The sequence below is a fragment of the Enterobacter sp. MALB-1 genome (assembly GCF_041021625.1).
In the GTDB taxonomy this organism is placed as follows: domain Bacteria; phylum Pseudomonadota; class Gammaproteobacteria; order Enterobacterales; family Enterobacteriaceae; genus Enterobacter; species Enterobacter oligotrophicus.
Genome location: NZ_JBDPJL010000002.1, coordinates 1 through 57,671 on the forward strand (window position 1 = coordinate 1; position 57,671 = coordinate 57,671).

Genomic DNA, 57,671 nt, shown 5'->3' on the forward strand with positions numbered 1-57,671 from the left:
TAAACCTTTCAAGAAAAACTCTTCACGCAAAAACATCATGTAACTTTACATGTTTCTTGTGATAAGCTATCTCATGACTCATATGAGGTTACATGAGTTCACTTTTTGATACCAGCTAGCCAGATCCTTTTGCGCCCTCGTATCAATAAAGCAACTCAGACAAAAAGTTTGGCGTTAAGTATCGATAAATTTCTTAACGCCCGGTTTCATAATCAAATCATTTCTGGACTGATTTATGACTGTATCGTTCAAACGTCGCATGTTGTGCTTAACCGGTACACTGGCTGTCATCGGGCTGTTCCTTTCAAAACAGAGCGTCATACCCGGCGCGTATGCACTTGAGACATCAAACCTTAAAACGGTGCGAACTACGTCCGCAGTTGTTCATACGGTAAACGACTGGGTCGAATTCTCGGGAAAACTGGAAGCCACCGATGAGGTCACTGTACGTTCAAAAGTTACAGGCTCGATTGTGGATGTTAATTTCAGGGATGGTCAGTTGGTCAGGAAAGGCGATATTTTATTTATTATCGATCCAGCCCCGTATAAGACTGAACTGGCCCGGGCTCGTGCAGCATACGCGCAGGCAAAAGCGAAGCAGGACCTGGCATTGCTGGATCTGTCCCGGGGTAAAAAACTTATCGGGACCCATGCTATCTCACAGCGCGATTATGACGTTCTGAACAATGCCGCCCGGGAATCGAAAGCAGCCCGGGAGATTGCTGAAGCTGAGGTTGAAAGTGCCAGGCTCAGCGAAAGCTATACCAGGATTACCGCACCGGTAACTGGCCGTATTTCCAGAGCAGAACTGACAGTCGGTAATCTGGTCGCAGCCGGTATTGACAGTCCGGTTCTTGCATCCATTGTTGCTCTTGAGCCCTTGTATGTTGCTTTTAATGCGGATGAACGAACCTATCTTAATTATATCGACAAGCTTTCAAATAAAGACAAACCTGAAGTGCTGGTAGGACTGGCCGATGAAAAAGATTATCCACATAAAGCCATTCTTTATTCTGTGGATAATCAACTCAGTACTGAAACCGGCACTATCAGGATGCGCGCACTTCTTGATAATCCAACATCAAGGTTGCTTCCCGGTTTACAGGCCCGGGTCAGACTTCAGGCAAGCAAATCCTATACAGCAGTAATGATTGACCAGACACTGATCCGCACCGACCAGGACAGACGCTATGTGCTGGTAGTCGGAAACAATGACAAAGTTGAATATCGCCCCCTCGAACTGGGAAACAGACAGGGGGAACTGATTGTTGTGAAAAAAGGCCTCAATAAGGGTGACAGAGTTATTTCCGGTGGGGCGCAGTTGGTCAGTCCCGGTGAAACAGTCATTGTCAGCAAAGACGAATCACCTTCTTCAAAATCCCGGGAAGGAAATAAGTCATCATGAAAGTATCAAAATTCTTTATCGACAGGCCGGTTTTTGCTGGAGTACTGTCTGCGTTGTTCATTCTGGCAGGGATTATCGCCATATTTCGTCTGCCGGTATCGGAATACCCACCGGTTGTCCCCCCATCCGTTATCGTTCATGCCCAGTATCCTGGAGCCAATGCCACCACGATTGCACAGACGGTTGCAGCTCCCATAGAGGAAACTGTGAACGGCGTAGAGAATATGCTGTATATGCAGTCACTTTCAAATGAGGATGGCAATCTCTATCTGACAGTGACCTTCAAACTGGGCACAGATCCCGATCAGGCTCAGCAATGGGTGCAGAACCGGGTGTCGCAGGCTCTGCCCCGGTTACCTGAAGATGTCCAGCGACTGGGTGTCACAACGAATAAAAGCTCGCCGAATATCACACTTGCCGTTCATATGATATCGCCTGATGGCAGATATAACGATAATTACATCAGTAATTACGCCATACGTAACATCAAAGACCAGCTCTCGCGTATTGAGGGAGTTGGCCAGGTATCAGTATGGGGCCCCGGTGGTTACGCGATGCGAATCTGGCTTAATCCTGATGCTATGGCTGCTCGCGGACTGACGACATCAGATGTCGCCTCTGCTATCCGTGAACAAAACGCCCAGTCACCAGTGGGAAGCGTTGGCGCAGCCCCTATGGCAGAAGAAACACCGTTACAGTTGTCAGTTAATGCCAGCGGTCGGCTTAAAACGGCTGAAGAATTTGGCAACATTGTGCTCCATGCCCGACAGGATACCAGAACGACATTATTGAAGGATGTCGCCCGTATTGAACTGGCCGCTGAAAATTATGCCATGCGTACTTACCTGGATAAAAAGCCTGCGGTAGCGCTGGCCATACAGGAGTCTCCGGGCGCAAATGCTCTGGAAATTGCCTCACAGGTAAGTCGCACAATGGAGGAGCTAAAAAAACAGTTCCCTGAAGGACTGGATTACCAGATAGTTTACAATCCAACCAAATCAGTCAGGGCGGGTATAGAGGCTGTGCTTCATACTCTTTTTGAGGCCATACTCCTCGTGGTACTGGTTGTTTTTCTTTTCCTCCAGACCTGGCGAGCCTCAGTCATTCCTCTGCTGGCTGTTCCCGTTTCGATAACCGGCACAATGGCATTTCTGTACCTCTTTGGGTTTTCAATCAATGCCCTGAGCCTTTTTGGCCTCGTCCTGGCTATTGGCATTGTCGTTGATGATGCCATTGTTGTTGTTGAAAATGTAGAAAGAAACATAGAAAGAGGCATGACGCCATATCATGCCGCCTGCAAGGCTATGCAGGAAGTCAGTAGTCCCATTATTGCGATCGCGCTGACGCTGAGTGCCGTCTTTGTTCCGCTGGCTTTTATGAGTGGCCTGACCGGGAGGTTTTATCAGCAGTTTGCAGTGACAATAGCAGTTTCAACGATTATCTCCGCTATTAACTCCCTTACGCTCTCACCGGCTCTCTCTGCCATGCTGCTGAAGTCACGTGATTCAGACAGCGACTGGCTTACGCGCATTATGCATCGTAGTTGTGGACGGTTCTTTACTGTTTTCAACCGCCTGTTCAACAGTAGTGCCAGGCGATATGAAAAAGGTGTTGGCGCGCTTGGCCAGCGCAAGATTCTGATTATGGTGATTTATGGCATTCTGCTGGCAATTACGCTGTTACTGGGCAGGTCTGTACCTGGGGGGTTTATCCCTGCTCAGGATAAAGAATACCTTATCAGTTTTGTGCAGCTTCCTGTTGGCGCATCATTGTCCAGAACAGACCGGGTACTCGAAAAAATGAATGAAATAGCACGAAGTGAGCCAGGAGTATCTTCCACATCTTCTTATGCTGGATTGTCTGTAAACGGCACCACCACAAGCCCTGGTTCCGGTCTGACATTTGTCCTCCTCAAGCCTTTTGAGCAACGGCCTGGCATCAGCGCAGATGATGTTGCCGCCTCTCTGAATGCCAGATATCAGTCACTTCCTGGCGCAGATTTTGCGGCCGTTTTCCCGGCACCACCCGTTATGGGTCTGGGTTCCCTGGGGGGATTCAAATTGCAGCTTGAAGACAGAGGAAATATCGGTTATGACGGAATGGCCGAAGTACTTCGACGCTTTCAGGCAGAAGCAGCTAAATCACCTGTGCTGACGCCACTTTTTTCAACATACCAGAATAATTTTCCACAAATTAATGTCGATATTGACCGTAATCGCGCCAAACAACTTGGGGTGAACATCAGTGATATCACTGAGACATTACAATCCTATCTTGGCTCATATTATGTAAATGATTTCAATATAATAGGTCGTGTATATCAGGTAAGAATGCAGGCTGACGCAGAGTTCAGGGCGACCCCGGAGGATATACTGAAACTACAGACCCGAAATGCCGATGGCAATATGGTTCCGCTGTCTGCCATAGCCCGTATTGAGCCGACACACGGTCCTGAGCTGGTTACCCGTTATAACGGTTTTACAGCGGTCGATCTTAGTGGCGCTCCTGCTCCGGGCTATTCTTCAAGTCAGGCGATGGAAGAGATTGAACGTATAGCGATGAAAACACTTCCACCCGGCGTAGAATATGAATGGACAGACCTGACCTACCAGCAAATTCTTGCAGGCAACAGTGCCGTCTGGATTTTTCCACTCTGTGTATTCCTGGTATTCCTGGTACTGGCTGCCCAGTATGAAAGCCTTACGCTCCCTTTGGCTGTCATTATGATTGTCCCAATGAGTATCCTTTCTGCACTTACCGGGGTGTGGCTGACTCATGGGGACAATAATATCTTTACGCAAATTGGATTTATCGTCCTGGTCGGGCTGGCATCTAAAAATGCCATTCTTATCGTTGAATTTGCCCGTGAACTTGAGCTTTCAGGTAAGTCTGCCTGTAACGCAGTGAAGGAAGCATGCCGTCTCAGGCTGCGTCCTATTCTGATGACCTCACTGGCTTTCATCATGGGTGTAATCCCCCTGATGGTATCGCATGGAGCAGGCGCTGAGATGCGTCAGGCTATCGGGATATCGGTATTCTCTGGAATGCTTGGCGTCACCCTTTTTGGCTTGTTTATGACCCCCGTGTTCTACCTGTTAGCCCGACAAATATCAGGGAAACCACTGCACTCGGCCACTTTACCGGACGCGCCTGAGGAACGGCCGGTAACAGAACAGGCTTCAGACTAAAATTTATGATGACCTTTCAACAACCGGACATTATATGATGCCCGGCTGTTGAATTTATTTATGTTTAAGGACTTCCGGCACAAGCTTATCAAGGGTAAGTTCAGCAAAGCGGTTTGTAATCAGACGTCTCGCCTCTTCAAGCGTATCACTTATTTCATTGTTAACTGCATCCTCTATCTGGCATTTGTCATGCTCAGTCGCCCAGCCTATTGAAAAAAGTTCAGTGCTGCCAATAGCGTGGAAAACCTGAAGGAGAGTGATGTCTCCGAGAGGTTTCTGGAGTGTCCAGCCACCTCCATGCCCTTTTTCAGAATGAATGATACCCGCCTGTTTGAGCCCCTGGAAAAGGCGTCTGACCACGACCGGATTCGTATTGATCATCAATGCTATATCTTCCGAGGTAACGGGATCGCGGATTTTATCCATATGTATCAGCACGTGTAATGCACGGGACAGCCGGTGGTCTTTTCTCATTTTTTATCCTGTTTGCTGCGAAGTTTCTTATGAAACTTTCGTTGTTGCATAAGTGGCGCGATTTCATGTATCTTATACTATTACATGAAATCCATACAGAGAGTATTTTTTATGTCATTCGATAATGTGTCAGAACAGTTATGGGTCTGCCTCGTCATTGCACTGATGTCCAGTTGCATTTCAATCACCGTCACGCAGCAGGAAATGTTTCGCCCGTTGCGTGAATGGATGGTCAAAAAAAATGCCATGGCAGGCTACCTGTTCAGTTGTTTTTATTGTTTCAGTCACTGGGTGGTTTTTGCCGGTGTTGCAATTTACAGGCCCGTTCTTGTTCATTCAGGATTCTGGTTAATTGACCTTGCGGTTACGGCATTCTTTACCATCGGTTTAACGGCCATGTTCAGCGGGATCATTCTGAAAGTGATGAGAAACGCTATTGCCAAGGCGATTGAAGAAAAAGAAATGAAAGACAAGCTGGGTTTGTAACTCGAACGGGCCTGAAAACCTGGTGATGAAAGCAGGACGGTTAGCCCGGCAATCTGCGCATATAGCATATAAATGGCACGACTGCTTTACGCTTTCGCACCAGGTTTTGCGCTGTTTTTACGTTCGTCTTCCACGCAGTTCACAGAGGTACAGGTACATACTGGTTCTGGCTGCCGGTGTTGCTGACATTTTTGTTACGAACGAAAATCCCACAGGTTCTTCAGATAACCTTCATATCAGCATGAACTGTTAGCGTCCTGGCGTCTCAGTCCGGTTTGCAGTGAACGTTTGCGCATGAATATCGACAGTTGCAGATTAGTGTGTCGACGTCGCTGCTTCGAGTTGCGCAGGTTCCATCAGTGCGAATGCTGTGCGCATTTTGCGCGTCTCCTCTCCGGGGCTACGACCAAACAGTCTTTTGAACTCCCGATTGAACTGCGACGCACTTTCGTAGCCGACCCGCGCTGCTGCCCCTGCTGCAGTAACGTTGTCCCGTATCATCATCAGTCGCGCCTGATGAAGACGCACTGACTTGATGTACTGGATGGGAGAAGTCGCCGCAACGGCTTTGAAATGCGCATGAAAAGCCGGTACGCTCAGGCCAGCTTCGTGCGCAAGTGAAGCCACATCCAGTGGCCGGGCGTAATCGAGGTGGATACGCCGTAACGTACGCGCAATACGTCCAAAGTTGCCATGACAGGCCAGCGCAGCACGAATGGCTCCGCCCTGTTCACCCAGCAGAACACGAAAAATCAGCTCTCGCACAATCCCCGGCCCCAGAACCCGCGCTTCAAGTGGTGAAAATAATACCTTCAGAAGACGAACTGTCGTATCTGCCAGCGTGTCGTCAAGTGGTGTGGAGACAATGCCAACGGGTGAACCTGATGCAGTGGCATGGTGATCGACAGCCATAACCAGGTCTGCCACCGCTGTCATATCCAGACGAATGGACACAGCAAGCAAAGGCTCTGCCGGACTGGCATCTGTCTCGCTTGAAAATGGCAGAGGTACTGACAGCACCAGGTAGTGCAACGGGTCGTAGTGGTAAACCCTGTCAGCCAGGTAACCTCTTTTGTGCCCCTGACAGACAATAACAATGCCTGGTTCGTACAACACGGGGGTACGCCCCAGTGCGCCGTCAGCACGCATCAGACGCACGCCATCCAGCAACGTACGGGTGTGACCTTCATGTGGGGCGAGCTGGCAAATCATAGCCGCCATTTCGGACTGTTGAGATATGGAGGGCAATCTTTCTGGCATACAGCAGACCTTCTGATTGAATTTAATGATTATATTTTCACTCTCTGCATGCTTAAAAATCAATAAAGAAAATAGGATTAGGCAATGATGCAAGAGTGTCAGGCCTGTCGTCGTATGTGCCCTCTATTTATGATATCTGCCTGTTTGATATTCCCGTGATATTCCCTGTCCCGTCCGGTGACAGGCAAGGAGGAGTGATGAAAGCAGTGGTATCAGAAACGTCTAAAGTGGTCATTCTTACCGGGGCCAGTAGTGGTATAGGTGAGGCCACAGCCCGTCATCTTTCCAGGAAGGGGCATCATTTGTTTATCGGTGCCAGGCGTATGGAAAAGCTGACCGCACTGGCGACAGAGTTGCGGGCAAAGGGGGGTAATGTTGATGCCATGGCAATTGACGTCACGCGACCAGAAGATTTGCAACGCATCGCTGCCAGGGCGCTGGAGAAGCACGGACGCATTGATGTTCTCATAAATAACGCTGGCGTTATGCCACTCTCACCGCTGGCAGCGTTGAAGGTCGAAGAATGGAACCGCATGCTGGATGTCAATGTACGGGGCGTTCTGCACGGAATAGCCGCCGTCCTGCCGATCATGCAGGAGCAGGGTGATGGTCACATCATTAATATTGCCTCCACAGGCGCGTATACGGTCTCGCCCACAGCCGCTGTCTATTGCGCCAGCAAGTTTGCCGTGCGCGCTATTTCTGACGGACTGCGACAGGAGACCGACGCGATCCGGGTGACGCTGGTCAGCCCGGGGGTGGTCGAGTCAGAACTTGCCGATCATATTACGGACGAAACAGCCCGGGCTGCCATGCGCGAATTCCGGCGCATCGCCTTACCTCCGGAGCCCGTGGCGCAGGCAATCGCCTATGCCATTGAACAACCCGCTGGCGTTGATATCAGCGAACTCATCGTCCGCCCTGTGGCCAGTCCTCATTAACCGTAAACATGTTTTCATTTATTCAGGAGTGTTCATGTCAGAGTCAGGCTCTTTTTCCAGGGCTATGCCCTTTGCAGGCCGTGTTGCGATCGTCACCGGTGCCGCCAGCGGTATCGGCCTGGCGACCGTCGAACTGTTGCACCGCCAGGGCGCACGTATCGTCGCAGTTGGCCGGGGGGATAATGTCAATGCGCTTGTACGTGAAGGTATTGTGCCCGTTGTCGCCGACGTGACTCAGGAAGCCAGTGCGGAACTGGCTGTGCGGACTGCAACAGAACAGTTCGGTCGCCTCGACGTCTTAATCAACAACGCTGGCATCATCATCAACCAGCCGGTGGCAGAAATGACCCTCAGTGAATGGAACCAGGTCATGGCTGTTAATGCCACGGGGGCATTTCTTTTCTCAAGGGAAGCCATGCGCCCAATGATGGCGGCAAAATCGGGTGCAATCGTTAATATTGGTTCTTACGCCTGTTATCAGTCTTTTCCCGGTATCGCCGCCTATGCAGCCTCCAAGGGGGCGCTTGCACAGTTAACCCGTACACTCGCGCTGGAAGCTATCACTCACGGTATTCGTGTTAATGCAGTCGGCTCCGGAGATGCGGTGACAAACATCACGAATACAATCCAGCCCGACGGGCAGGCATATCTGGCAGAGCATGGTCGTAAAGCGCCGGTTGGCCGTGCAGCCCACCCCGATGAAATCGCAGAAGTCGCCGCCTTTCTGGCGTCAGACCGGGCCAGTTACATTGTCGGCGCAGTGGTTATGGCCGACGGTGGCATGAGTGTCGCCATTCAGTGATGCAATTCATTTTTCAACAACAGGAGTCTCCATCAATGCAACAACAAACCTCCCCTGCAAAAGTCTGGTTTATCACCGGCGCTGCTCGTGGTATTGGCCTTTCGCTGGCACGCCAGTTACTGGCGCGAGGCGATGTCGTAGCCGCAACCTCCCGCACCCTGACCAGTCTGCGTCAGGCATTCGGCGACGATAACGCGCGACTGCTGGCGCTGGAGGTGGACCTGGTGAACGAAGCCAGCGTTCAAAAAGCCATCGACAGCACCATTGCCGCCTTCGGGCGCATTGACTGTGTGGTCAACAACGCAGGCTACGGCCAGCAGGGCACCATTGAAGCATTAACCGACAGCGAATTGCGTCGCAATTTCGATGTTAACGTGTTTGCTCCCCTGCATGTACTGCGCCATGCCCTGCCGCATATGCGTACGCGGCGCAGTGGCCATATCTTCAACGTGGCGTCGATCGTGGGCTTTCAGGGCGGTTACGCGGGCTGGGGCAGCTATGTCGCCAGCAAATTCGCACTGGCTGGTCTGACCGAAACCCTGGCGGCCGAACTGGCCGAGCTGAACATCAGAGCCACAGTGGTTTATCCTGGACCGGTGCGCACCGGGTTCCTGTCGAAAGAGACGCTGGTCGTGGCCCAGCGCACAATCGCTGACTATACCGAAGCTCAGGCCTCGCTGGACCTCCATCTGAACGGTCTGGACGGCAAACAGGCTGGCAATCCTGATAAAGTCGCTTCTCTGATACTGCAGGCGGCCTTTGCTGACGCCCCTCCCGTGCATCTTTTTGCTGGTAAGATTGCCAACACCCTCGCTGAACAAAAAATGCATGCAGTGAGTCAGGACCTTGATGTCTGGCGAAGCGCGTCAGACGCCACGGATTTTGAAGAGTAATAACCCCCGGGGACATGTGAACCACACTGTCCCTGATTTTCTTTCTGGAGGATATCTCATGCATGACAGCCTGCCTGCGGAAAAAGCGTACCGTATTCTTGAAGCTGGTCCCGTTATTCTGGTGTCCACCAGGGGGACAGATGGCCGGACGAATCTGATGACCGCAGGTTTCCACATGATGATGCAGCATGCCCCACCGCTGGTCGGTGTGATTATCGGCCCCTGGGATTACAGCTATCAGGCGCTGTCAGATACCGGGGAATGTGTTCTGGCTGTACCGCCAGCCGGGATGGCAAAGGCCGTTGTGGACATCGGTAATTGCTCGGGAGAAACAGACGACAAATTTGCGCGTTTCGGCCTGACGCCCATTGCCGCGCAATCGGTCAGTGCGCCTCTGGTAGATGAATGCCTGGCTAACCTGGAGTGCAGAGTGGTGGATGACCGACAGGTGCGGCGCTATAACCTGTGGGTGCTGGAAGTTCAGCGGATTTGGCTTGACAGCGCATGGCAGGAACTGCGTCTGCTCCACCATCAGGGCGATGGCCGTTTCAGTGTCGACGGAGAGACGCTTGACCTCAGTGACAGGATGGTAAAATGGCGCGACCTGATGGATTGAATGTTATGCCATGCTAACCAGAATTGGTTAATGGCGATACATTACCGAACATACCGGAAATGTATCGCCATGAATACAGGTGTTCCTTTTCCCCATACCCTGTATGTGGTTCATCCGGCAGACTAAGAGAAATTTCTCTTAACTCAATTGGTTAATCAATTAAATCCTTCAAATCCCCGGTTGCATTATGGCTTGAGTAACTGCTGAACTGCCCGAACAGAGGGTCCCATTGCTGGATATCAAGGTGGGCAATAAGGCCTTCACGTGCAAAAGGGTCCGCACCGATCATGGACTGGACTTCATCGCGCGTCTCAGCCCTGAAAATAAGAAATCCCGCCCGCAGCGGCGTGTTTTTGAGTGGACCGGACGCTAACAGTTTGCCCTGTTCTATCAGCCCCTTCAGATAAATCACATGCTCGCGCACAAAGGTATTCCACCCGGTGCCGTCCGGATGGTCCATTCTGACAATATAAATGTGCATCGTTTTCGCTGTCCTGTTCATGAGACAAAAAATAAGCATAATAAGTATTAGCAGTTTTTAAAATTCGCCAATATTGAGTTCTGAAACAACCAGGAGTAGCGAATGCTGGATAAACTTACCGGAATGCGGACCTTCGTGGTTGTGGTTCAGACAGGCTCTTTTGTCGCGGCCTCAGACAGACTCGGTATGTCGCCTCAGATGGTGGCCCGCCATATCGGCACACTTGAGAAGCAGCTTGAAACACGCCTGCTTAACCGAACAACGCGCAGGCAAAGCCTGACGCCGGCAGGCTCGCTGTACTACAGGCGTTGTGAAACAATTTTACAGGCCATCGACAGCGCTGACCGGGAAGCAAGCAGTACGAGCGGAGTTCTTGCAGGTACGCTGCGGCTGAATGCGCCGGTAACGTTCGGCCGTTATGTCCTGGTGGATTTTTTGAGCACATTTCTTGAGCGCTACCCGAAAATGCGTATTGAACTTGTTCTTACTGATGACGTTATTAATCCTGCTTCAGAAGATTTTGACCTGGTGATACGAATTGGCGAGCTTGATAAGAAACTCCGGCTTGCGGCAAAACCGTTGCCTGCATACCGATTTATTGCATGCGCTGCTCCTCAATACCTGACAAAGTACGGTCATCCAGAACAACCTTCTGATCTGAAACATCATGAGTGTCTGGTTTTTGCACCCTGGTCTGCGGGATTAACCCATTACTGGCCTTTTGCCAGCACTGAAGGACCTGCTGAAGTGATGGTAAATTCTCGTCTGGCGATTAACGACTGGGGAGCAATCCTTGAGGCGGCATTAAGAGGCACTGGTGTGCTGATTGGTTATGAAAAAGAGCTCAGGCGACTTATCAACAGGGAAAAACTCGTTCCTGTCCTGGAGAACTTCACTATTCCCTCACGGGAAATGCATTTGCTCTACGACCCTTCACGGGTAAATGAAAGTCGGTATCAGGTATTTATTGACGAAATGATTGATTATCTTAGCTAATTATCCTGCAAGTTCTGAAAGAACTATCATCGCTGCCTCAGGTGTCATTGCTGACTGTCAGACTCACACAGTTGATTGAGTTCTAACCCGGTCCAACATAGCTAAGGTTGTTTTACAGAAGTAACAAGTTAATTATTACCATCGTTAATATCCTGAAGACCCACGCAGACTCGTTTAATCCTGATGGTCTGCTTCAGAAAAAAATGCAAGCATGTCTATCGGTTGTAATCTTACAACGAACCTGCAATTTTATTCTGGAGCAAAAAATGGAGCTACGCCATTTACGCTATTTTACCACCGTTGCCGAGCATAAAAGCATTCGCCTGGCCTCGCATTATCTTCACGTCACTCAGCCCGCCATTTCCCGGCAAATACAGGACATCGAAAGTGAAGTGGGAGTCAAACTCTTCATTCGTCATCCTCGCGGGCTTACTCTCACCCAGGCGGGAGAGGTGTTTTATAGCGATATAAAAAAAATGCTCGCTGAACTGGATCTGTCTGTTGAGCACGCGCAGCGCATCGCCAGCGGTTTTGACGGGCATCTGCGACTGGGATTTGTGGAAAACAGCAGCTGGGATGGGATTGTACCTTCCACGCTGCGTCACTTTAAGCAGGTTGTCCCGCGGGCAACGCTTGAACTGATCCCGTTGAACACGCCGGAGCAGATTGCATTGATTGAAAAGGGCGAGCTTGATGGCGGTTTTGTTTATGGGTTTGGCTCTATGTCTGAACGGTGTCAGTTTAAGATGTTGCATCAGTACGATATTCGCTTAGCGCTGCCAAAAGCATGGCAGGGTGAGGATGATCCCGACCCCATATCGCTACACCGGGTTGCACACTTACCGTTTATTACCTCCTTCCGCCGGGTCTATCCTGCCTATTACGATCACGTTATGGCCGCCTGCCACAGCATGGGAATTACCCTTAACGTGGTACAGGAAGCGCAAACAGAGTCCGCAATACTAGCGCTGGTCAATGCCGGTATTGGCGTCGCCCTGGTTAATTCCGCCACTATTTCACGTCTTCCGGTAGGGGTGCGACTAGTCCGTTTGTCAGATCTAAGTGTTATGATGCCATTAAAATTCGCATTTCTGGCAGAAAATAACTCTCCGCTGGTGAAACGTTTTTTAGATTCACTCCGTGAGTCATTAAATATCTTACATTATCCTTAGTGATGCTTTTAAAGCATCACCATGGGTATTATTAAGTACTTTTATTGATTCGACAGATAAATTCATACTGAGGTCCATCCGCAAACGACCTGAATCAGGAGTGTCAGATGACCTCACCACGTTCGCTTATCCGTGCCACCGTCGATTTTGATAAAGAGGGTTTTCAAACCGGCGTGCTGATGCTGCCTTATTCGCACAACACCTCCGCCTATGGGCGTATTCCAGTTCCGATCGCCGTCCTGAAACAAGGGGAAGGTCCAACGGTCCTGATGACCGGGGGTAACCATGGCGATGAGCTGGAAGGACCCGTCGCGTTGATGAAAATTATCCAGGAAATGGCAGCCTGGAAAATTAATGGCAGAATTATTGTGATTCCGGGGCTGAATTTCCCGGCATTTCAGCAGGGTACGCGTACTTCTCCTATCGATAATGGCAACCTGAACCGAATGTTCCCCGGAAAACGGAACGGCAGCCTGACGGAAATGATCGCGCATTATGTTGATACGGAATTATTTCCGATCGCCGACATTATTTTAGATATGCATGCCGGCGGTGCATCATTTAACCATGCGCCGGTGTTATTAGCCGCGCTGCCGAAAAACGCGGCCCAGCATCGCGACTACATCAGGCTCGTTAACGCTTTCAATGCGCCGACGACCATGATCATGGATCTGCTGGGAGAAGATCGTACATACGGCGCGGCTGCGGAACGTCACGGAAAGCTTTTTCTCTGCGGTGAGTTTGGGGGCGGAGCCTCCTGTAACCCGGATAATCTGCAGATTGTCGAGAGTGGGCTGAGACGCGTTTTACAGGCATCAGGGGTCACGAAACATGCCCCCGCCACCTCACAAAATGAGACGCGCCTGATGAAGGTAGGCGGTACCGGACATTATCTGTTCTCTGCCGGGCGAGGGGTGTTTGAGCCCTGTTTTAAACTTGGCGATCGCGTTAAACAGGATCAGCTTGCCGGGCGACTCTATAACCTCGATGCCCCCTGGGAACCGGCAAAAGAGCACTATTTTTCCGGGACCGGAGAGATTATGGTCACGCGCACGTTTTCTCATGTCGTCGCCGGTGATTGTATTGCGGTGATCGCTTCGCCTGCCGCCTGGTATTAATTCGCTACGAGAACATTCCCGATGAATATTCGATCCGGCGCTAGTCAAGAGGGGACCACGGTGGGCGCATGCGCCTATCCTGTTGGGTTATTCCTCGCCTGCTTTGCCTTTTCCTATCTCGATCGTCAAATAATGAGTATTCTGGTTGAGCCATTAAAAGCTACCTTACACATTTCAGATATTCAGATAGGTATACTTCAGGGATTCTCTTTTACCCTTTGTTATGCCACCGCCGGGGTGATTATTTCCCGAATGGTTGACAGTGCCAGTCGGGTAAGATTAATTGCGGTGTGCGTGGCCATTTGGGCATGTTCAACGATGTTGTGCGCTACCGCCGATAGCTATACGGAGCTGTTGATCTGGCGCGGTGGAACGGCTATTGCGGAGGCCGCTCTGAGTCCGGCCGTGTTGTCGCTGTTCGCTGATATGTTTATTGCCAGCCGTTTAACTCGCGCTACCGGAATCTTTATGCTGGGCCCATATATTGGCAGCGGCCTGGCACTCACCGGGGGTGGAATGTTGTTGGGGTGGTTAACCCGCGAGATGGGCCATATGCCCGGTCTGGCGGCAATGCATCCCTGGCAATGGGTCTTTTTCATCGTCGGGCTACCCGGCATATTACTCTCCATATTGGTTTTTTTCACCGTAAGTGAACCCGCCCGGCGGAATCATCAGGCGAGTCAGATGTCGGTGGAAAAGGGAACGCCTGCGTTCCGCGTCGTACTTAACGAACTGCTGGTGAAGAACCGTTTTTGTTTGCCTTTTTATTTTGCCTACACCTGCCTCATTATGCTGTTTTATTCGCTGACGGCCTGGTTCCCGACGGTCATGATGCGGCACTTTAATCTGACGGCGGGCTATATCGGGCAAATTACCGGACCAATATATATGTGCGCGGGGATTGTCGGGGTTCTGCTGGCCGGGAAATTAGTGCGCGCGGCGCTGCCGGCAAACCTGCTGCGAGACTCGCTCAAAGTGTCTGCTTGCGCGTGCGGATTGTTAATTATTTTCTCCGTACTCGCCTCTTGTATGCCATTTTCTGCGGCGATTATTTTTTATGCCATAACGCTTTTCTGCGCCAGTATCACCATGGCGCTGGCCCCCATTCCGTTACAAATAGCGATCCCCAACAGAATGCGCGGCCGCGCGATTTCCCTGCTGGTTTTTATGACTAACCTGTTGGGCGGAGGCATTGGGCCGTTTCTTGTCGGATATTTAAGCCAGAAATTTTTCGGAATTGACAATGCGCTGGGGTTGGGGCTGGCGATAGTGAGCGTCATCGCGGCAACGGCTGCGACCCTGTTTTATTCTCTTGCCATGAAACACAGTGCTACAGCTGTCAGCCATGATTAATGATGTGTTTATCAAAAGGACACCACCAATGTTTACCTCAGATTCTTATCGTCTCGGCAATGTTGTTATTACCCGAATTACCGAACAGCTTTTCAGCATGCCGCTGGCTAAATTATTGCCTGATGCAGCAGGCGTTCGTTTCCCTGCAGGGATGAACGCGCAAACGCCGATCGAAATGAGCGTACATAGCTGGTTAATCGACTCGCCGCAGGGCCGGATTCTGATTGATACGGCGACCGGCAATGGCAAGAATCGGCCATTTAGCCCCTTGTTTCATCAGCTCTCTTCACCATGGATGGAAAATTTAAAACAGACAGGTATTCAACCCGATGATATCGATTATGTGTTGCATACCCATTTACACACCGATCATGTCGGCTGGAACACTCTCTGGGATGGGGAAAAATGGCGGCCTGCGTTTAGCAACGCGACATGGGTTTGTTCTCAATCTGAGCTCAATTTTGTCTCATCTCCGGCAGCTGCTGCACGCAAAATGGTATTTGATGACAGCATCCTGCCGATTGTTGAGAGCGGCCGTCTGGTGACCGTACCGGATTCCCCGACTGAATTTCTCCCAGGGATACTGTTTTATCCCACTCCGGGGCATAGCGTCGGTCATATGAGCATTGCCGTTGAAACGGAAGAGGGAACAGCGATTTTTTGTGGCGACCTGATGCATACTCCGCTGCAGGTGTCTCATAACACCCTGAGCTCCGTATTTTGCAAGGATAGTTTACAGGCGAATCAGTCCCGGAAGTGGTTCTTAAACTTTGCTGCTGAACGTCAGGCGACGGTATTCACAAGCCATTTTTCAGCGAGTTCTGTAGGGCACGTTACCGCCACGGAAGAGGGCTTCGTGTGGAAATTTGAACGGTGAAATCGAAGGGAGGAAAAAAGAGCACCGCCTTTACACAGCGCCTGCGGGGTACTATGGCTTTACCTTGAGGACGCTTGAGTACGTTGTTTGCCTACGGGCAAGCGTTCGCTGCCCGTAACTGTGAAGATCATTTCCCGTTAGCATCAGCCATCCTTAGCACGTCGTCGAGGAAACGGGCCGCTTTACGCAGAGCCTGGTCTGCTTCGGGTAACCTCCCGGCCAACAGATGCCAGACGTGAAACATTCCCGACCAGACCTCAAGTGACTTGCGTACCCGCGACCTGGAGCATCTACTTTGAGCTGGTTGGGCACGTCCCCGTGTACGGGCCCAACCTGCGCGCCTCCTGCTGGCGCATGGAAGCCGCGATGGCTGACCTGCTGGCACGGGCGGGGTTCACCGGCGACCAGGTGCATACTAAAGCTGAATGGAAAACCCTGGAAGAAATTAAAGAACAATACCGCAGTGCCAGTATTATTAAAAACAGGCAGGTGGTTTTTTAATATCAAGGGAAATGACTATCGGCTAATTGTCATACCAGCGAAGGTGGATGTTTATTAAATTCATTGGTACGCATAAAGAATATGACAATTTCGGCCAAATTTAAAGTAAATTTCAATTGCATGGAACCGTTCTGCTTAGGTAAACATCATTTACCTGAGAGTCCAGTAAATAGCACTCCCCCATTAGCGTCTTATATTACAGGCGCTGACACATCAATGTGCTCCAGCTCCGGAATACCTGGAAGCCCCTGGTTACGCTCATGCACAAACTGTAAAAATACTGGCAACCTGAATCCCGTCTTCTCCAGAATATTCTGGCGGTGTGTGTAAAGTGTTTTAACCGGTTTGCCCGTCAACCGAGAAACCACATGCATCTGTAAGCCCGAAACAAAATACGGCAGTAGACAACGCTCCGTCAGCGTCAGGTTGGTGCCTTCGACATACTCCTCCCCCCTGATGGAATCTGGATTATATAATGTCCGCCTGAGTGCAAAATGCAGCGAAGCTATGTCAAGTTTCTGCGCCAGAACCCTCACTCCCTGACTTTCCACCGGAAACACCCGTCCTGTCTCCTTCAGTGCTAGCCAGACCACGGTAGCATCCGGTCTTTTCGCTTTAAGCGCATTCAGTGCCGACCACTCACCCCGGAAAATAATGCGGCTGTCTACAACGACAAGTACCCGATCGACATCCCCGATGATATAAGGCAGACGGTCAGCACTGAAACGTAATGGCAGACAGACCATCTCCGGCATAAGAGCCCTCAGTCCTGCATACAGCCAGTTGTTTTCCGTCAGGATTACCATCAAAAAATCGCTGTTTACACATCGTAACTTGTTTTCAATCATTTTAAGCCATCGATCTAATTAATAAATTAGTTATGATACAAGTAAATAATAAAATCTGCACTATATTCACCACTAGAGGCTGACTTCCCAATATCCGAAACAATTTTGTAATTATCAATGGATGTAAAGTCACTACCTAGAAATGGCTGTATTAAATGCGATATATCTACAGGCAAATCATCTTTTAGTAGGCTCATTTTAATATTATTTTTTTCGTAAAGCACACCATTAATCATGTCATAACCCTCTGATTTTGGATATATTTGATAGGCTAAATAAGAATTAGGTTGTTTATCACATGCTATTTTCACAGAAAATGAGGCACTTACTTGCTTGCCTGGGGAAGAATCAGGAAGATTGATTATTGATGGTACATCTAACGCACAGTTAGCAGCAATCCAGTCAGTATCAACTGACTCAGCCCTTGCGCTGATTATATGGAGACCTTTCCAACCTTCACCCACTTTCATTTCACTATCATGTACATATATATCGAACACTTTGGCCCCGGGGGCTTGACCTTTTCCCAATATACTCACCTGGAATTTATTCATTAACGCACCTACCCCATATGCCTCACTTAGATCGTTATATTTAAAAACAGCATCAGCCACTTTAAAGAAAGCTGTTGGCGATCCCTGTATATAAACATAAATAGGGGTCTTATCACAAGTAACTGTTTGCATAATAGCCACCATGGAGATGAGGTCTGCAGGAGAGTAAATGTCCGCAAGGCTCAAATACCCACCACGGAGATATACTTTTTTCGGTGAAAAGTCTACGTTAATATTAGGTGCATGACATTCCGCATAGGTATAATTTGTCACACCCCACAGGGAAATCATCATAGTAAAAATGGCAAGTACTCTATTAAATACAAAAAACATCTTCATACACCCTCTTAAAAATAAATTTTTATTTTGATTTAGACATCAATATGTTTATATTGACGTGAGATTTTATTGCAGCACAATCTTTGCGCTCGCTAAAAAACATGAAATAGAGTAAAGCAGCCTTACGACATGATATCTGAACTATATGGCCCCTCTTCATTACCAAAGTCATTGATAATGGAATACGTTATCTTCTTACCATTTTCTCGCACCTTTCCTTTTATGGTCAGCGTGGATTCAGGAGGGATCATAAAGCTATTTTCATCTTCTCTCAATATATTAACTTTTGTAAAGGTGATGTAGAATGGCGTCGGATTTTCTATTATAAGATGACCCTGTTGGCATTTAAATACCAGACTTTCTTTTACTTGAATTAAACTCATTCTCAGACCATTTGGTCTGTAAATGAGTTTAATTCTGTTTCCTGTGGCAATAGATATTCCATTGTTAGCATCCTTCTTATCGAGGGATGGTATTGCTTTTTCAAAAAAATAATATAACCTCTCCTTGTCGGAGGGTAATTTTGCATTTACTTTCCATATTTCTATAGATTTCTCCATCCCGGGCCGGCTAACATGAAGTGGTGGGGTGACTATAAAATCCTTAGTTATTTGATGCTCTTCATTTTCGATCCATGCCTGAACCAGATATGATTGTCTTTGGGATTTATTTTCTGCATCAACAGAATTTCTTTTGTCACTTTCATTATAGATAATTCTCGATTTGTTTAACAGGACAGATTCCTCCGCAAACAAATACGACGTATAAAAAGACAAGAAAATAATAAACACGTTTTTCATGTACTCTTTCTCAAATTGCAATAGCATTAGAATGAAAACTAATTTCAGCGTGAGCTCGTGATATATATTTTTTAAAAGAGGGGAAGCCACTTCCTCCCCTGCTATAAATTCAATGAACCAGATTCCACAGAGGGATAAATGCTACATATATTCAAAGCTGACCGTTACCGTACTTGAAAACTTGCCTAGCTTAGGAAGGTCACCTGAGTCTTGCATGAGGCTTGCAGTAAAAGTTTCAGAAACATTCCCATCTACGGGCTGTAATGCGATCTCAGTTGAACCGTCTGGTTTAATATCATTATCTCCATGTGATATCTTCACTGCAAGGTTATCAGTTGTGCCATCTTCACTTATTGTCGCAAAGGATTCAGGGTACTGGTCATCAGCCGTTCCTGTAGCGCTCATGTTTATTTTTGTTATATCGCTACTACAATCGGTAAGTTTTAAAGTGAAATCCTGAGTAGCCCCAACAGTACCAGCACCACTAAAAGATGAGCGTTCAACATCTTTGAAATCAACTTCCGTATCCTGGGGTTTACAAGTCCCCGCTTTGATATTGCCAGTAATATGTACTGTTGCAGAATCACTATCAGCCAATACCATTCCTGACTGAGTAATCAATGATGTAAATATAACAATAAGTAACTTATTCATAAGGCCGCTTGCTTTATATTGAATCACTAGTATTTCTCCTAATTTAACTGGACTTTTTACAAATTATGTTGGACTGAGTAACTACCTGATTTTCATCATCGTCATTGAATTTATATGCTGCGGAACAATTTTCATTTTCGCTATTACCCCACACAACATTAATCTCACTGCTTTTTGATATACCCGTCAGATACACCAGACCTGACTCACTTACAATACCCGTCGCACCTGACGCCTTTTCCGTCACCATCGCCCCGAATGGCACCGGACGGCCTTTGTACGTCAGCGTCAGCAGCGCGCGGACGCCAGTGTGTGTGCCATATTCAGCCCTGACAATTGCGCCCTGTGTCGGCACCACATTCTGCACGTTGTCCTCCAGGTCCGTGTGCATATCCAGCGTGTTCACATCAAGCGCCACCCGGTTACGGCGGTACATCGTGGCGTACGGCAGTACCGTGTATCCCCGCCAGTCCGTTTTCACCCCGTTGCCGTTTTCCACATGCACGTCTCTGGCTCCTGGTGCCTTTATCAGCACGTTGGTGTCGCCCAGCGCCTGGCCGAACGTCACACCATCAGCGTGAGCCACCACGCCACCCGACACGTCCCAGTTAATCCTGTGGTCATAACGGCTGTAGCTGTAACCCGCGCTCGCCGAGCCGTACCCGCCACGCAACGCCACATTCGCACTACCGCTGGAGCCTGTGGTACTGCTGTGGCCCTGCATCACGCTGTAGCTCAGGTTATGCTCCTGAAGCAGGGTACCACTGACCCCGGTCTGTATCCTCGTAACACCGTCTTGGTCCCGGCTCGACTGCGCCGTGGCGTACATGCTATTCAGCGCTTCATGCTCTGCCATGTCGTGGCCCAGGAAATGACCGAACGGAACCGATATATTCAGTGACAGCAGTCGGTTATCACCGGCCAGTCCGGTACTGCGGCTGACGGCATACGACAGGTTATAGCTGATGCCGTGCCAGGCACTGGAGAAGCCGGCCTGGTACCACTCATCCCTGCCCGTACTGTTCCAGTAGGTCTGCTGACTCCCGGACAGGTAGAGTGACCCCAGGTCACCCAGTCGCTGTGAGATGTTCATCTGGATTCGACCTTTTTTGCTCCGGCGCAGGTTGTGGTAGCTCACCGGCTCATAATGGTAACCCCCGCCATTGCCATCGTCCCGCCATGCATACTGATATCCCTCCATCGCATCCCAGGTCACTTCATCCAGTGTGTAAAACCCTTTTGTGGAGTAGCGATAACCCAGCAACTGGAAGTTGGTCCCCATCCTATTCAGGGACTTGTTGTACAGAAAACGCAGGGACTGCCCCTGGTGCCGGCTGTCATCAGCAAGACGGCTCCATGCGCTTGTCAGGTCGGCCGATACGGCACCCCAGGAGCCGAGATTCTGCCCAATACCGGCGGCCACGGAGCGGTACCTGCCGGCCTGCTGCGTGCCGCCGTACAGGGTGTACCCACCGGCAAACCCATGTGCCAGGGTACCCTGGACAAATACCGGCGCGTTTTTATCCTGTCTTCCGCTGCGGTAGCGCCCGCCGACCAGGTCATATTTTGTCCGGCCATCCCGCTGTAGCAGCGGCACCGTGGAGTACGGGACGGTATAATGCTGGACATAACCGGACTCGCCCTCCACCGTAACGTCAAGGTCGCCGCTGGATGAAGTCGGGTTCAGGTCGGTAATTTCAAAGGCTCCGGCCTGAACAATATTTTTGTAAATCACATACCCGTTCTGCCGGACGGTGACAGTGGAGCGTCCGGATGCCAGTCCCCTGACTGTCGGGGCATAGCCCTGCTGGCTGTCAGGATACATCGGGTCAGCGGTATACAGTCGCATACCACGGAAGCCCAGGCTGTCGAATACCGCATTGTCACTGCTGCTGTCACCCAGCACCAGTTCACTTTTCAGCGGAATAACCGTGCGCTGCACATAGGTGGAAATATTCTGCCACCGCTCAGTATGCTCACCATTTTTATAGTCCGAATAACTCCATGCACCGTTATGACGCAGACGCCATGCCCCCAGGTTCAGGCCGCCGCTCAGGTTCAGATAATAACTGTCGCTGTCACGGCCCCTGTCACCGGTCAGGGTGTAGTTCATCAGTGCAGCGTTAATGCCCTCATCCCACTCTTCCGGTGGGATATACCCTTTCACGCTGTTCTGCAGCACCGCTTGCGGAAACGTCAGGTCGAGGCGCTGGGTGGAGAAGTCGAAGTGAGAGCTGGCTCCGGGAAACAGGGACCTGAAGTCCAGACATCGGTCATCATCATCCGGCAGGGCTTTCAGCGCTTCATTATCCCCGGTATTCACGCCGAGGCGCTTCAGCCATTTCAGCGTCAGGCAGGGCACCAGACCCGTGTCATCCGACACGTAACCGGTCGCGCTGTTCACGGCATCAGGCGCATCCCGTGAGACAGATGTTCCCGCCGTCGTCGGTGCAGACGAGTGTTCATCCTCGTCAAAACGCACGTTCTGCGTGGTGACAAACTCATCGTTCAGCCAGACATCCACCCGGTACACGCCGGGGGCCTGACCCGCACCGCTTTCAAAGCGCGACAGGTCGGCGACGTCCTGGCCGTTGCCGGAAAGAAAAGCAGGATTGAACCAGTCGTCCGCGCAGGCCGGGGACAATTGCAGTCCCCCTGTCACGGCCAGCGCAATAACTGACAGTCGAATCCCCGGTACATGTCGGAATGATACGGATAAATGGTGCAAGGTATGCTGCTCCGGATATTGATGTCAGACTTACTGTATCTGACCTGAGTGCGGTGGTGTCACAGCACCGTAGTCATTTACAGTCTGAAAACGGACGTCCCCTGACGAACCGGCCGGCAGGCTCAGGCTCTGCTGACCGTCAGGTGGAACCATGGTGTTAGGTAGTTTCTTCCCGCCAGCCGTCAGGTTAACCAGCGTTTCGTAGTAAGGCGTCGGGTTGATGATGGTCAGCTTCCCGCCGGCCTGATGAAAGCGCAGGTGACTGGCGGCTTCCACCTCACCCATTTCCAGACCGTCGGGTCGCATGAAGAGCTTGATGCGGGACAAGATGGCCAACTGCAGCGTATTTTTATCCTTTATCGCATCCTTGTTTACTGCCGGGATAGCCTTGACGTTCATCCAGTAGAGCGATTCACGGTTCTGCGGTAAGGGTTTCCCCGTATACATGATACGCAGGGTGTTCTCACTCTTTGGTGCGGAGGCAAACAGCGGTGGCGTCACGACAAAGTCTGCAGATTTATGCCCCTGGTCATCCTCAACCCAGGCCTGGATAAGATAGCGTTCGTGCGGATCACTGTTGGTGACCGGCAGGGAGGCCTGGCTGGCAGATTCGGCATAAATCACGCGGGTGGCCCCCAGGCCGACGCCTCCCGCCATGGCCACACAGGTGGTGGCGAGGCAGCCTGCGGCCAGCGTCAGCGATATCAACGATTGACTGAACTTCATTTAATAAATACCCGTTAAAACATCCCGGCGGCTACGCTCAGGGATAAACCAGACGGAAAGACACTTCACTGCGCAGTTCGCCCGGAGATGGCTCACGGGAGGTGGTGCGATACCGGGCAGTGAAATGCAGTACTACATCGGAGGCCGTTACCGGCACAAAGGTGTCAGAAACTCTGTCAGGAATGACCTGGCTACCTGTTTCATCGGCAATGAGCAGTCCCAGCCCGCTGTATCCGTCGCGACCACTGACTCCGGACGACACCAGAAACACATCCGGGTCTTTCGGGTCGGTCATGCCGTAAAAGCTGACGCCCACGGCACTGGCCAGCGCAGGGTTACAGCCAGTCAGGTGAAGCTCAAAAGGGATTAACACCGAAGATAAAGAACCGACCCCTTGAAAATCACTGTTGCGGTACTGTCCCATATCAACGGACATATCCCGGCTTCCCGTGGAGACCTCACAGGAACCTTCGGCCAGTTCACCACGCAGGTGCAGGTCACCACCTTTAATGGTGACCACGTGATTGCGGGCACCTGATGACGCGGAGAACATCAGACACATAAACAGCACGGGTACAACACGGGCATGATGAAAGAGCATGATTACCCCCGACAAAACCCCGGCCAGAGGTATCAGGCCGGGGAGAGACACAACAGTGTTACGGATTACTGGTACTGCATGATGAAGGTGGCGTCAGCGTTGGCCTGGCCTGCGGTCGGGGTGGCCGAGGTTGAAACATACTGTGCGTGGAACTTCAGCGTATTCTCACCATCAATCAGAGTGGTTGGGGTGGAGAAGCTGCTTCCGTCTGGTACCACGGCAGCACTGGTACTGTCAGTAATGCGAATACCCACACCAGACGCAGCATCAGTATTACCATTAACACTGGTATCAATTGACAGCAGCTCTTTGTTAGCGTCATCAGCGGTACCGCTGAATGCCACAGCAGCCGTGCCTGATACAGTGGTGTCGCAATCTTCGAGTTTGATTTCAAAAGGAATCGGGGAGCCAGTGTCGCCAACATTTTTGAAGTGGTGCAGCGTGTACTGACCCAGTTCAACTGTCTGGTTTGCGGAGTCTGCGCTTACAGAGCAGGCTGCATCAACCAGGCTGCCACGGAAATGTACGTTACCGCCGGTAACGGAAACCGTATCATCAGCAGCATGAGCCATCCCTACAGACGCAGCCATCACGGCACCAAATAGAACTGCCAGTTTACTCAACTTCATTATTAACTCCGGTATTAACGTTATAGTTCCGCCATTACGATTAATGGCACACACATCCTGTAAAAGGCAGACCAGCAAAATCCCTTAAGCTGATAAAGCGCTTTATTTAAATGAAGCAACAAAAATACATAATCCTGCTTCTGGTGGTAAGCAGTTTAATAACCAGTCAGTTAATCACTTATACTTTAAATATGGTTAAACCTTTCTAGCCAATCCCGCTGGATAAAGTTATTAATAAGGATTAAATATTAATAAGCCCTATTTAAATATATACACAAGAACAGTTCAAATAATGCTCAGAAGATAAGTTCTTATCATGCAGTCAAGTTCCGTCACCAGTTCGCGCAGGGGAATAAAGTATTCGCTTTTATCATCATGCCTGCTGAGGCACTGCCCGATCTTAAAGCGCAAATAAAGGTAATCTCCTGTATCAGGCACTTCATTACAGACCAAACTAAGGAAGCGACAAATATCTGCTGCTTCCACGAAGCCAAAACCGCCGAGCAGTGCACCAATCCTTTTTCGGCTCAAAGACAGGTGCACAGGATATTCGAACGATAAGGATTGACACTTCCCCATATCCACTCCGGTAAAACATGATGCGGCATGCCATTCTGAAATAACGAGAGAGAGAGTATACACAACTTTACATGATCGACAATAACGATCGAATGCAGACAATAATAGGGGATACCTATCAAAACCAACCAAACGATCGGGAAATGCTATATATCAAAACCATCAAATGACAATAAAAGATTGATCTTCCGCACCTTTTACAAAAAAATAAAAATCCATTTGAAATGATTTACATCAAATAAAACGACCAATTTAAAAGAACAACCTTCTGAACAAATTAAAGATCGTTTAATTTGTATTTATGCACCACAAAAACAACCTAAACAAACAATAAACGACTCTTGTTAAGAAATATGACAAAAAAATGAGATCGGGTTAAACAACGCACACACACATGTAACACAAGCAAGTAAATGCACCAATAATTACAATATCGCGGGACTTTTTTTAATAAATCTAATTTTCAGGAAATGAGCGCTACAGCCATTTCAGCATCGGATTCAATATCAGAATAAAAACACCAATCCGTAGTGAAATCATAAGCGTATTCCGGGAACCATATTGACGAAGAGAGTTATTCCGCATGTAGTCTGATGCGCCACGGCAGCTGTTCACTGACTTCGCTTATCTTTAACCGCTCGCCTCCGAATCGCAATCAGCGCCAGTATAGACTCACGTTAAGTGCTAATGGGCTAGCATTTATCCTTTCCGGCTCAGTCAGAATACTAACGATAAACTCCCGGTCTTCATCCGACATTCTGGTCAGCGTGATGGTCAGATCGTCGGCAATATCCAGTTCGCCGTAATTACGATGGGAAAGTCGTATTTTAATTTTCGGACATCAAAGGACTGATGTGGTCACTCATCAATGCGGAGCTGAGTACCATCATTGACCATGCGGAGATCACTGCCGGATAATGCACTGATGGGGATATTCAGCTTTCTGACCAGAGCATGGATACGATGATTACGGGTCCTGGCTGGACAGGGTGGAGAAAGCCCGGAGGTAAATACCCCTCCATGACCGCCGACCAGTTGTATACGGGTCAGCACTGGAACAGGGCTGCTGCAGCTGCGGCGCGTAACGGTGCTGAGAGGTAGGTTATTTCCGTCGGCCTGGGTTTCATGCATGCGACAAACTCCGTGGTGCCGTATGAGGTCACCTTTGCTGACATGCTGTTCTCTCATCAAGAGATCTCTGGGAGCAACTGACCGCACGACCGCCAACAGACCGCTGCTGCACTTCCCTGGCGTAGCTGATGAGGGAAAGACCTGCAGAACGATTTGTGGTAGCTGCCCCCAGTGTACCTGCGTGCCGTTGAATCAGACCTGTCAGGGGGAAGGGAACGTTCAGTACGCCTGAACAACTGCAGGTTGTCACTACACTTCAGTGACAGCCTGAAGTACAGTGTCAGATATACGAGCGCAGGCATGATGAAGGGGCTGAATACCAATATGACAAGGTTGAATGTCAGTTATGCACTGCAGCTCATTGGCTATAAAAAACTTAATAGCAGGACAGCAAGTGAGGTGTATGCATGATCCGGCAGTATGTGCACTACTCCTGTTCGTTGTGACGTTTTCGGCCAGTGCGGATATCAGCGGCAGGATTGTGCGCGTGCCGTTGAGGTTCTTGAGCCGGGAAATCGACTGACGTGCGTTCGCCTGGCCGGCATGGATGCGCCGGAAAAGGAGTCAGCCCTTTGGCCAGCGTTCCTGCCAGGCGCTCTCATCGATGGTGGCGCAGCGTCCCGTAACCGTCACGGGCGGAGAAACGGATCGCTATGGCCGCCTGCAGGGTTCCGTCCGGCCCGACTACGCTGTTCTTGAGTCCGAAGCCCGCCGTCAGTCAGCTGGACTCTGGTCTGAACCGGGTCAGACAGAACCCTGGCGCTGGCGGAGCCTGCCTCAGAATGGATAGGGAAGGTAATGTCTGCCTGCAGGAATTGTTCCGGTTCATGGTTGACTATGATCCTGAATAATAAAAACAGGGCCTGGCCGGAAAGAGGCTTTCAGACGCCTTCCATTCTGAATAATTAACGGTTAATAATGAAAAGATAATAATTTTTGGGGTGCCGGATGACATTAAAATTAACTGCAAGCAAACTGGAAATACTCGTCGAAACGCTGAATGCCATTATATGCGGAGAAGTGAGCATTACGCGTGAACAGCGCGAAAATATGGTCAGAACGGTTGCAACCCTCGGTGGGTTAACAGAGCGGCAGCGCCTTATCACTGCGGAAAAAGAAGCAAAAAAACTGGCAAAAGAAGAAAAGGTTAAAAAACCACGCCTTCCGGATGAAGTGTTTCCCCGCTCCGGAAAACCGTGGGCGCGGGAAGATCTTGACCTTATTCATTCGATTATTACTGATATCCCGGATGACAGAATAGATGATCATATACTCTGGCTGTCGAAGAAGCTGGAACGCACCCCTTATGCCATCTCCCTTAAGATTGTCAGTGAAGGCCGGATGACCGAGGATTGGGCTAAAGAATGGAAGCACGCCGCAAAATCTATTCGTGAGGATTTTGCCCTGCTCAGGGCTAAGTCAACAGCAAATACTGACTGACTATAAAAGACTCATCGTCAGCCGGACTGTCAGTGCAGTAAACTGAATATAATTCAAAGAATTAATATAAGGAATTTTAAAGAGAACCTCTTCCTCAAACTAAATATAATGCGGTTGTTGCCGATAATAATATAGTAAAAAAGGGGGCGATATGAACGATTTCCATATTTTAAATCTTTAAATATGTGGCGGGTGCAATGCGCGTGTTGCGTGATAAATCAGAATTTGCGCTCCGAAAAATTCTGGAAAAATTAAAAGTCAGGGTTACATCGCAAACCGGCAGGGCATTCTGGCATTATGTTCAGGGCTGGCTGCTTACTGCGTGTCGCCTGGGGAATACACAGTATGAATCTTTCAGTACCCGACGCCCTTCACAACATCCAGAAAGCCAGCCGGCTCAGCCCCGCTGCGCTCGATATGGTCAAACTTCTCGCACTCCTGGCCATGCTGATCGACCACATCAATACCGTGTTTCTGACGCCAGCCCAGCCAGTGATGTATGCGCTTGGCCGGATGGCCTTCCCCCTGTTCACGCTTATATGGGCGATGAACGTGCAGCGCACTCCGGAACGTCTGCAGGTGAGGGCGAATCGTCTGTGGATCTGGGCGGTTGTCACGCAGCCGGTGTTCAGCCTGGCCTTCAGTTCTCACCAGCCCTGGTGGGCCCTGAACATCCTGTTCGTGTTCGCCGGCGTCACGCAGCTGCTTGCCCTGCAGTACCGACACGGCCGAAGGGGAATGACTGCCGGATATCTGCTCCTGGCTTTCATGATCTGGCCGCTGGAACCGGCAAGCTACGGGCTGGCGGGAATAATTCTGGCCATCAGTATGGCAAGCGTGACAGGCGGGAGTACACCCGAAGTGAAGCGACTGGCGGCCTTCGCTGCCGTACTGTCACTGCTCTGTTTAAACGGGGTATCGCATCTCCTGAGCCTGCCAGCAGAGACATTATTGCTGGCCACCCTGCCTACACTGGTATTCCCCCTGATGGTGGTCTCTTTCAGCAGCCAGTTCTGTCCTGAAGACCGTCAGCGTTTCATGCCGCGTCATTTCTTTTATGTGGCTTATATGGGTCACCTGCTGGTACTGCTCATCTTGCAGCATGTTCTATGAACGTAGTGCCCTTTCAGGGTGAGCATCACCCATCTTGGGATTTTAATTCCTGTCAATGCACATCTTCATGGTGCCATCCCGCGCAGCAGCGTAGCGAGTTTAGTTTCGGTTTAAGCCTTAAGCGGTAAAATAGACATTGCTATTCGTATTTTTTATCAGGTTTCCTATGTTTAAAAAGTTGGGTGGTTCAGTATGCGCGTTGGCAATGATTAGTGCAGCGCCAGTTTATGCAAACGAGATGGCATTATACTCGGCTAATACCGGTTCATTTGTGTATCATATGACCGGTAATCACGGCCAATATAACGAAAAGTTCAATAACCAATTTTTTTCCGTTGAGCGCAAGTTGTCTCCAGATTCAAAGTACAGTGTGTTAGTGGGTACCATGAAGAATAGTTTTGCCGATCGTTGTTTGTCTTTAGGGGCGAGAAGAGACTGGTACTCGGCAGCAAACGGCTGGACGATCAAAGGTGTATATGCTTATACCGGAGAGTTTTTCTTTAAGGCTTTTAGCGATTGTGGAGATTCAGGAACCTATCGAACGGCGAAGAAACTCACCAGTGTTGGGTTTTCCCCCTATATTTATCATGGCCTCCAGTACAATTTTACCGATAATTTCGGCGTGGAAACGGGAATTATTGTCCCTGCAATATTTGTCATGAGTGTACAGTGGAGTTTTCGCTAACAGGGGTAGTGACCGGATAAATGCCAACTTTCAGGCAAACACGTTGATCGAGAACTTGTTCCCATATCAAGTAAATATAGCCCATCACATCATTGCGGATGACAGAATCATGCTCACCCCGGACGCTTATGTTCATGCTCAGGAAGTGATCGGCATACGATTGGAATTCCTAATCATGAACCAGCCATTGTTCCCGGCGTTGACAACTATCAGCAACGAACTGGCGGCCAGCATTCAGCAGGCCTTCAGTCAGTATTACACCGACCTCAGCAATCAGGACCAGGTCTTCTTCGGGGTGGGTGAGGTCACCATCACGAAACAGGACGGGACGACGGTCGTGGTGCCGTCATGGAGCAAGGCGATCGGCGATGCGGCACAGAAAGTGACAGAGAACATCTTTACCGCGGCGCAGACGTTCAGCAAGGTTATTCATGAGCGGTAATCTCGTGGCCGTCACATTGAATAATCAAACACTTTCCCTTATCACGCTGACCCTGAAGGCCGGCACGCTGCAGCAGGTGATCTATAACTGAGCGGCAGATGGGCCCGGAGCTGGCATCACCGGGCGTCCGGATGACAAAAAAAAGACTGCGTTCACCCTTATCGTCGAGCTTATCCGCCATGCCAGCGATACTGACTACATTACGCGGCAGACGTATATTTCAGGGGCGTCTCAGGCCTCCTGGTGGCTGTACTGTATCAGCGGCAAATGGGGGGGGCTGGGTGAAAATCCCGGCGCTTAACCAGACGACTACCTGGACGGCGAAGCAGATGTTCTCCGCAGGGCTGGATTGTGTGGGAGACATTAGTGTTACCGGTGAAGTCGATGCCCTGAAGTATCCACCAGACAGTGTCAACAATGGTGACTATCTCGGTGCTGTTTATCCGGGAGCATGTCGGGAGTGAGCATGAGGCTGTCCTGAACCTGAATGGGTTTGACAGTGACCTGAACTGGCTGTTCAAAAGTGACGGCTCACTGCATTCGGATGGCGGAGTCTGGTCTGTAAGTGGTCGCGTACACACATGGTCTTCAGTGGTGGAGGGGTATCTCGAGTGTCAGGTGGACCGGGCATCTAAGGGGATAAATTTTTTTGACTCGGATGAAACGCTGAAGGAGGACATTCAGGAATGTGAAGAGCGGAAATGCATCGACAGTCACCAGTCGGCTGAGGCCAGTGTCGTACAATATACGTAGATGAATATAAATACACAATAAATGATATTGATAATCATTTATGTATCTATGTTCACTAATTATTCTCGGATCAAAGAAATGGAGTCTAACGGTCTTAGCGTCGAAAAAATTGCTGAAATTTTTGACGAAAACGCCGCCGAACTCCAGCATTTCGTAACCGTCGCTGATGGTTTTGTTTCCGGTGAAAAGTTCCTTTCTCTGGATGTAACAAACAAGAGTAAAGATGCTTTTAACGCTGTGGCCAGTGCCTTAGCAAAGTAAAGTAGACAAACTAAAGCCCGCGGTAAGCGGGCTTTTTCATGGTCAGGAACGACGCGCCAGCACAGACAGGACAATAAATTTCCGATCTCCAAACTAACCCCGTTTTCATTCCTTAAGGTTCATGGTCATTATGCCGCTAAGCGGCATGTAGACGCCAGCCGGAGCTGGGCCGGGCTGTTCTGGTGAGGGGCGTCGTGACCGGCATCAGCCGTTACGGATTAATAGGTTCTGCCAGTCCCATCCCTTACCCTGCTAAGCCATACCCGCTAAAAGCTGTTCTTTTTGCTGATGTGCGCGGTCGGAGTGAGCGCGTCGAGGCCTGTGGCCGCTGACGGGCTGTATCTCCGCGTTAGCGCCGTGAGGCGCTTACGAGCGTGTACACAGGACTGACCGCCACCTGCTTTGCAGCGACTCTGAGTACTAGTTACAACATCCCTTTTAAAGCGAGGAAGTTCCGGCCCTGTGGGCCGGGGCAGCGTCGCTTTAGCAGGGGAAAGGTGTACAGGGAGTGTCAGGTTCCGGCCAGAACGGGGCCCGGAGCTTGCGACGGGAGGAACTTTTGCCTTTGTTCTGAGCGCGCGGCCGTAAGTCCGCTGTATGCGAAGGCCTTTTTTATTATTCACAGAGTGGCAAGAGACAAAGATCTACTCTGGAATGAAATGAACAGAGAGATAATAAAGGGGGGTTAGATTATTTTGCGGGTTCTCTTTTTTTCTTTTCCAGAAAAGGTGGATTATACCTTTGCGGATTTCTGTGGAAAAAAGACGATGACCATTATTTTGTACCATCAGGGGGTGGAGGTCTGCATCTGGATATGAAGGAAGTCAGTGTGCTGTGCACAAATAGCGCCCGTTTTTCCGGAAAACACCAGCACCAAAAGCCCCGGCAAGGGGCATGTTAAATGAGGGGGATTATGCGCCGTCGGCTAGTCCGGCGGTGAGAGAGCCAGGTCCAGCTGGTACAAATACTGGATTGCCAGCTGAGTCACCCGCTCATGGGTACACCAGTACGCTTCATCTTCCGGTAGGGTTTTGAATACCCACTTTTCCATTACGTGGAGTCGTTCATCTGCTGGCAGCTTAATCAGGTTATTGGCACGTTTACGCTCCGCGCCTTTTTTGCGGCGGTAAATCAGTGCCTCACGGCGCTTCCGGTCAGACCAGCATTTACGGGCAGCGTGAGGCTGCACGTCATCATAATCGCTGATCACACCTTCCCGGATAAGCTGCTCGCGTACGGCGCTCTGACGTAGTTTCTTCGCCTGCTCTTTAAAAAGCTTGTCCATATCGACACCGAGCATCTGGAAACCCACGGGCGTGATATAGACATAGGTCGGCAGCCAGGACCGGGATTCACGATCCCAGGTACGTTCTTCCGCGAGGCCGAGAACGCCAAACCGTACCTGTTCCTCTATAAGGCGTGAAAGGCGTGACACCGTCACCTCCGTTTCCGGAATGACATTACCTTTAGCATCCTTAGCGCTCAGCTCTTTTGCCAGCCGGGAGATACACATGCCGACGGTATGCTTACCGGCGTCACAGAAACTGATGAGCACCGGCCATAGCGCATCGAGCAGGAGCTGACGCTCCGGACGGAAACCATATTTACGTCCCGCCTTACGGCGGCCTGCGACATAGAGCGGGTGACGTGAAACATGCATGCGCAGGCTGACCTGCCCGGTTGCTTTGTCCTTTTTCACCAGGCGGTTGTAGGCATGGCCGAGCTGTCCGGAGAGCTTTTTATAATGCTCCGGGCGATACCAGGCCGGGTTTTCACATTTGGTTTTTGTGGAATGCTCACCACGTTTGCGGCGGGTCAGCTTTTTGACCGGCGCAATGAGAAAATTGCCCTGAGTGCCGGCATCGACGTCCTGCCAGAAACGGGTTAGCTCATCTGCCGGAAGTTCAGACCAGTGAACAGAAATCTGATTGTCATTCACGGCGGCCTGTTCTTATGGCGGCCGGGTGTTGTGTTATGTGGTGCATGCGTTATAATCCTTCACAGGCAACGCGCCTGCTTTTGAACCCCCTGATATCTTACGTTCCGCCAAGTTCGTGAAAGCTATCAGGGGGTTTGTGCATTCAGGCTCCGGGAAATCCCGTTACCTGCTCCTGAACGTTTTAACGGACACGTCCTGTCCCTGTTTGTTTCCGGAAGTCCGCATTTCTTCCGTAAAACCCTCTTCTGCCACCCGCCTGCCTCACCACAAAGCAGTCAAACAGTTAGTTTGAGTTAGGTCACAAAAGTAATCTGAATCAACAATCTGTCCCACCACAAGACGATCACTGACGATCTGAATACTACCTTCTCGTCAGTTAATTTTCCAGATGTTAGACCAGATTACCATCCAACATGTGCGGCTGATTGCCCTTAAGATATTTTTAACCGGCAGCTTTCGTCGTAATGTCAGGGCGTTAGGTGTAATCAGGTAAGCCTGTAGAGAGAAGAGAAATTTGGAGGCAGGGTATTTAACTCAAGTAGTTACAAGGTAAATCTTTCGGATCATAATTGCACTGATAAAAATTTGTATAGCTTTTGCTATACACTATTCCTGTGTTATGCTTGTAAAGCAATTGCTATACAAGGAGTGCACTAATGAAATCAGATGTTCAACTCAATCTTAGAGCCAAAGAATCTCAAAGAGCACTCATCGATGCTGCTGCAGAGATCCTCCATAAATCACGTACGGACTTCATTCTGGAAATGGCATGCCAGGCTGCGGAGAATGTGATCCTCGATCGGCGCGTATTTAATTTTAACGATGAGCAGTATGCAGAGTTTATCGATATGCTCGATGCGCCAGTTGCGGATGATGCTGCAATCAATAAACTCCTGGCAAGGAAACCTCAGTGGGACGTGTAACAGCACCGGAACCGTTATCCAGCTCACATCAACTGGCTGAGTTCGTCAGCGGGGAGGCCGTTCTCGATGACTGGCTTAAACAGAGAGGTTTAAAAAATCAGGCACTTGGTGCTGCCAGAACGTTCGTTGTTTGTAAAACAGGCACGAGAAAGGTTGCCGGTTTTTACTCGCTGGCCACCGGCAGCGTTAACCATGTGGAAGCCATAGGAAGTCTCAGACGCAATATGCCTGATCCAATCCCAGTAATCATACTTGCTCGCCTGGCTGTCGATGTCTCATTCCGCGGGAAAGGGCTGGGTGCTGATTTACTGCACGATGCCGTATTGCGCTGTTATCGGGTCGCAGAAAATATAGGCGTACGTGCGATTATGGTTCATGCTCTGACAGAAGAAGCCAAAGGGTTTTATCTTCACCATGGTTTTAAGGCATCGCAAACCCAAGAGCGAACTCTATTTTTCAAATTACCACAATAGAACATAACTAAAGTAAGAGAACTTGGATAATTCACAACTAATTGAATACAAACGACTAAATTCATCAATTTAACATAATCTTTGTTATGCGAAATAAAGCTGTGGCTCCCATATTCTAATGTCACTTTTAACCCATTTAGTGATGTCACTTTTTCTGGCATAAAGGATCCCATCCTCAGGCCATGGAGACATCAGGATGCTTGGACCATGTCAGATAAAGAACTCAGTCGGATCAACATCATTCAGTCCGTTGTTGAAAAGCGCATGCGCCGTCGTGATGCTGCTCATCAGTTTGCTTTGACCGAACGTCAGACACAGCGTTTAATGAACCGCTTTCGCGAGTCTGGCGTTGCAGGACTGGCAAACCTCCGGCGTGGACGCCCTGGTAATCACAAGCTTCCTGAGTCACTGAAGCTGCGTGTTCTTTCGTTTCTTGGGGCTGTTCTGAAGCTGGCGCAAAGCAAAATGGATGAACTCGAACGCAATGGTAAGCGAGATCGGAGCAAAAAGATGCCCAAACGACGTGCACAGGCCAGAATTCAGGAGCAGCTCAGAGCAATTAATCCGGTTCTGGCAACCCGGAGGAGTTCAGGGCTAGTCTGAAACGCTAGCCCCTACTCTTATGGTTTTTTGGGATAGTTTCGCTGTGGCAGTGTGATGAAGTGCAATCTTTTGAAAACATGGCAGTTGGGTTTGTAACTAATAATCCCCATTACGTATCTGGTTTTACTATCACAGCAGATATATTCCAGAATATTAAGGGGAAATCAGAAAATGGCCAGATGTACGGCTCCTGTACGTGGACATAGCTCAGCAGCAGCCGCTGCTGCTTGTCCAGCCTGTCGCAATCGCAGTGGTTATCGCCGCAGCAGCTACAGTTATGATAGTTATCCGTCCTACTCCTCGTCAGGCAGCACTGGCGGAAGTCGTGGAAGCAGTGGCGGTGGATCCAGCAGCGGTACAAAGCCCCGCTGGTCAAAATCGGGTTCTTCCGTTTCCTACACAACCGCCCAGGTACAATCTCTCACACCGATTCGCCAAACGGTAGAGAAGCTTGTCGCGGAGAAGCCGGATTTGCGTGATGTATTCCTTTGCCACGCTTGGGATGATCGACAAGGCGTAGCCAAAGAGCTACACGATTTGCTCGAGGCTGCAGGCGTCAAAGTATGGTTTAGCGAAAAAGATCTTGCTCTTGGCGTTCCAATGATGCGTGCCATCGATAAAGGATTAGCAAATTCTCGAATCGGTTTGGTATTAGTGACTCCAGCGCTGTTAAACCGACTGCCCAAAGAAGGCGTTGCTGATAAAGAGCTTTCAGCTTTACTGGCCGGGAACCAACTCGTACCGATCGTTCATAACACAACGTATGAAGCTCTCCGCAATGTAAGCCCCTTGCTCGCATCCCGAAGCGGCCTGGACACGGGAGAAGATACGCTGGCAGTTGTCGCAACAAAAATAGCAGAATTGATTACTGTTTAGAGTAACGACTTCCGCTCAAACTAATAAATCTGGCCTGCTACCGCTGGCCAGATATTTTATCTCTTATCACCCTTTCCCTTCAGAACTTAACTTCTGCCCTTGTCCATGTCACTTCAGGTGACATTTCAAACTGGCTAAAAGAGGTGACATTTTAAGCTTGCAATAACAAAAGCTGGCTACTACAGCTACTACAGCTACTACAGCTACTACAGCTACTACAGCTACTACAGCTACTACAGCGAGTATTATCTTCATTGATGGAATGATATCAACAGACGTACCTTTGTCAGCATATTAAAAGGTAAATGATGCCTAAGTGCTGTGTGCTTTCGCTATGCTACACTGACTTTGAACAGACCTAAGCACCCTGAGGTTCACGGTTGTATTAGGCCAAAACTAAACATACACCCAAGGGAAATGGCTAGATTGTTGAACACAAGTATTCCCATACTTGACATAAGTCTAAAATATAAAAAAATCAAAGAAAATACATATAATAGATAAATCGCGTAACTAAAACTTAATCACAGTTCGTACTGCATCCATAATGGTCGCAGTATATATGATTAGTTACTAACTAAAAGTAAGCATTATGAGGATTACGAAATGCCACAACTTCCAAATGATAGTTATAGCCAAGAAATAGGTCGATTGGCCCAAAGAGCCCTAGTAACAAAAATGCCTCGCGCATGGATAGAGACGCCAATGTCTGGCGATTCGGATTATGGAATTGATTATCAAATACAACTAAAAAATTCGTTAGACCAAGTTGAATATAATTTCTACCTACAGTTAAAAGGAACGACAGAGCCATCATTAAATCTTGATGGAACCCTTAGCTATGCCTTTAAATGCTCAACATTAAATTATTATCATTCCCAGGATTCTCTTGTTATGGTTGCAGTTGTTAATTTAAAAGACAACATTGATCAGCTTTATGAATGCCCCATATATTACTTATGGCTTGATGATGCATGGTTCAATGAGCACAACCTAAAGTTGCAGACACAAGATTCAATTACATTGCGAATACCAACGAATCAGGTGATAACTACTAAGTTGGATATATATCAATTTCATAGGAATAGATTCGAAGAAAGAATGGCTTTAACAGATTTAAGTCGTGAAATAAAGCCATATACAGATGACGTTGTCAGTACAATTAGTAACATTGCAAATAGTATAACTGATAAACCGTTTTATTTGAAAGCCATAGAGCATAACGGCGATGAACCTTGGATAGAAAATCCTGAGGGCTACTACCCAACAGAACTTAAAATCATAGAAAATCACATTAAGATTAATAAACTTAAACCTGCGAGCGAAGCAATTTCAAATCTTGAACAGAAAATTGATATAATGAATCCGCACGAAGTGGCAGAGTTATGGTATCAGAAAGCAAACTTAATGGTACTTTTAGATAACATTAATGAATCTCGAGAATTATACAGGACTGCGTCTACAACATCAGATAAAGTAAGATATTTAATAGGTGAATTGGAATCAGACCTAAGATATGACTGTCACAGTCAAGCACCAATAATCTTGGAAAAACTAAAAAAATACGATGATAGCGATAAGAGAATTTTATTTATCAAGGTCAAATGTATGGCGCTTATTGGCTGTTCACAGGATGCAATAGAATTAATAAACGAAAAGCATCCAGAATATATTGCAGCTAAATTAGTAGTATACACTATAATTGATGACACCGATAGTTTAGATAAACTCATTGACTCAATTGATTTAGATTCGTTAAAAACCACACGAGAAAAGCTCGCTATCCATTTCATTGCTGGTCGAAGAGCATATTTCAAAGCAAACAATGAAAACATTGAATATGACAAAGTTATACCTATTCATGGTCTTCCAAACACAAATTTAACACTACTATTGCAATCCTATGAACATTATAAATCAGCATGGATTTTAACAGAGGAGCTTGGCTACCCACAAGATTTTACTTTATTATTAGATATTAGCCCTTTAGCTTTTAGTTTTTTCAATAATATGCCAGAACTCTTTAGACATTTTGACAATATCCTAAGAGAAAGACCTCAACATGCTGAAGTTGTCTATATTTACACCCGACTGTTGTTCAATCAACAAAATTACCAAAAAGTAATTTTATTATTGGAGAGTAAAGAGTACGAACTTGATTTGGACGATCAAGTATTACTGTTTTTATCTTATTATAATACCAATAAACTTTCCAAAGCATTATACGTTTTCAAAGCAATGGCTGAGGATATTATGAATTCAGCCTTGATAAATAAGACAACACTTTTTTGCATAGCTTCAAAAGTTGCGAGAGAATTGTTCGAAATTCCTCTTTCTGAACACTATATGTCCCAAGTAAAGTTATTCCCAGACGCTGATATTGTAATTGCATTCTCTGATTTTTTAGACGAAATAGAACAAAATAAAAATGACATTAGAACTAGTTTAAACACATTATATGCAAAATACATTAACATGGGCAGACCCCTTTATCTTGCTGAGCAGTTGATGAATCATCTTCAGATGAAAGATTTAGATGAAGCAGAGAAAATAATCGATGTTGCATCAACAATTTTAGAACATCATGGTTTAAGTGAAAAGGATAATTTTCAATACGCTAATGCAATGATAGCTAAGGGTTTTTACGGCAAAGCTCTCGAACTGATTGACACATCTGTTCAGAAGGAGCAGATTGATCCAAATTGGCATTTTCTCAAAGCCTTAGCTCTTCATTATAACGGCGAGTCTGGCTTGGCCATCGATAGTATTCGTCTTGCTTTAGACAGTTCACATTTATCCGATGAAACTCTCAAATTTTACATTCAATTATGTACCAAATTTGGCATGGCAAATGAAGTTGAAAAGATAGTTATTGAATTAATATCCAAAACTACGGAATCTAATATAAAAGTCCAATTTTTAGTTCAATTATTTCATCTTTATAGTAAGGATGAAATTTATAAGGATAAACGGCTACCAGTACTAAGACAGATTGCACGCTATGTTAATCAAGATGATCCTGACGAAGAAGGAAACTTTCTCATGCTAGTCTTAACATCTGAAAAAAATGATGATGAGGTTGAGTTTTTAGAGTGGCGAGAAAGGTTATTAAAATATACTGAGAAATTTCCGGACTCCACTCGTTTAAGAAGAGCCATAGTGAATCCTGAAGGTCCTGCAGAAGAGTTTGTTGAATCGCTCAATAAATTGACTGGAGTTACTCCTGAACAGATTGAAATATGGAATAAAAATAAGCAGGAAATCCGTAATGGATCGCTAAAAGTACCTTTTGCTTTGCTGGGATACTTTCTGTCAGAAACACGTGATATATTTACATCTTGGCTGTTGTCTCAATCAGAACCAGATGAAAATATCGAGTTTAAAATACGTCATTCTAGTTTTTGCTCTCAGGATATTTTTAATAATCTCTTTGATAAAAGGTCGTCTTGTATTTTGGAGGAAACAACTCTATTAATATTATCCGAATTAGACGTTCTAACTGATTTTTTAGGTTTAGTTAATAAATTTTCAATCTTGAGTTCAGTTTTTAATAATATCAGCATGCACGCGCAAAGTTTCATACATCATGATAAATCTCGTATAGCCATGAAAATCCTTTCAGCTATAAATAGCCATCGGGACAAACTGAAGATAATAGATGATAGCAAAGATAATATTATTGAATCTTATGCCTCATCCGTTAATGGAAATAATGGCTTTTTCATTTCTGATGATTCCTACATGCAAAGCTTTGTTCTTTCCTCGACAAATAATAAAACACCAGTGAATAGTATTAATATTTTACTTTTGCTTATGAATAGAGGGAAGTTGAATCATGCTGACGTATGCCACCTTGTTGCCAAGTTTTGTTCTCTTGGTATATATCAGCCCAATATGAGCATTCAGCTATTATCTGAGGTATATCAACATTTCTTTAATCTAAGTAAAGGTGATGATATCTTAGGTACTGATTTCATTAAAGTATTCTCAAGTATTTTTTTATCATTTCGCTCAACACATGAAGCAGCATCTTTACTTCTTCGTATGTTGTTCAACGCGTCTTCATTTGCGCGAACGTTACCAACTTCTAATGTACTACTCATGCTATTACGTACATTTATTGAGGCACATCCTTTTACTACCATAGAGCGTTTCTTAACGCTTTGGTTCATACAACAATGTACATATAATACCGTTGCAGTTGATATACAAAAAGCACATGAATCTTTGGTGAATAATTCTTTAACCTATGATCTCTATAAAGATTCAATGTGCAATATCTCATCTGACTTTCAAGATGAAGAGTACCTATTAACATCTATCATTGATGCCCTAAGGAGCGTTGAACGAGACAAACGTCCACAGGTATTCTCTGCTATAAAAGAATGCTTCACCCCGCTAACCCATACAGCTCTCACCTTAGAGGCCAAATACCAGTCCATGCTTTTTAATGACCAATATATTTCTTGATACTTAAACCAGTACCAACTTATTAAAATCCTTTAAGTTGGTACGTTTACTCATGTTAAATTTTCTACTTATTAAAATGTACGTTTGAAAAAGTAGACTCTCAGCAGTATGCTTGGACAGTACCATTTTTCCCCGATTTTTCACGTAGCGCGCCGGACGCTCTCCGGTCCGGACGGAGCCTGACATGACACTGATGCCTGATGATGAACCGGAGCTGATCCTGTCGCCAGCGGCCATTCCGCTTGATGAGGATTTCCTGCCAATGCTGTCCGGTGGTGAAGTCCCGGTCAGTCCCGCCCGTGCCTACCTGCTATCCCTCAATTCACCCCGCAGCCGGCAGACCATGGACTCGTTCCTGAACATCGTCGCCGGTATGCTCGGTGCTGTCTCCCTCGATACCTGCAGCTGGGGCAGCCTGCGTCGTCATCACGTGATGGCAGTAACCGAGCTTCTGCGTGACACTGGCCGTGCCACGGCTACCGTCAACACCTATCTTTCGGCGCTCAAGGGGGTGGCCAGGGAAGCCTGGATGCTGAAGCTGATGGACGTCGAGAGCTTCCAGCACATCCGCGCGGTGCGTAACCTGCGCGGCAGCCGTCTTCCACGCGGCCGGGCCCTGCCACCGGAGGAGATCCGGGCCTTGTTTGCAGCCTGCGATGCCGATGACTCCAGCATCGGCATCCGTGATGCGTCGATGCTGGCCGTCATTCTCGGCTGTGGCCTGCGCCGTTCGGAGGCCGTGGGGCTGGATATTAGTGACGTTGTCACGTATGAGCGGGCGCTTCGGGTGCTGGGCAAGGGGAACAAAGAAAGGCTGGCCTACATGCCGGCCGGCACCTGGCAGCGTCTGCAGAGGTGGATTGATGACGTGCGGGGGGAAAAAGACGGGCCGCTCTTCACCCGCATCCGGCGCTTCGATACCCTGACGAACGATCGCCTGACCGACCAGGCGGTGTACCATATCCTGCAGGTGCGCCAGCACCAGGCCGGGATTGTCAGGTGTGCACCGCATGATCTGCGACGAACCTTTGCGACAACCATGTTGGATAACGGAGAAGATCTCATTACGGTTAAGGATGCCATGGGGCATGCCAGTGTCACCACCACTCAGCAGTATGACCGTCGTGGAGAAGAGCGGCTGCGCATTGCCCGTGACCGTTTAGGTCTGACCTGACCCTGTGGCATGATGGTTGTAGATTATTAAGGGTGTAAAGGTCATTGTGAAGCCATCTGCATGGCGATACTGATCACTGCCATCAACGTTCGCAAATTCCCGGCCACGCAACTTGTCAGCAATCTGGCCGGGAACTTGAGTCCCGAGCTCGATTGAGGCGGCAGCCACCACCGGTTCCACGGTACTCGCTGTGGCTGTTTCCCCCTGGGCTGTAGTGCCCCAACCAGTTGTCGACACAAATGCCGTGGCGCAGTTGACTGAAATCCGTAATATCCTCCTCACGAACAAGCAAAAGGTATAAGCCTGCTCCGATGGCGAAAAACTTTATACTGTCGGACTGCAGGTAAAACATGACGGCTCGGAATACAAATGCGTTTTAAAGAATGACCATGCTGAATGGGAAGTAGTCCCACGCATTGCATTCAACTAAAAAAGCTGCGTATGTGGCCTTGTTTGACGCCTGTAGTTTTTTTAGATAACCCCACAGACCTCTCATGCCCCTTCCCACTTGTTCTCATTTGTCTACTTTTTTTCTTTATGATTAATGTTATGATATAACATATCAGTTATAACATAATGCCAATCTATGAAACTTAAGCCTTCTTTGATAGCTCTCGCAGTAGTAGTAAATACTTCGCCTCTGACCTATGCAGCAGATGAAACCATCGTCGTCACCGGCAGTGACGTATCCGACTATTCCGCCGAATCCGACTCGGCACGTCTTTCATCCGGTTCAGCCTCACGTCTCGGTCTGACCGATAAACAAACGCCACGCCATACTGAAACCATCAGCGCCAGAACCATTACGGCTAAGGGCAAACGCACGCTCACCGAAGTCGTTGAGACCGCACCTGGCATGTCTGGCACCAGCTCACCTACGCTCTCAAACAGCGTTTCACTGCGCGGCTTCTCCGGCGTTTCCTGGCTGCTAAACGGCGTGGCCGTACCTGGTAGCACCATCCAGATTGCCGACCCGGTTCATTATGAAAACGTGGACATCCTGTATGGCACGGGCTCCGTTTTAAATGGTCTGAGTTCTGCCGGTGGCAGCGTCAACCTGATATCACGTAAAGCAACATTTGGTCGACAGCCAGTGGAAGCTGACTATAGCTGGTCAAGCTATAACAGCCATCGCGCCCACATCGGCACGGGCGGTACGCTTGTTGAGGGTATAGCTGCTGGCCGCGTGGATGTAAGCGCATCAAATACCGGCACTCAGGTTGATAAAGAGCGCAGTCGCCCGAAGCGCATCAGCGCACAGCTCCTGCTGACGCCGACTGATAACACACAGGTTACTTTTGACATCGACCGTAGCTTAACGGATATGCGCAATCCCTATTTCGGGACGCCTGTCATCAACGGCAAAGTTGATCGCGACTTGCGCCATGTAAACTTCAACATTCAGGATGCGCATATTCGCAGCCAGGCAACCTCATTCCAGTCGACTCAGTCCTGGTATGCAACGCCTGATTTAACCTTTGATAACCAGTTCTACTATTACAAAGGCTTCCGCGAATGGCAGAACGCCGAACGCTATTACCAGTCAAACAAAGCGGGCTATGTGACCCGGGATTCTTATGGCGATATTGCGCATGATGACAGGCTAACTGGCAACCGTACTATGGTCACCTGGGATCACCCGATTGCATCATTCGCCAACCGCGTGGCTGCGGGTGTCGATTTTTCAAAACGTGAATTCCAGTACTATTCTAACGGCTTCCCGGGGGGCGAAGAGGTTCTGCTGACCAACCCCGCCTCCAATGACTTTCGCACCGGTGCGGGTGGCAAGATGCGCTCACCTGTTCGTCACATCACTCAGAACCAGTATGCCTTGCTGCTGGAAGACAATCTGAATGTCACTGATGCTGTCGCCCTGTTAAGCCAGTTGCGCTATACCAACCTGGACATGCACTGGAATTACCAGCAGGACAATAAAACCATCAATCGTAGCTATAGCTTTATGAGCGTTGGTATTGGGCCGAGCTGGGCTATTAACGAAAACTGGACGGTATATGCCAACTATTCCACAGGTAAAGAGCCCGGCAGCGATATCTTCTTTATCAGCCCTGAACAAACGTCCCTGCCGCTTACAGAAGTTCAGCAATATGAAGCCGGTGTAAAAGGGACATTCGACCACGGCGAAATGAAGCTGGCCGTTTACGATCTCCAGAAAAAAAATCTTTATCAGCAATCGGCTGTCCAGGCCGGTGTATGGAATGCGGTTGGCAAGCAGACTTCGCGCGGCATTGAGTTCAGCGGATTGATTAAACCGCTGGATAACGTCGCGCTGGCGGGAAATGTGGCTTATACCCATGCGCGCTTTGACAATTTCAAACAAGGTACGCAGGACCTTTCCGGCAATCAGCCGCGCTATATCCCGGAGTGGACAGCTAACCTTTCTGGCCGTTATATGCCGATTAGCAAACTGGGGCTGGGCGCGCAGCTCCACTATGTTGGCAGTAGCTATAACGATGATGCCAACAAAAACAAAATGGGCGATTACACGACTGTCGACATGAACGCCGATTATGAAGTGATTAAGGACGTTACGGTGGGCACCCGCGTGCGTAACCTGACGGATCGCTTTTACACCTGGCAGCGTACTTATACAGGGCAGGAAATGATTGCGCCAGGTCGAACTTACGAAGCCTATGTCAACATGCGCTTCTGATGATACGACTGGCCTTCCTCGCATTGCTGGCAACCTTCGCCAGCTTTGCGCATCCCGTTACGTTGCAGAATTGCGGAAGATCCTGGACGTTTGAGCATGTACCACAGCGGACAATCGTCTATATGCCGGCCGCAATGGAAAACATGCTCGCATTACGTCTGGGAGATTCCGTGATCAGTGCTGTCGGTTATCGGCCAGATGAAGATACCGCGCCCTCCCCCTGGTTCAAACCGCTAAAAGCACGTCTCGACAGTTCGCCCTGGTCGGGAGAGGCCTTGCTGAGTTCCCGGCCAGATTTTATCTATTCCGGCAGCTATTACTGGTTTAACAGCCCGGAGACCGTCGGTCGTGAAAGGATGGCTGAATGGGGAATTGGAAGCTGGCTCATTGAAGGGATGTGCAATGGCCTGCAAAGTGGGCCTCCTGCGCCTGTAACCTTCGACAGCATCTACGACGAGTTGCGTAATATTGCGCGCATATATGGCGTGGAGCCGCGCGCAGAGGAGCTTATCAATGAACTGAAGCAACAGGTCGCTGCTGACCGCCGCATAAAACTGCCACGCAGAACGCTCATGTGGTGGTATTCCGGTACGGCAACACCTTATGTGGCGGGCGGTTATGGCGCTTCTGAGCTGTTAACCAAAACCATCGGCAGTAAAAACATCTTTGATAACAGTGCTGAACTGTGGCCCGCCATGAGCTGGGAGGTCATTGCCGAACGGGACCCTGACTACCTGATCCTGGGCGATCTGCAAAGGGGGGGAGATGGCGACAGCGCCCGGAGCAAAATTGATTTTCTTGAACGTAATCCTCTCACCGCAGGCATGAAGGCGGTTAAAGCAAAACGTTACATCATTTTGCCTGGCTATGACATGGACGCATCTGCGCGTTCAGTCCTGGCCCTTCACCGACTAGTCACACAAATACACGCTAAGGAACAACATGACCTTTCCAGCCCGCGAATTACTGAAAAACTGGGACGAACAACAAAGCGCCTACATCGCTTACCGTGAAGAACGCTATAACGCCGCGCTGGATGTTCTGGCAATGCTATATGGCGAAGAATTCCATGTGGTGGATCTGGCCTGTGGTCCAGGCTCATTCAGCATGCGTCTTCTGAATCGCTTTCCGGCGATAAGAGTAACGGCTATTGACCTCGATCCGCTTCTGCTTACGCTGGCCAAAGAAGCCTTATCTGAATACAGTGACCGTATTCAGTTCTTCAGCGGCGATCTTGCAACAGCGGATTGCTTTGCCGCTATTACCGACAAACCGCAGGCCGTTGTTTCCAGCACGGCCATCCACTGGCTGCTGCCGGAACAGCAGGTCGCGCTTTATCGCAACATCTTTAACCTGCTGGATGAACGTGGCTTATTCATGAACGCCGATCATCAACGATTTGATAATCGCAATCCATGCCAGAAACGGATTGCCCGGCTTCATGACGAAGATACGCAGAAAAAAGCCTGGACAGCGGGAGTGCAGGACTGGGATAGCTGGTTTGCATCGGCCACCCGTCATCATGAGCTGGCTGATTTGATGGACGCGCGCACCGCTATCTTTAAAGACCGCCCGACACCGCTGCCCACCACGGTCGAATTCCAGCTCGCCGCTCTGCGCCAGGCGGGTTTTAGCGAAACGGGTACTCTCTGGCAATTCCTGGATGATTATGTGATCGCTGGCTGGAAATAATCATGCTGCGTTCTCCTGTTTTTCGCCTTTCCATGCTGTTTCCGGCCCTGATGCTGGCGTTTTGCATTGCCATTATGTATGGCCCGGTGACCTTTTCCATGAAGGACGTGGCAAATGCCATACTGGCAGGCTACTGGCATAGCGATACAGCGGGAACGCTTCATCAACGGATCGTATGGTCTCTGCGTATGCCGCGCACCCTGCTTGCTGCGCTGGCGGGTGCCGCATTAGCGCTGGCCGGAACGGTGCTCCAGTCGTTGACACGTAATCCTCTTGCCGACCCCTGGGTGTTGGGGATCTCATCCGGCGCAGGGTTTGGCGCGGTACTGGTCATTGCGCTTGGTCTCAGTGCGGGCTGGGCCGCTGTACCTGCCGGAGCGTTCTGTGGCGCGATGCTGGCTTTCGCACTGGTGCTTTTCATGGCGCGGAAATCGCTATCCGGCCAGTCCAGCCGTTTTATCCTGACCGGCGTCGCCGTGACACAGCTTCTCTCCGCAGCCACATCATTAACCACGCTCTGGAAAACGGATGCAGACACCACGCGAGGGGTGATGTTCTGGCTGCTGGGAAGCTTTGCACAGGCATCCTGGCTTCAGGTACTGCTTTGCGCACTGGTACTGTTGCCGATATTTCTGCTCTGCTGGTGGCGGGCAATAGAGCTGGATGTGCTCACGTTCGGCAATGTGACGGCGGCGTCGCTTGGTGTGGACGTTGGCGCAATCAGGCTCGCCCTGTATTGTTTATTGACCTTATTGACTGCGGTCATTGTGGCATGTTGCGGAGCAATAGGTTTTATTGGGCTGACCGTGCCTCATATCGCCCGCATATTCATTGGTCATCGCCATCGTTCGCTGTTGCCGGCATCCATGCTGTGCGGCGCGACTTTTACCGTTCTGGCTGATACCCTTGCCCGAACGCTGTTTGCGCCCCGTGAATTACCCGTCGGCATCCTGACGGCGATGCTCGGAGTTCCGGTATTTTTGTTCCTGCTTTCACGGACTTCCCGATAAAATACTGACGGAGGCGATCCCCGGCATAAAGCCCGCTAAAAAGATTTACCCGTAACGAGCGCCACCGGAAACGCTCAGATAAGCATTTCCGGCCTGAACAGCGCGCTCAGATTCATTGTTTTGCCCGACACCATAAACTCCCCCTTCCCTGTATAGTGAATCGTCTCAGGGTGTTCCGGTGATGTGGCCACATGCGCCTTCATGACCTCGAAAATGAAAAAATTGTAGCGTTTCACCAGCACATCATCATACAAACAGCACTCAAAATTCGCATAACATTGCTGGATCAGCGGGACATCAACCTCATCGGCTTCCTGTGCCGTAAGATTAAATTCGGCAAACTTATCAATGTCAGCGCCGGACGTGTTGCCGATTCGCACGACCGTCTCGGCCAAATCCGTCAGCGGAACGTTGATCACGCATTCCCGGCTATGACGGATCATCTCAAAACTATGGTTGCCGCCCGAAATCATCAGTCCGACCAGTGAGGGAGAAAATTCCAGAACGGTATGCCAGCCCAGTGTCATGATATTGGTCTTCCCGTTCCATTTGGATGAGACCAACACAACCGGACCCGGTTCTAAATACCGGCGAACCTGACTGACCGGATAATCGACTTTAGTGATAACTACGCTCATAAGATGACTCCTGTTAAAGTGTTCCACAAAAACAGGCCACACTGCTGCGGCAGTACCCGAGCAGTCCTCATGCTACAGCATACTCTCTCTCGGCATATCGCAAAATTAACCATTCTAATAAGATAGTTTTATGACCGTAATCAGGGTTCCGCGATTCACCTCTGGCAAGCTGGAACTCAAGTTAATCGACAGAAACTATACTAGGCTGGTGGATAAAGCGGACAGCCCGGCTTGTTTGATCAGTTCAGTGCGTGCAAACACCTCCCCCGGCTCACCGTATGCCAGTACCTCGCCACGGCGCAGCACATAAACAGCATCGCTGACTTCATAAATAAGATCATGGCTGGAAATAACCACACGATTCCCCAACGCCGCAATCTGCTTGAGGATCGCGATCATCTGAGTGCGCCCGGCTGTGGGTTCATCCAGTAGCAAGTAGTGGGCCTGCAGCATCATCGCGCCCGCAATCGCCACGCGTTTTTTGTTTCTGGCATGTGGACAAAGGTTCATCCAGACCCGAATGGTTATAACGGTGAAAGTGGCTTCCAGTTTGACCCTGGCTCATTACTACTTCATATTAAAAATTAAAGAGCAAAGTTTTTTAAAGTGAATGAATGTTGTATTCTTGTTGCGGGTAATTATTTCTTTTAACAATTATACGTGAGACAAGATATGTCATTTGCATATAAACATAAAGTTGGATGAGTAATTGTTTAGAAATGTTCGGCTATTCTAAAGTTTTTAAGAGAGGCTGACCATGGCTAAGAAAAAGATAGATCAATTGTACATTGTTATTCAGGTATTTTTGCTTATTGTTACTCTAGTGTTATTTTTTGTTATTGGTAAAGTGTTACTTAAGGAGTTTTCGCCTGAGCACGAGTTGATTCATCATAAAGTCAGTAAGGTCATGAAAATAACGGATAGTGAATTTGAAAACGATGAACTTCTTCATGTCTTTCATGACGCCAGCAAGGATTGTGAGGAGCAGTATTTTTATTCTGGTGAGGCAATTCCGGAACGTGATCTAAATGAATTATATCATTTTTTAACGAAGGGGTTTACAGGCTTAAATTTTGACTCACAAAGCGACGCAGGAAGGCGATTGGTTACCTGTGCTATATTGGCAGCTGAACACATTGGCGTCAGTGAGGATTTGTTGGCGGATTTTATTCATTACACTGTTGAATCAGCACATCATTCTGATAGACATTTAGAGCCCGATGCATTTCTTGTTTATGCAGCCGAGAATTTTGTTAAAAATCAAAAAGGAGACTGGGTAGAATATACTGATATCGCAGTATATTCTAATATAATGGAATATTTATATGAATTTATTGTTTATTTTATCATGGTCAGTATCTTGTTTATCCTTGTGAGGATAGAGAAAAATACAAGAAGATGATTTCTTGACGGATTTTTAATATACATTACTAATTGACATTGCATTTTTTATTGTTATCCCGTTTAAAAACAAAAGACTATATTTCGTTTCTTATACAGGTGGGGCATGTTATCTAAGTTTAAAGTTATTTTTTTTGCAACGCTATTTTTGCTTGGTTTCTTCGCTTATTTGTTTATCATGGCTAACTGTTGGGTATATATCATGCATGGATATTGGATTTTTATCAAAATTTACAATTAATTTAATTGTAAATGCTAGGAACTAATTTTAAAACTTCCACCTAATCTTTGTGGCTCATGCAACGATATATTAACTAAGGTAAGATTACGTTGAGAGGAATACATGATTTCCTTACAGATTTACATGAATATATTCGTGAAGTTGCTATCGTACACGGCCAGGTTCTCAGACTGTAGACCAGTCAGAGGACTTACTGTTGTTGAAGATACTTGATTTATGAGGCGAACGCTGAAGCATTTAGAAAACTTTAACATACTCATGTGAAGTTTATTGGTTATGATGATAGCGTCATGTTAACTTAGCAATGGGAGATCTTAAAAAGGTCGTAAATACTCAATTATATAATATTGCAATTAGTGTCATTCTCTTGCTGAAATGATTATAGTGCCACGCTGATATGTAATATTTACATCTTGCCCGACAAAAAAAATATCCCTCCCGGTTGGCTGTACAGTAACAAAATCTCGTCCATCATCAGGTCTGATAAATAACTCAACAATATTTCTACGTGTTAATCTGTTCTGCAATGCCTGACCAGCCAGTATCCCGGTTGCTGTACCAGCCATTATCAAATAGTGATCACTACCAATAATATTTCCAGCCATTCCGCCTAAGATCGCACCACTGATAGTTCCTGTAATATTAGAGTCGATATCATTATGGATTGTTAGATATCTTACACCGGTAACAATGCCATATGATAGTGTTGATTTTTTTTCAGGAATTGCATCATTCCCTTGTCCTGAAGAAGCAACTAAAGAACTATTGCATCCAACAATTAACAACACAGTGGCGAGAAATATAAGGTTTTTTCTAAACATCATTACAATTTATACTCACGATACTTCCTTGAACAGTAAACCAGAAGTAAATAATTTCTCTTATTTGTTTATCAAAAAGATGTTGCACCAGAAGGTGTAGAAATAAATGCAGGCGTTCTTAACTTACACCGACCGTGAACTTTTATGTTCGTTTAAAAAACACGTTAAAAACGTCCAAAACAGGATGTGCACAATACCACATATTTTTAAATAAACACTAAACAATAAATCATTGGTTATCAACATCAACTGTATTGATCCAGATCAAAACCAATTCCCTAAGTGTTTAGCATACGTTTAAAGTAGCTTGATAAACTCATTTCAAGTAAATTACATTTTGTAATAGGAACACAATGAAGAATAAACAAACCAAAGTAAAATCTGTCAGCAGTCATGTCTTTGTAATATTTATAATAATTAATATCATGATGCTAATAGCCAGCATCTACACCATATATTTTAGTTCGTTACCTATTTTTTCTGAACATCGTATAAACAATGACGTTCTGATTTTTTGGGGAGGCATTAAAAATATAATATTACTTAGTGGACTATGGATTTTTATTGATGTTATGTTTTCAATATTTTTCTATATAAAAAGTAAAGTTGATTAAGTTTATCACAAAAGGATATAAAATGATTTTTATTATCGCGTGGTTTGTTGCTATGGGCACAAGTGAACTATTGTTGTGGTCTTATGGTTACCTTCATCTTATTTCTCCTGCGCTTTATATATCACTTTGCATCATGTATCTTTATCAAAGAAGGAAAATATACATAAACAGAGAACTCAACTTCCATGAGAAAAAAATAAAATCGATGAAAATGGGTTCAGTTTTTCTTCTTTCATTACTGATAATGCTCGCCATTACCGTTTTTATACGTTTTTTCAGCATTATTTATACTGGGCTTTGATTTAGTTTGAAACGTTCGTACAGGTTCTCTCGCAGTTAAATATTGCGCAGGTGTAGTGTTGCGTAAGTTTTTGATTTGTGAACTTTTCTTAAATTATATGAACTGGATTTTTTATCATGAGTAAATCAGATGCAAAGCTGTCCTTGCCCGCTCTGACCGCACTGGTTGTCGGATCGATGATTGGTGCAGGTATATTCTCACTGCCAGCCACGTTTGGTCGTGCGACAGGAGCCGGAGGAGCTATTATTGCATGGTTTGTAGCCGGGGGAGGGATGTTAACCCTTGCCATGGTTTTTCAGGCTCTGGCAATAAGAAAGCCGCATCTTGATTCTGGCATCTTTATTTACGCGAAGGAAGGTTTCGGTAACTACCTTGGGTTCACTTCTGCACTGGGTTTTTGGGCGGGCACATGTATCGGGAATGTATCTTATTTTGTCTTGATAAAATCGACCCTTGGCACATTCTTTCCCGTATTTGGGGATGGTAATACTTTCTACGCTGTACTTGTCGCCTCCATTATTCTATGGTTTTTCCATCTACTAGTACTAAAAGGTGTCAAGGAAGCAGCAATTATCAATACCGTGGTAACTTGGGCCAAAATTATCCCTATTGGTGTATTTATTATAGTTCTTGCTTTCGCATTCAAAGCTGACATATTTACCATGAACTTTTGGGGTACCTCGGCCAGTATGGGGACTGGAAATAATATCGTTGGTTCAGTCGGAGAACAAGAATCACTGTTTTCGCAGGTACGTAGTACCATGCTGGTTACAGTTTTTGTCTTTCTCGGGATTGAGGGGGCAAGTGTATACTCCCGCCTGGCAAAAAAACGCAGCCACATTGGAACTGCAACTGTGCTGGGTTTTATTGGTGTCCTTACCATATTGTGTCTGGTCACTCTTCTTTCATATGGGGTGCTTCTGCGACCGGAGCTCGCCGGACTTCGTCAGCCCTCAATGGCTGGTGTTCTGGAATCAATTATTGGTCGTCCGGGAATGATCTTTATCAGCATTGCACTAGTGATTTCGGTTTTAGGTGCTTATCTTTCATGGTCGTTACTGGCCGCAGAAGTGTTATACAGTGCGGCAAAATCTGGACTGATGCCTACAACTTTTGCTCAAGAGAATGTTAACCGAGTACCTTATAAGGCGGTCTGGCTGACCAATATATTTATCCAGGTTTTTTTAGTCATTACTCTATTCACTGATTACGCTTTCCAGCTTGCTCTTGAATTGACCAGTTCAATGACTTTGATTCCTTATTTTCTCGTTAGTGCTTATTCCTTGAAACTCGCAGTAACTGGTGATTCATATACTGGTCACAAGGCTGAGATATGGAAAGGGCTTTTGTTATCCGCAATAGCTCTCATTTACTCATTCATGATGATATATGCTGGCGGTGTTAAATATCTTCTACTTTCCACCATCATTTATGGTCCAGGCACCATTCTTTACTACTTTGCACGAAAAGATACTTCTCCTAATGTCTTTACCGTGCGTGAACTTATTCTGTTCATCACTCTGATGGCCGGTGCCTTTATCGGGATATATTCAATTGCGACCGGAATCATCCATATTTAATAAACGGAGATCTTATGCTGGATAAGAAAAGCATTACTTCACCCTTTGGTGTTTACTCAGAGGTCGGAAAATTAAGAAAAGTTATGGTTTGTTCACCGGGACTGGCGCATGAACGCCTCACACCCAGTAATTGTGACAGCCTTTTGTTTGATGATGTTCTTTGGGTTGCAAACGCAAAACGAGATCACTTCGATTTCATTAACAAAATGCGTGAACGTGATGTAGAAGTTGTAGAGCTTCATAATCTGCTAGAGGAAACATTAAAGAATCCTCTGGCACGTAAATGGGTTCTTGACTTACAAATTATTCCCGATGAAGTCCCTTTGGGATTGATTGATGAAGCGCGTGACTTTCTTGAGAATATTTCTGCTCACGAACTGGCACAAACGCTCCTTGGCGGACTTTCAACACTGGAACTGATGAATGCCTCCACCGGGAAATACGATAAGGAAGAAAGGCAATTACACGCAGACATTGCACAGGGCCAGTATTTGCTTCCTCCTCTACCGAACGCACTTTATACCCGCGACACTACCTGCTGGATTAATGGCGGGGTTACCCTTAACCCTCTTTATTGGCCAGCCCGTCATGAAGAAACTGTGCTAGCCACTTCTGTTTATAAGTTTCATCCTGATTTCGCTGGCAAAGTCAAAGTATGGTATGGCGATCCAACGATCCACCATGGCACGGCTACCCTCGAAGGTGGCGACGTTATGCCAGTTGGTAATAAAACAGTGTTGATAGGCATGAGTGAACGAACCTCTTATCAGTCGATCTTTCAGCTTGCTCAGTCTCTCTTTACGGATAGAAGTTCCGGAATTGAGAGGGTAATGATTGCCGCCATGCCTAAACTGCGCTCTGCAATGCATCTTGACACGGTGTTTACCTTCTGCGATCGCGACCTGGTTACACTTTATCCGCCTATCGTTAATCAAATCAAAACGTTTTCATTACGGCCAGATGAAAGTTCTCCCTACGGGCTACGTCTTACCAGAGATGAAGATTATTTTGTGGATGCGGTCGCTCGTGCGCTTAATCTAAAAAAATTAAGAGTGGTTGAGACCGCTGGTAATAACTACGACATAGAGCGTCAGCAGTGGGATAGCGGCGCGAATATGGTTGCAATAGAGCCTGGCGTAGTCGTTGCCTACGATCGCAATACCAAGACTAACGCTCAGCTCCGGAAGAATGGGGTGGAAGTAATTACCATTGTCGGTAGCGAGTTAGGCCGAGGACGTGGGGGGGGACACTGTATGACCTGTCCTATTGTCCGGGATCCACTTGATTATTAATTACTGATCGTACCTGGCTGAGTGCGGTGCTTATCATTTATGGGAGCAATCCATACGTAGTTTCCTCGCGCCCGGCCAGAATTTTATATATCTGATGGTATTTCACCTTCGTAGATGAGGATTAGTGTTGCTGTGTTGCTTTTCGGATGGCGGCCTGCAGTTTTTCTTATGCCACGGCTTACTAAGACACTGTAATGATGTGCGGGGCGGCATCACGACGATACCCGGCATACCGATAAGCCCAACAGCTTCCGCAAGGTTACGATTTTTCTCCTGGGGGCTCCCTCCCCCAGGATCGTTGCGGTGACAACCAAATAGAATCACCTGACCTACCTTAAAGTGTTTTCAAAAGGTCTCGCTTAGAATACTGAATTTAACTGGCACTTATACTAATGGCTGAGGATTTGCTCCAGAAATTGCCGGGTGCGAGGGTGTTTCGGCTGGCTGAAGAAGCGTTCCGGGGGCGCGGACTCGACAATCTTCCCGTCAGCCATCAGGACAACGTTGTCCGCCACGGTGCGCGCAAATCCCATCTCATGGGTAACAACAATCATGGTCATTCCGCCCTCCGCCAAATCCAGCATCACGTCCAGCACCTCTTTAATCATCTCAGGATCGAGCGCCGAGGTAGGCTCATCAAACAGCATAATTTCCGGCTGCATGCACAACGCGCGGGCAATCGCCACGCGCTGCTGCTGGCCGCCCGACAGCTGAAGCGGGAATTTATGCGCCTGATTGCCAATATGCACTTTCTCCAGGTAGTGCATCGCCAGCTCCGTGGCCTGCCTGTGGTTCATCTTGCGCACCAGCCGCGGGCCGATGGTGAGGTTGTCCAGCACGCTGAGATGCGGGAACAAATTGAACTGCTGAAACAGCATGCCGATGCTCAAACGAATGCGGTTGATATTGCGCACGTTGTCATTCATTTCGATGCCGTTCACCAGGATCTGCCCCTGCTGATGCTCTTCCAGGCGATTAATGCAGCGGATTAACGTGGATTTACCCGAGCCCGACGGGCCGCAGATCACCACCCGCTCCCCTTTCGCCACGTTCAGGGATACGTTGTTCAGCACCTGAAATTTTCCGTACCATTTGCTAACGGCGTTCATTTCGATAATCGGGTTTGGTAATGCGACGGACATCAGGCGACTCCTTCTGAGTGGTGGCTGGCATCAATGCGTTTTTCTACCCAGATGGCGTAGCGGGAAAGCATAAAGCCGAACAAAATATAAATGGCCGAGATAAAGACGTAGGTTTCGATGTAGTAGCGCCGCCACAGCGGGTCCTGCATCACCGCGCTGGTGGCGGTAAGGACGTCAAACAGGCCGATAATAATCACGAATGAGGTATTTTTCATCGCGGCGATAATATGGTTGGTTACCGCCGGCAGGCAGATGCGCAGCGCCTGCGGCAAAATAATTTTCGTCGTCGTGTGCCAGTAGCCGAGATTCAGCACGGTCGCCGCTTCATACTGCCCGCGCGGTACTGATTGCAGGCCGCCACGAATGACTTCCGCCTGATAGCAGGCGAAAAACAGCGCAATGCCGACGATAATCCGCAGCAGCTTGTTGATCTCCATATTGGTCGGCAAAAACAGCGGAAACACGTTCACCGCGACAAATAGAATGGTGATCAGCGGCACGCCGCGCAATCCTTCAATAAAGATAACCGACAGCCCGCGCAAAAACGGTAGCGGCGAACGCCGTCCCAGCGCCAGCGCTATTGAGACGGGCATGCCGATAATCACCGTGCCAGAAAACAGCAGCAGCGTCAGCGGTAGCCCTCCCCAGTCGGTAGACTGAACGGGCGGCAGGCCAAACGCGCCACCGCTCATCAGGCAGGACATTGCCGCCAGCGCGACGGCCCATAGCGGCCACAGAAAGCGCGAATGCCAGCACGCGGGCGACAGCGACAATCCCACGCTAACGAACCAAATCAGCATGCACAGCGCCGGACGCCACTGCTGTTCATAGGGATACAGTCCGAACAAAATCGGCCGGTATTTTTCGCCGATCACCGCCCAACACGCGCCCGCCGCCGCACGGCACTGCTCCACGCCGCCGATAAATACCGCATCCGTCACACCCCAGCGCAGCAGCTTGCCGCCAACGATGAAAATCAGGGCCAGGAGTGCCAGGGTGAGCGCAGACTGGGCGACGCCGCTAAAAAGATTACGCCGTAGCCAGTAAATAGCCGAATGTTGCATTGCCACTCCTTAGCGCTCTTTAATGGCGACGTAGCGGTTAAAGATATTCATCAGCAGCGAGGTTGTGCTGCTGATAATCAAATACACCACCATCATAATGGCGATCGCTTCCAGCGCCTGGCCGGTCTGATTCATCAGGGTATTACTGATATTCGCCAGTTCCGGATAGCCCACCACCACGGCAATGGAGCTGTTTTTCGCCAGGCTGACGTACTGGCTGGCCAGCGGCGGCACCATCACCCGCATCGCCTGCGGAACAATAACGTGCCGAATCACATGCCTGGGCGACAGCGACAGCGAACGCGCCGCCTCAAGCTGCCCTTTCGGCACCGACTGGATCCCGGCGCGGACGATTTCCGCGATAAAAGCGGAGGAATAAAGCGCAATGCCCAGCAGCAAGGCGGTGAATTCCGGACTGATGGTAAAGCCGCCGCGAAAGTTAAAGCCCCGCAGTTCCGGGCGGTCAATCGCATGGGGCGCGCCGCCCAGCCACCAGGCCAACAGCGGCAAAGCGATAATAAGCGCCACGCGCAGGCGGGCGACAGGTAGCAGGCGTCCTTGCCGCTCGCGTAGCCGTCGCGCCAGCCTCGACAGGACGATATTTAACGCCAGTGCCGCCAGCAGCGCCCAAAACGCCCACAGCCAGCCGGGGTGCGCCTGCAAAACGGTAAAGGTCAGGCCGCGGTTGGTCAGATAGCCCGCCCCGCCCAGTTCGATCGCCGCGCGCGGCGAGGGCAGATTGCGGATCGCCACCGACCAGAAGATCACCTGTAAAATAACCGGCACGTTGCGCAGCAGCTCGACGTAGCCTTCCGCCAGCTTCACCAGCAGCCAGTTTTTCGAGACGCGTCCAAGACCGGCGATGAATCCTAACAGGGTTGCCAGCACGATGCCGCAGGCGGTGACATACAGGGTGTTGAGTAAGCCGACCAGCACCGCACGCGCATAGGTGTCACGCGGGGTATAGTCGATTAGCGTTTCGCCGATGGCGAACTGGGCGCTTTGCTTCAGAAAGCCGAAGCCGGTGGTGATACGCTGCGTTTGCAGATTTTCCACCACGTTGTTGTAAAGCCATCCACAAAACCACACCAGCAGTACGGCCAGCAGGATCTGGTAACACCAGGCGCGCGTGGTTTTGCTGCCGACGAGCGAGGTGGGACGAAACGCGGCGTCCCGCGTCGGCGCGGCGGGAGATCGTGTGCAGGTGTTTGCTTGTTCTGGTTGTTTCATCATGTCAGGATCGGGCATACAAACCAAAAGAAAGGTCCCTGCTCGCAGGGACGCTCAGATTAGCGGATCGGTAAGCCATACAGGAGGCCGCCGTCGTTCCATAGCTTATTCAGATCGCGATCGAGGGGTTCCATGCTTTGCGGTCCAAAGTGGCGGTTATAAATATCGCCGTAGTTACCGACCTGCTTCACCACGTTATAAGCCCATTTATTATCCAGCCCCAGCTTCTGGCCAAAGTCGCCACTCACGCCCAACAGGGCCTGGACATCCGGATCGGCGGATTTCAGCTGCTCGTCCACGTTCGCCTGGCTGGTCTTCAGCTCCTCGGCGTTGAAGGTGGCATAAACCACCCACTTAACAATATCAAACCACTGGTCGTCGCCTTTGCGCACCGCCATGGCCAGCGGCTCCTTCGAATAGATACCCGGCAGGACCGTATGGTCGTCCGGCTTTTCCGCGTCGAAGTTTTTCACCCCCGGCAGCGCAACCTTGTCGCGGGCGATCGCGTCGCAGCGCCCGGCCAGGTAGGCGGCAACGTACTCTTTGTTATTCTCAATCACTACCGGCGTATAGTGCAGATGACGGGAGGTGAAGATCTGCGCCACGTTTTGCTCGGTGCTGCTGCCGGGCGTAATGCAGACGGTCGCGCCGTCAAGGTCCTCAATCTTCT

The 57,671-nt window shown here is 48.5% G+C and carries 50 protein-coding genes and 5 pseudogenes (1 of these 55 running past the window's edge); 33 read left to right on the forward strand and 22 right to left on the reverse strand.

Annotated features, from left to right (window positions below):
* Nucleotides 1-235: 235 nt before the first annotated feature.
* Together ABGB15_RS21370 and ABGB15_RS21375 are read left to right on the forward strand one after the other, a co-directional pair.
* Nucleotides 236-1,405, forward strand: coding sequence for an efflux RND transporter periplasmic adaptor subunit (locus ABGB15_RS21370; RefSeq protein ID WP_369064280.1), 1,170 nt, complete (start codon nucleotides 236-238; stop codon nucleotides 1,403-1,405).
* Nucleotides 1,402-4,593 (forward strand): efflux RND transporter permease subunit, encoded by a 3,192-nt coding sequence (locus ABGB15_RS21375; RefSeq protein ID WP_369064281.1) that lies wholly within the window; start codon nucleotides 1,402-1,404, stop codon nucleotides 4,591-4,593. The genes ABGB15_RS21370 and ABGB15_RS21375 overlap by 4 nt, the downstream gene beginning before the upstream one ends.
* Before the next feature lie 54 nt (nucleotides 4,594-4,647).
* On the opposite strand, the gene ABGB15_RS21380 is transcribed toward ABGB15_RS21375, so the two are convergent.
* Nucleotides 4,648-5,067, reverse strand: a complete 420-nt coding sequence (locus tag ABGB15_RS21380; RefSeq protein ID WP_022065302.1) for an Rrf2 family transcriptional regulator — start codon at nucleotides 5,065-5,067, stop codon at nucleotides 4,648-4,650.
* 111 nt (nucleotides 5,068-5,178) lie between these two features.
* On the opposite strand from ABGB15_RS21380, the gene ABGB15_RS21385 reads away from it, so the two are divergent.
* Nucleotides 5,179-5,553: a hypothetical protein gene (locus ABGB15_RS21385; RefSeq protein ID WP_044173415.1), complete on the forward strand. Its 375-nt coding sequence runs from the start codon at nucleotides 5,179-5,181 to the stop codon at nucleotides 5,551-5,553.
* A 315-nt stretch (nucleotides 5,554-5,868) separates the two neighbouring features.
* Here the strand turns inward: ABGB15_RS21385 and ABGB15_RS21390 are convergent, their stop codons facing one another.
* Complete coding sequence (locus tag ABGB15_RS21390) at nucleotides 5,869-6,813, reverse strand: AraC family transcriptional regulator (protein WP_022065304.1); 945 nt, start codon at nucleotides 6,811-6,813, stop codon at nucleotides 5,869-5,871.
* A 197-nt stretch (nucleotides 6,814-7,010) separates the two neighbouring features.
* Between ABGB15_RS21390 and ABGB15_RS21395 the strand changes: the two genes are divergently transcribed.
* From ABGB15_RS21395 to ABGB15_RS21410, 4 genes are read left to right on the forward strand one after another with little or no spacing between them, the layout of a single operon-like run.
* Nucleotides 7,011-7,754 (forward strand): SDR family oxidoreductase, encoded by a 744-nt coding sequence (locus ABGB15_RS21395; protein ID WP_192138608.1) that lies wholly within the window; start codon nucleotides 7,011-7,013, stop codon nucleotides 7,752-7,754.
* A 34-nt stretch (nucleotides 7,755-7,788) separates the two neighbouring features.
* Complete coding sequence (locus tag ABGB15_RS21400; protein ID WP_022065306.1) at nucleotides 7,789-8,556, forward strand: SDR family NAD(P)-dependent oxidoreductase; 768 nt, start codon at nucleotides 7,789-7,791, stop codon at nucleotides 8,554-8,556.
* A gap of 35 nt (nucleotides 8,557-8,591) precedes the next feature.
* Nucleotides 8,592-9,449 (forward strand): SDR family oxidoreductase, encoded by an 858-nt coding sequence (locus ABGB15_RS21405; RefSeq protein WP_285192621.1) that lies wholly within the window; start codon nucleotides 8,592-8,594, stop codon nucleotides 9,447-9,449.
* A 58-nt stretch (nucleotides 9,450-9,507) separates the two neighbouring features.
* The gene (locus ABGB15_RS21410; RefSeq protein ID WP_255091914.1) at nucleotides 9,508-10,065 is read left to right on the forward strand and encodes a flavin reductase family protein; all 558 of its coding nucleotides are present in this window, start codon (nucleotides 9,508-9,510) and stop codon (nucleotides 10,063-10,065) included.
* A gap of 151 nt (nucleotides 10,066-10,216) precedes the next feature.
* Here ABGB15_RS21410 and ABGB15_RS21415 read toward each other — a convergent pair whose 3' ends face one another.
* Nucleotides 10,217-10,546, reverse strand: a complete 330-nt coding sequence (locus ABGB15_RS21415) for a YciI family protein (RefSeq protein ID WP_022065309.1) — start codon at nucleotides 10,544-10,546, stop codon at nucleotides 10,217-10,219.
* Between the two features lie 102 nt (nucleotides 10,547-10,648).
* On the opposite strand from ABGB15_RS21415, the gene ABGB15_RS21420 reads away from it, so the two are divergent.
* From ABGB15_RS21420 to ABGB15_RS21440, 5 genes are all read left to right on the forward strand, one after another.
* A complete protein-coding gene (locus ABGB15_RS21420) occupies nucleotides 10,649-11,542 on the forward strand; it encodes a LysR substrate-binding domain-containing protein (RefSeq protein WP_369064282.1) in 894 nt (297 codons plus the stop codon).
* A 266-nt stretch (nucleotides 11,543-11,808) separates the two neighbouring features.
* Nucleotides 11,809-12,714 carry a LysR family transcriptional regulator gene (locus tag ABGB15_RS21425; protein ID WP_369064283.1) on the forward strand — a complete coding sequence of 302 codons (906 nt, stop codon included), beginning with the start codon at nucleotides 11,809-11,811 and terminating at the stop codon, nucleotides 12,712-12,714.
* 107 nt (nucleotides 12,715-12,821) lie between these two features.
* Nucleotides 12,822-13,832, forward strand: a complete 1,011-nt coding sequence (locus ABGB15_RS21430; protein WP_369064284.1) for a succinylglutamate desuccinylase/aspartoacylase family protein — start codon at nucleotides 12,822-12,824, stop codon at nucleotides 13,830-13,832.
* Nucleotides 13,833-13,853: 21 nt separating this feature from the next.
* Nucleotides 13,854-15,185: an MFS transporter gene (locus ABGB15_RS21435; RefSeq protein WP_369064285.1), complete on the forward strand. Its 1,332-nt coding sequence runs from the start codon at nucleotides 13,854-13,856 to the stop codon at nucleotides 15,183-15,185.
* 28 nt (nucleotides 15,186-15,213) lie between these two features.
* Nucleotides 15,214-16,062, forward strand: a complete 849-nt coding sequence (locus ABGB15_RS21440; RefSeq protein ID WP_369064286.1) for an MBL fold metallo-hydrolase — start codon at nucleotides 15,214-15,216, stop codon at nucleotides 16,060-16,062.
* A 127-nt stretch (nucleotides 16,063-16,189) separates the two neighbouring features.
* Here ABGB15_RS21440 and ABGB15_RS21445 read toward each other — a convergent pair.
* Nucleotides 16,190-16,342 (reverse strand): annotated as a pseudogene (locus ABGB15_RS21445) (alpha/beta hydrolase); the annotation flags it as partial.
* A gap of 134 nt (nucleotides 16,343-16,476) precedes the next feature.
* Here ABGB15_RS21445 and ABGB15_RS21450 point away from each other — a divergent pair.
* Nucleotides 16,477-16,667 (forward strand): annotated as a pseudogene (locus ABGB15_RS21450) (type II toxin-antitoxin system HigB family toxin); the annotation flags it as partial.
* Between the two features lie 87 nt (nucleotides 16,668-16,754).
* Here the strand turns inward: ABGB15_RS21450 and ABGB15_RS21455 are convergent.
* From ABGB15_RS21455 to ABGB15_RS21500, 10 genes and pseudogenes are all read right to left on the reverse strand, one after another.
* Nucleotides 16,755-17,411: a transcriptional regulator gene (locus tag ABGB15_RS21455; protein ID WP_369064287.1), complete on the reverse strand. Its 657-nt coding sequence runs from the start codon at nucleotides 17,409-17,411 to the stop codon at nucleotides 16,755-16,757.
* A gap of 26 nt (nucleotides 17,412-17,437) precedes the next feature.
* Nucleotides 17,438-18,304, reverse strand: a complete 867-nt coding sequence (locus tag ABGB15_RS21460; RefSeq protein ID WP_369064288.1) for a hypothetical protein — start codon at nucleotides 18,302-18,304, stop codon at nucleotides 17,438-17,440.
* A 122-nt stretch (nucleotides 18,305-18,426) separates the two neighbouring features.
* Entirely contained in the window at nucleotides 18,427-19,104 is a 678-nt protein-coding gene (locus ABGB15_RS21465) for a molecular chaperone (RefSeq protein ID WP_369064289.1), read from the reverse strand.
* A gap of 141 nt (nucleotides 19,105-19,245) precedes the next feature.
* A complete protein-coding gene (locus ABGB15_RS21470) occupies nucleotides 19,246-19,758 on the reverse strand; it encodes a fimbrial protein (protein ID WP_369064290.1) in 513 nt (170 codons plus the stop codon).
* Nucleotides 19,759-19,801: 43 nt separating this feature from the next.
* Nucleotides 19,802-22,441: an outer membrane usher protein FimD gene (fimD, locus tag ABGB15_RS21475; RefSeq protein ID WP_369064346.1), complete on the reverse strand. Its 2,640-nt coding sequence runs from the start codon at nucleotides 22,439-22,441 to the stop codon at nucleotides 19,802-19,804.
* A 75-nt stretch (nucleotides 22,442-22,516) separates the two neighbouring features.
* Nucleotides 22,517-23,212, reverse strand: a complete 696-nt coding sequence (locus ABGB15_RS21480) for a fimbria/pilus periplasmic chaperone (protein ID WP_369064291.1) — start codon at nucleotides 23,210-23,212, stop codon at nucleotides 22,517-22,519.
* 37 nt (nucleotides 23,213-23,249) lie between these two features.
* Complete coding sequence (locus ABGB15_RS21485; RefSeq protein ID WP_369064292.1) at nucleotides 23,250-23,813, reverse strand: fimbrial protein; 564 nt, start codon at nucleotides 23,811-23,813, stop codon at nucleotides 23,250-23,252.
* 65 nt (nucleotides 23,814-23,878) lie between these two features.
* A complete protein-coding gene (fimA, locus tag ABGB15_RS21490) occupies nucleotides 23,879-24,442 on the reverse strand; it encodes a type 1 fimbrial major subunit FimA (protein ID WP_369064293.1) in 564 nt (187 codons plus the stop codon).
* Between the two features lie 285 nt (nucleotides 24,443-24,727).
* Nucleotides 24,728-25,084 carry a hypothetical protein gene (locus ABGB15_RS21495; protein WP_369064294.1) on the reverse strand — a complete coding sequence of 119 codons (357 nt, stop codon included), beginning with the start codon at nucleotides 25,082-25,084 and terminating at the stop codon, nucleotides 24,728-24,730.
* A 592-nt stretch (nucleotides 25,085-25,676) separates the two neighbouring features.
* Nucleotides 25,677-25,984 (reverse strand): annotated as a pseudogene (locus tag ABGB15_RS21500) (IS481 family transposase); the annotation flags it as partial.
* A gap of 715 nt (nucleotides 25,985-26,699) precedes the next feature.
* Between ABGB15_RS21500 and ABGB15_RS21505 the strand changes: the two are divergent.
* The 7 genes from ABGB15_RS21505 to ABGB15_RS21535 all read left to right on the forward strand — a co-directional run bounded on the left by ABGB15_RS21505 (nucleotide 26,700) and on the right by ABGB15_RS21535 (nucleotide 30,846).
* Nucleotides 26,700-26,942 carry a thermonuclease family protein gene (locus ABGB15_RS21505; RefSeq protein WP_369064295.1) on the forward strand — a complete coding sequence of 81 codons (243 nt, stop codon included), beginning with the start codon at nucleotides 26,700-26,702 and terminating at the stop codon, nucleotides 26,940-26,942.
* Nucleotides 26,943-27,100: 158 nt separating this feature from the next.
* Nucleotides 27,101-27,592: a hypothetical protein gene (locus ABGB15_RS21510; protein ID WP_369064296.1), complete on the forward strand. Its 492-nt coding sequence runs from the start codon at nucleotides 27,101-27,103 to the stop codon at nucleotides 27,590-27,592.
* Nucleotides 27,593-27,937: 345 nt separating this feature from the next.
* Complete coding sequence (locus tag ABGB15_RS21515) at nucleotides 27,938-28,705, forward strand: TraX family protein (RefSeq protein ID WP_369064297.1); 768 nt, start codon at nucleotides 27,938-27,940, stop codon at nucleotides 28,703-28,705.
* 205 nt (nucleotides 28,706-28,910) lie between these two features.
* On the forward strand, nucleotides 28,911-29,390 hold the full coding sequence (locus ABGB15_RS21520; RefSeq protein WP_369064347.1) for a hypothetical protein: 480 nt from the start codon (nucleotides 28,911-28,913) through the stop codon (nucleotides 29,388-29,390).
* Nucleotides 29,391-29,565: 175 nt separating this feature from the next.
* Complete coding sequence (locus ABGB15_RS21525) at nucleotides 29,566-29,832, forward strand: hypothetical protein (RefSeq protein WP_369064298.1); 267 nt, start codon at nucleotides 29,566-29,568, stop codon at nucleotides 29,830-29,832.
* Nucleotides 29,833-30,113: 281 nt separating this feature from the next.
* Complete coding sequence (locus tag ABGB15_RS21530; protein WP_369064299.1) at nucleotides 30,114-30,296, forward strand: hypothetical protein; 183 nt, start codon at nucleotides 30,114-30,116, stop codon at nucleotides 30,294-30,296.
* A gap of 367 nt (nucleotides 30,297-30,663) precedes the next feature.
* Entirely contained in the window at nucleotides 30,664-30,846 is a 183-nt protein-coding gene (locus ABGB15_RS21535) for a hypothetical protein (RefSeq protein WP_369064300.1), read from the forward strand.
* Between the two features lie 925 nt (nucleotides 30,847-31,771).
* On the opposite strand, the gene repA is transcribed toward ABGB15_RS21535, so the two are convergent.
* On the reverse strand, nucleotides 31,772-32,785 hold the full coding sequence (repA, locus tag ABGB15_RS21540; protein ID WP_369064301.1) for a plasmid replication initiator RepA: 1,014 nt from the start codon (nucleotides 32,783-32,785) through the stop codon (nucleotides 31,772-31,774).
* A 656-nt stretch (nucleotides 32,786-33,441) separates the two neighbouring features.
* Here repA and ABGB15_RS21545 point away from each other — a divergent pair.
* From ABGB15_RS21545 to ABGB15_RS21590, 10 genes and pseudogenes are all read left to right on the forward strand, one after another.
* A complete protein-coding gene (locus ABGB15_RS21545) occupies nucleotides 33,442-33,708 on the forward strand; it encodes a DUF1778 domain-containing protein (RefSeq protein WP_014172304.1) in 267 nt (88 codons plus the stop codon).
* Complete coding sequence (locus tag ABGB15_RS21550) at nucleotides 33,696-34,181, forward strand: GNAT family N-acetyltransferase (protein WP_369064302.1); 486 nt, start codon at nucleotides 33,696-33,698, stop codon at nucleotides 34,179-34,181. Before ABGB15_RS21545 ends, ABGB15_RS21550 begins: the two co-directional genes overlap by 13 nt.
* Nucleotides 34,182-34,388: 207 nt before the next feature.
* Nucleotides 34,389-34,610 (forward strand): annotated as a pseudogene (locus ABGB15_RS21555) (helix-turn-helix domain-containing protein); the annotation flags it as partial.
* Nucleotides 34,611-34,955: 345 nt separating this feature from the next.
* Nucleotides 34,956-35,660, forward strand: coding sequence for a toll/interleukin-1 receptor domain-containing protein (locus ABGB15_RS21560; RefSeq protein ID WP_369064303.1), 705 nt, complete (start codon nucleotides 34,956-34,958; stop codon nucleotides 35,658-35,660).
* 606 nt (nucleotides 35,661-36,266) lie between these two features.
* Nucleotides 36,267-40,130, forward strand: a complete 3,864-nt coding sequence (locus ABGB15_RS21565; protein WP_369064304.1) for a DUF4365 domain-containing protein — start codon at nucleotides 36,267-36,269, stop codon at nucleotides 40,128-40,130.
* 184 nt (nucleotides 40,131-40,314) lie between these two features.
* Nucleotides 40,315-41,304, forward strand: a complete 990-nt coding sequence (locus tag ABGB15_RS21570) for a tyrosine-type recombinase/integrase (protein ID WP_369064305.1) — start codon at nucleotides 40,315-40,317, stop codon at nucleotides 41,302-41,304.
* A gap of 586 nt (nucleotides 41,305-41,890) precedes the next feature.
* On the forward strand, nucleotides 41,891-43,975 hold the full coding sequence (locus tag ABGB15_RS21575) for a TonB-dependent siderophore receptor (RefSeq protein WP_369064306.1): 2,085 nt from the start codon (nucleotides 41,891-41,893) through the stop codon (nucleotides 43,973-43,975).
* Entirely contained in the window at nucleotides 43,975-44,988 is a 1,014-nt protein-coding gene (locus ABGB15_RS21580) for an ABC transporter substrate-binding protein (protein ID WP_369064307.1), read from the forward strand. Before ABGB15_RS21575 ends, ABGB15_RS21580 begins: the two co-directional genes overlap by 1 nt.
* Nucleotides 44,918-45,667, forward strand: coding sequence for a trans-aconitate 2-methyltransferase (locus ABGB15_RS21585; protein ID WP_369064308.1), 750 nt, complete (start codon nucleotides 44,918-44,920; stop codon nucleotides 45,665-45,667). Before ABGB15_RS21580 ends, ABGB15_RS21585 begins: the two co-directional genes overlap by 71 nt.
* A 32-nt stretch (nucleotides 45,668-45,699) precedes the next feature.
* Nucleotides 45,700-46,677: a FecCD family ABC transporter permease gene (locus tag ABGB15_RS21590; RefSeq protein WP_369064348.1), complete on the forward strand. Its 978-nt coding sequence runs from the start codon at nucleotides 45,700-45,702 to the stop codon at nucleotides 46,675-46,677.
* Nucleotides 46,678-46,751: 74 nt separating this feature from the next.
* Here ABGB15_RS21590 and ABGB15_RS21595 read toward each other — a convergent pair whose 3' ends face one another.
* Nucleotides 46,752-47,315: a flavin reductase family protein gene (locus ABGB15_RS21595; RefSeq protein ID WP_369064309.1), complete on the reverse strand. Its 564-nt coding sequence runs from the start codon at nucleotides 47,313-47,315 to the stop codon at nucleotides 46,752-46,754.
* Nucleotides 47,316-47,534: 219 nt separating this feature from the next.
* Nucleotides 47,535-47,798: pseudogene (locus ABGB15_RS21600) on the reverse strand (energy-coupling factor ABC transporter ATP-binding protein); the annotation flags it as partial.
* A gap of 274 nt (nucleotides 47,799-48,072) precedes the next feature.
* Between ABGB15_RS21600 and ABGB15_RS21605 the strand changes: the two are divergent.
* Nucleotides 48,073-48,717: a hypothetical protein gene (locus tag ABGB15_RS21605; protein ID WP_369064310.1), complete on the forward strand. Its 645-nt coding sequence runs from the start codon at nucleotides 48,073-48,075 to the stop codon at nucleotides 48,715-48,717.
* Between the two features lie 599 nt (nucleotides 48,718-49,316).
* Here the strand turns inward: ABGB15_RS21605 and ABGB15_RS21610 are convergent.
* Nucleotides 49,317-49,781 carry a hypothetical protein gene (locus ABGB15_RS21610; protein ID WP_369064311.1) on the reverse strand — a complete coding sequence of 155 codons (465 nt, stop codon included), beginning with the start codon at nucleotides 49,779-49,781 and terminating at the stop codon, nucleotides 49,317-49,319.
* A gap of 1,028 nt (nucleotides 49,782-50,809) precedes the next feature.
* On the opposite strand from ABGB15_RS21610, the gene ABGB15_RS21615 reads away from it, so the two are divergent.
* Nucleotides 50,810-52,273, forward strand: a complete 1,464-nt coding sequence (locus ABGB15_RS21615) for a basic amino acid/polyamine antiporter (RefSeq protein WP_369064312.1) — start codon at nucleotides 50,810-50,812, stop codon at nucleotides 52,271-52,273.
* Nucleotides 52,274-52,287: 14 nt separating this feature from the next.
* Nucleotides 52,288-53,565, forward strand: a complete 1,278-nt coding sequence (arcA, locus tag ABGB15_RS21620; RefSeq protein WP_369064313.1) for an arginine deiminase — start codon at nucleotides 52,288-52,290, stop codon at nucleotides 53,563-53,565.
* 389 nt (nucleotides 53,566-53,954) lie between these two features.
* Here arcA and ABGB15_RS21625 read toward each other — a convergent pair whose 3' ends face one another.
* The 4 genes in view from ABGB15_RS21625 to ABGB15_RS21640 are tightly spaced (at most 59 nt apart) and all read right to left on the reverse strand, a layout consistent with a single transcriptional unit that may run on beyond the window.
* On the reverse strand, nucleotides 53,955-54,707 hold the full coding sequence (locus tag ABGB15_RS21625) for an amino acid ABC transporter ATP-binding protein (RefSeq protein WP_369064314.1): 753 nt from the start codon (nucleotides 54,705-54,707) through the stop codon (nucleotides 53,955-53,957).
* The gene (locus tag ABGB15_RS21630; RefSeq protein WP_369064315.1) at nucleotides 54,707-55,771 is read right to left on the reverse strand and encodes an amino acid ABC transporter permease; all 1,065 of its coding nucleotides are present in this window, start codon (nucleotides 55,769-55,771) and stop codon (nucleotides 54,707-54,709) included. Before ABGB15_RS21630 ends, ABGB15_RS21625 begins: the two co-directional genes overlap by 1 nt.
* A 9-nt stretch (nucleotides 55,772-55,780) precedes the next feature.
* Complete coding sequence (locus ABGB15_RS21635; protein ID WP_369064349.1) at nucleotides 55,781-57,001, reverse strand: amino acid ABC transporter permease; 1,221 nt, start codon at nucleotides 56,999-57,001, stop codon at nucleotides 55,781-55,783.
* Nucleotides 57,002-57,060: 59 nt separating this feature from the next.
* Nucleotides 57,061-57,671: the 3' portion of an amino acid ABC transporter substrate-binding protein gene (locus ABGB15_RS21640; RefSeq protein WP_369064316.1), read on the reverse strand. The gene runs 439 nt beyond the window's last position; only the last 611 of its 1,050 coding nucleotides appear in the window; its start codon lies beyond the right edge, outside the window; its stop codon occupies nucleotides 57,061-57,063.

Bases quoted from the DNA above. Each gene is read 5' to 3' on its own strand.
- ABGB15_RS21370 (WP_369064280.1), top strand. From the start codon at position 236: ATGACTGTATCGTTCAAACGTCGCATGTTGTGCTTAACCGGTACACTG.
- ABGB15_RS21375 (WP_369064281.1), top strand. From the start codon at position 1,402: ATGAAAGTATCAAAATTCTTTATCGACAGGCCGGTTTTTGCTGGAGTA.
- ABGB15_RS21380 (WP_022065302.1), bottom strand. From the start codon at position 5,067: ATGAGAAAAGACCACCGGCTGTCCCGTGCATTACACGTGCTGATACAT.
- ABGB15_RS21385 (WP_044173415.1), top strand. From the start codon at position 5,179: ATGTCATTCGATAATGTGTCAGAACAGTTATGGGTCTGCCTCGTCATT.
- ABGB15_RS21390 (WP_022065304.1), bottom strand. From the start codon at position 6,813: ATGCCAGAAAGATTGCCCTCCATATCTCAACAGTCCGAAATGGCGGCT.
- ABGB15_RS21395 (WP_192138608.1), top strand. From the start codon at position 7,011: ATGAAAGCAGTGGTATCAGAAACGTCTAAAGTGGTCATTCTTACCGGG.
- ABGB15_RS21400 (WP_022065306.1), top strand. From the start codon at position 7,789: ATGTCAGAGTCAGGCTCTTTTTCCAGGGCTATGCCCTTTGCAGGCCGT.
- ABGB15_RS21405 (WP_285192621.1), top strand. From the start codon at position 8,592: ATGCAACAACAAACCTCCCCTGCAAAAGTCTGGTTTATCACCGGCGCT.
- ABGB15_RS21410 (WP_255091914.1), top strand. From the start codon at position 9,508: ATGCATGACAGCCTGCCTGCGGAAAAAGCGTACCGTATTCTTGAAGCT.
- ABGB15_RS21415 (WP_022065309.1), bottom strand. From the start codon at position 10,546: ATGCACATTTATATTGTCAGAATGGACCATCCGGACGGCACCGGGTGG.
- ABGB15_RS21420 (WP_369064282.1), top strand. From the start codon at position 10,649: ATGCTGGATAAACTTACCGGAATGCGGACCTTCGTGGTTGTGGTTCAG.
- ABGB15_RS21425 (WP_369064283.1), top strand. From the start codon at position 11,809: ATGGAGCTACGCCATTTACGCTATTTTACCACCGTTGCCGAGCATAAA.
- ABGB15_RS21430 (WP_369064284.1), top strand. From the start codon at position 12,822: ATGACCTCACCACGTTCGCTTATCCGTGCCACCGTCGATTTTGATAAA.
- ABGB15_RS21435 (WP_369064285.1), top strand. From the start codon at position 13,854: ATGAATATTCGATCCGGCGCTAGTCAAGAGGGGACCACGGTGGGCGCA.
- ABGB15_RS21440 (WP_369064286.1), top strand. From the start codon at position 15,214: ATGTTTACCTCAGATTCTTATCGTCTCGGCAATGTTGTTATTACCCGA.
- ABGB15_RS21455 (WP_369064287.1), bottom strand. From the start codon at position 17,411: ATGATTGAAAACAAGTTACGATGTGTAAACAGCGATTTTTTGATGGTA.
- ABGB15_RS21460 (WP_369064288.1), bottom strand. From the start codon at position 18,304: ATGAAGATGTTTTTTGTATTTAATAGAGTACTTGCCATTTTTACTATG.
- ABGB15_RS21465 (WP_369064289.1), bottom strand. From the start codon at position 19,104: ATGAAAAACGTGTTTATTATTTTCTTGTCTTTTTATACGTCGTATTTG.
- ABGB15_RS21470 (WP_369064290.1), bottom strand. From the start codon at position 19,758: ATGAATAAGTTACTTATTGTTATATTTACATCATTGATTACTCAGTCA.
- ABGB15_RS21480 (WP_369064291.1), bottom strand. From the start codon at position 23,212: ATGAAGTTCAGTCAATCGTTGATATCGCTGACGCTGGCCGCAGGCTGC.
- ABGB15_RS21485 (WP_369064292.1), bottom strand. From the start codon at position 23,813: ATGCTCTTTCATCATGCCCGTGTTGTACCCGTGCTGTTTATGTGTCTG.
- fimA (WP_369064293.1), bottom strand. From the start codon at position 24,442: ATGAAGTTGAGTAAACTGGCAGTTCTATTTGGTGCCGTGATGGCTGCG.
- ABGB15_RS21505 (WP_369064295.1), top strand. From the start codon at position 26,700: ATGCGCCGGAAAAGGAGTCAGCCCTTTGGCCAGCGTTCCTGCCAGGCG.
- ABGB15_RS21510 (WP_369064296.1), top strand. From the start codon at position 27,101: ATGACATTAAAATTAACTGCAAGCAAACTGGAAATACTCGTCGAAACG.
- ABGB15_RS21515 (WP_369064297.1), top strand. From the start codon at position 27,938: ATGAATCTTTCAGTACCCGACGCCCTTCACAACATCCAGAAAGCCAGC.
- ABGB15_RS21520 (WP_369064347.1), top strand. From the start codon at position 28,911: ATGATTAGTGCAGCGCCAGTTTATGCAAACGAGATGGCATTATACTCG.
- ABGB15_RS21525 (WP_369064298.1), top strand. From the start codon at position 29,566: ATGAACCAGCCATTGTTCCCGGCGTTGACAACTATCAGCAACGAACTG.
- ABGB15_RS21535 (WP_369064300.1), top strand. From the start codon at position 30,664: ATGGAGTCTAACGGTCTTAGCGTCGAAAAAATTGCTGAAATTTTTGAC.
- ABGB15_RS21545 (WP_014172304.1), top strand. From the start codon at position 33,442: ATGAAATCAGATGTTCAACTCAATCTTAGAGCCAAAGAATCTCAAAGA.
- ABGB15_RS21560 (WP_369064303.1), top strand. From the start codon at position 34,956: ATGGCCAGATGTACGGCTCCTGTACGTGGACATAGCTCAGCAGCAGCC.
- ABGB15_RS21565 (WP_369064304.1), top strand. From the start codon at position 36,267: ATGCCACAACTTCCAAATGATAGTTATAGCCAAGAAATAGGTCGATTG.
- ABGB15_RS21570 (WP_369064305.1), top strand. From the start codon at position 40,315: ATGACACTGATGCCTGATGATGAACCGGAGCTGATCCTGTCGCCAGCG.
- ABGB15_RS21575 (WP_369064306.1), top strand. From the start codon at position 41,891: ATGAAACTTAAGCCTTCTTTGATAGCTCTCGCAGTAGTAGTAAATACT.
- ABGB15_RS21580 (WP_369064307.1), top strand. From the start codon at position 43,975: ATGATACGACTGGCCTTCCTCGCATTGCTGGCAACCTTCGCCAGCTTT.
- ABGB15_RS21585 (WP_369064308.1), top strand. From the start codon at position 44,918: ATGACCTTTCCAGCCCGCGAATTACTGAAAAACTGGGACGAACAACAA.
- ABGB15_RS21590 (WP_369064348.1), top strand. From the start codon at position 45,700: ATGCTGTTTCCGGCCCTGATGCTGGCGTTTTGCATTGCCATTATGTAT.
- ABGB15_RS21595 (WP_369064309.1), bottom strand. From the start codon at position 47,315: ATGAGCGTAGTTATCACTAAAGTCGATTATCCGGTCAGTCAGGTTCGC.
- ABGB15_RS21605 (WP_369064310.1), top strand. From the start codon at position 48,073: ATGGCTAAGAAAAAGATAGATCAATTGTACATTGTTATTCAGGTATTT.
- ABGB15_RS21610 (WP_369064311.1), bottom strand. From the start codon at position 49,781: ATGATGTTTAGAAAAAACCTTATATTTCTCGCCACTGTGTTGTTAATT.
- ABGB15_RS21615 (WP_369064312.1), top strand. From the start codon at position 50,810: ATGAGTAAATCAGATGCAAAGCTGTCCTTGCCCGCTCTGACCGCACTG.
- arcA (WP_369064313.1), top strand. From the start codon at position 52,288: ATGCTGGATAAGAAAAGCATTACTTCACCCTTTGGTGTTTACTCAGAG.
- ABGB15_RS21625 (WP_369064314.1), bottom strand. From the start codon at position 54,707: ATGTCCGTCGCATTACCAAACCCGATTATCGAAATGAACGCCGTTAGC.
- ABGB15_RS21630 (WP_369064315.1), bottom strand. From the start codon at position 55,771: ATGCAACATTCGGCTATTTACTGGCTACGGCGTAATCTTTTTAGCGGC.
- ABGB15_RS21635 (WP_369064349.1), bottom strand. From the start codon at position 57,001: ATGAAACAACCAGAACAAGCAAACACCTGCACACGATCTCCCGCCGCG.